This is a genomic window from Tepidiphilus sp. J10 (assembly GCF_006980785.1).
Classification (GTDB): Bacteria; Pseudomonadota; Gammaproteobacteria; order Burkholderiales; family Rhodocyclaceae; genus Tepidiphilus; species Tepidiphilus olei.
Window position 1 is genome coordinate 325 of the sequence record NZ_SBHP01000006.1, and the last position, 54,922, is coordinate 55,246.

At 65.1% G+C, this 54,922-nt stretch carries 55 protein-coding genes and 2 tRNA genes (1 of these 57 cut by a window edge); 30 read left to right on the forward strand and 27 right to left on the reverse strand.

Going from position 1 to position 54,922, the window contains the following annotated elements; translation table 11 throughout:
• Positions 1 to 239 precede the first annotated feature (239 nt).
• From rssA to EPD81_RS08340, 4 genes are all read left to right on the forward strand, one after another.
• Positions 240 to 1,121, forward strand: coding sequence for a patatin-like phospholipase RssA (gene rssA, locus EPD81_RS08325; protein ID WP_142805115.1), 882 nt, complete (start codon positions 240 to 242; stop codon positions 1,119 to 1,121).
• Positions 1,118 to 2,566: an FAD-binding oxidoreductase gene (locus EPD81_RS08330; protein ID WP_142804989.1), complete on the forward strand. Its 1,449-nt coding sequence runs from the start codon at positions 1,118 to 1,120 to the stop codon at positions 2,564 to 2,566. Before rssA ends, EPD81_RS08330 begins: the two co-directional genes overlap by 4 nt.
• The gene (gene ispB / locus EPD81_RS08335) at positions 2,563 to 3,543 is read left to right on the forward strand and encodes an octaprenyl diphosphate synthase (RefSeq protein ID WP_142804990.1); all 981 of its coding nucleotides are present in this window, start codon (positions 2,563 to 2,565) and stop codon (positions 3,541 to 3,543) included. The genes EPD81_RS08330 and ispB overlap by 4 nt, the downstream gene beginning before the upstream one ends.
• A gap of 12 nt (positions 3,544 to 3,555) precedes the next feature.
• Positions 3,556 to 3,632, forward strand: a tRNA-Pro gene (locus EPD81_RS08340).
• Between the two features lie 8 nt (positions 3,633 to 3,640).
• On the opposite strand, the gene fliR is transcribed toward EPD81_RS08340, so the two are convergent.
• The 4 genes from fliR to EPD81_RS08360 form a co-directional block, all read right to left on the reverse strand.
• Positions 3,641 to 4,444, reverse strand: coding sequence for a flagellar biosynthetic protein FliR (gene fliR / locus EPD81_RS08345; RefSeq protein WP_142804991.1), 804 nt, complete (start codon positions 4,442 to 4,444; stop codon positions 3,641 to 3,643).
• Between the two features lie 133 nt (positions 4,445 to 4,577).
• Entirely contained in the window at positions 4,578 to 4,844 is a 267-nt protein-coding gene (fliQ, locus tag EPD81_RS08350; protein ID WP_142804992.1) for a flagellar biosynthesis protein FliQ, read from the reverse strand.
• A 9-nt stretch (positions 4,845 to 4,853) separates the two neighbouring features.
• Positions 4,854 to 5,606 (reverse strand): flagellar type III secretion system pore protein FliP, encoded by a 753-nt coding sequence (gene fliP, locus EPD81_RS08355; protein ID WP_142804993.1) that lies wholly within the window; start codon positions 5,604 to 5,606, stop codon positions 4,854 to 4,856.
• The gene (locus EPD81_RS08360; RefSeq protein WP_185955404.1) at positions 5,603 to 5,956 is read right to left on the reverse strand and encodes a flagellar biosynthetic protein FliO; all 354 of its coding nucleotides are present in this window, start codon (positions 5,954 to 5,956) and stop codon (positions 5,603 to 5,605) included. The genes fliP and EPD81_RS08360 overlap by 4 nt, the downstream gene beginning before the upstream one ends.
• 170 nt (positions 5,957 to 6,126) lie before the next feature.
• Here EPD81_RS08360 and EPD81_RS08365 point away from each other — a divergent pair, with 170 nt between their 5' ends.
• Positions 6,127 to 6,900, forward strand: a complete 774-nt coding sequence (locus EPD81_RS08365) for an MBL fold metallo-hydrolase (protein WP_142804995.1) — start codon at positions 6,127 to 6,129, stop codon at positions 6,898 to 6,900.
• A 62-nt stretch (positions 6,901 to 6,962) separates the two neighbouring features.
• On the opposite strand, the gene EPD81_RS08370 is transcribed toward EPD81_RS08365, so the two are convergent.
• The 6 genes from EPD81_RS08370 to tkt all read right to left on the reverse strand — a co-directional run bounded on the left by EPD81_RS08370 (position 6,963) and on the right by tkt (position 13,209).
• The gene (locus tag EPD81_RS08370) at positions 6,963 to 7,388 is read right to left on the reverse strand and encodes a DUF1841 family protein (RefSeq protein ID WP_142804996.1); all 426 of its coding nucleotides are present in this window, start codon (positions 7,386 to 7,388) and stop codon (positions 6,963 to 6,965) included.
• A gap of 138 nt (positions 7,389 to 7,526) precedes the next feature.
• Positions 7,527 to 8,183, reverse strand: a complete 657-nt coding sequence (gene nth / locus EPD81_RS08375) for an endonuclease III (RefSeq protein WP_142805116.1) — start codon at positions 8,181 to 8,183, stop codon at positions 7,527 to 7,529.
• Positions 8,184 to 8,271: 88 nt separating this feature from the next.
• Entirely contained in the window at positions 8,272 to 8,949 is a 678-nt protein-coding gene (locus tag EPD81_RS08380; RefSeq protein ID WP_221929278.1) for an RnfABCDGE type electron transport complex subunit B, read from the reverse strand.
• On the reverse strand, positions 8,946 to 10,130 hold the full coding sequence (locus EPD81_RS08385; RefSeq protein ID WP_142804997.1) for a phosphoglycerate kinase: 1,185 nt from the start codon (positions 10,128 to 10,130) through the stop codon (positions 8,946 to 8,948). Before EPD81_RS08385 ends, EPD81_RS08380 begins: the two co-directional genes overlap by 4 nt.
• Before the next feature lie 10 nt (positions 10,131 to 10,140).
• Positions 10,141 to 11,160: a type I glyceraldehyde-3-phosphate dehydrogenase gene (gap, locus tag EPD81_RS08390; protein WP_142804998.1), complete on the reverse strand. Its 1,020-nt coding sequence runs from the start codon at positions 11,158 to 11,160 to the stop codon at positions 10,141 to 10,143.
• A 30-nt stretch (positions 11,161 to 11,190) separates the two neighbouring features.
• Entirely contained in the window at positions 11,191 to 13,209 is a 2,019-nt protein-coding gene (gene tkt, locus EPD81_RS08395) for a transketolase (RefSeq protein WP_142804999.1), read from the reverse strand.
• Between the two features lie 139 nt (positions 13,210 to 13,348).
• Here tkt and EPD81_RS08400 point away from each other — a divergent pair, with 139 nt between their 5' ends.
• From EPD81_RS08400 to EPD81_RS08410, 3 genes are read left to right on the forward strand one after another with little or no spacing between them, the layout of a single operon-like run.
• The gene (locus EPD81_RS08400; protein ID WP_304649917.1) at positions 13,349 to 15,844 is read left to right on the forward strand and encodes a DNA translocase FtsK; all 2,496 of its coding nucleotides are present in this window, start codon (positions 13,349 to 13,351) and stop codon (positions 15,842 to 15,844) included.
• Positions 15,841 to 16,497 carry an outer membrane lipoprotein carrier protein LolA gene (locus EPD81_RS08405; RefSeq protein WP_142805000.1) on the forward strand — a complete coding sequence of 219 codons (657 nt, stop codon included), beginning with the start codon at positions 15,841 to 15,843 and terminating at the stop codon, positions 16,495 to 16,497. The genes EPD81_RS08400 and EPD81_RS08405 overlap by 4 nt, the downstream gene beginning before the upstream one ends.
• Positions 16,494 to 17,795 (forward strand): replication-associated recombination protein A, encoded by a 1,302-nt coding sequence (locus EPD81_RS08410; RefSeq protein ID WP_142805001.1) that lies wholly within the window; start codon positions 16,494 to 16,496, stop codon positions 17,793 to 17,795. The genes EPD81_RS08405 and EPD81_RS08410 overlap by 4 nt, the downstream gene beginning before the upstream one ends.
• On the opposite strand, the gene EPD81_RS08415 is transcribed toward EPD81_RS08410, so the two are convergent.
• Positions 17,790 to 18,071 (reverse strand): hypothetical protein, encoded by a 282-nt coding sequence (locus EPD81_RS08415; RefSeq protein ID WP_142805002.1) that lies wholly within the window; start codon positions 18,069 to 18,071, stop codon positions 17,790 to 17,792. The two genes, EPD81_RS08410 and EPD81_RS08415, sit on opposite strands and share 6 nt — an antisense overlap.
• A gap of 197 nt (positions 18,072 to 18,268) precedes the next feature.
• On the opposite strand from EPD81_RS08415, the gene serS reads away from it, so the two are divergent.
• Genes serS through EPD81_RS08440 form a run of 5 tightly spaced genes read left to right on the forward strand, consistent with a single transcriptional unit; the run spans position 18,269 to position 22,738 of the window.
• Positions 18,269 to 19,555 carry a serine--tRNA ligase gene (gene serS, locus EPD81_RS08420; RefSeq protein ID WP_142805003.1) on the forward strand — a complete coding sequence of 429 codons (1,287 nt, stop codon included), beginning with the start codon at positions 18,269 to 18,271 and terminating at the stop codon, positions 19,553 to 19,555.
• Positions 19,556 to 19,577: 22 nt separating this feature from the next.
• A complete protein-coding gene (locus EPD81_RS08425; protein ID WP_142805004.1) occupies positions 19,578 to 20,702 on the forward strand; it encodes an NAD(P) transhydrogenase subunit alpha in 1,125 nt (374 codons plus the stop codon).
• Positions 20,703 to 20,715: 13 nt separating this feature from the next.
• Positions 20,716 to 21,021, forward strand: a complete 306-nt coding sequence (locus tag EPD81_RS08430; protein ID WP_142805005.1) for an NAD(P) transhydrogenase subunit alpha — start codon at positions 20,716 to 20,718, stop codon at positions 21,019 to 21,021.
• Complete coding sequence (locus tag EPD81_RS08435) at positions 21,018 to 22,394, forward strand: NAD(P)(+) transhydrogenase (Re/Si-specific) subunit beta (protein WP_142805006.1); 1,377 nt, start codon at positions 21,018 to 21,020, stop codon at positions 22,392 to 22,394. The genes EPD81_RS08430 and EPD81_RS08435 overlap by 4 nt, the downstream gene beginning before the upstream one ends.
• Positions 22,395 to 22,405: 11 nt before the next feature.
• A complete protein-coding gene (locus EPD81_RS08440) occupies positions 22,406 to 22,738 on the forward strand; it encodes a hypothetical protein (RefSeq protein ID WP_142805007.1) in 333 nt (110 codons plus the stop codon).
• A gap of 24 nt (positions 22,739 to 22,762) precedes the next feature.
• Here EPD81_RS08440 and EPD81_RS08445 read toward each other — a convergent pair whose 3' ends face one another.
• Positions 22,763 to 24,244, reverse strand: a complete 1,482-nt coding sequence (locus tag EPD81_RS08445; protein WP_142805008.1) for an EAL domain-containing protein — start codon at positions 24,242 to 24,244, stop codon at positions 22,763 to 22,765.
• Between the two features lie 203 nt (positions 24,245 to 24,447).
• Here EPD81_RS08445 and EPD81_RS08450 point away from each other — a divergent pair, with 203 nt between their 5' ends.
• Positions 24,448 to 24,885, forward strand: coding sequence for a MaoC family dehydratase (locus EPD81_RS08450; RefSeq protein ID WP_142805009.1), 438 nt, complete (start codon positions 24,448 to 24,450; stop codon positions 24,883 to 24,885).
• Positions 24,886 to 24,941: 56 nt separating this feature from the next.
• Here EPD81_RS08450 and folE2 read toward each other — a convergent pair whose 3' ends face one another.
• The 11 genes from folE2 to tsaE form a co-directional block, all read right to left on the reverse strand.
• Positions 24,942 to 25,748 carry a GTP cyclohydrolase FolE2 gene (gene folE2 / locus EPD81_RS08455; RefSeq protein ID WP_142805010.1) on the reverse strand — a complete coding sequence of 269 codons (807 nt, stop codon included), beginning with the start codon at positions 25,746 to 25,748 and terminating at the stop codon, positions 24,942 to 24,944.
• A gap of 62 nt (positions 25,749 to 25,810) precedes the next feature.
• On the reverse strand, positions 25,811 to 27,679 hold the full coding sequence (dxs, locus tag EPD81_RS08460; protein WP_142805011.1) for a 1-deoxy-D-xylulose-5-phosphate synthase: 1,869 nt from the start codon (positions 27,677 to 27,679) through the stop codon (positions 25,811 to 25,813).
• Positions 27,680 to 27,685: 6 nt separating this feature from the next.
• Positions 27,686 to 28,588, reverse strand: coding sequence for a polyprenyl synthetase family protein (locus EPD81_RS08465; RefSeq protein WP_142805012.1), 903 nt, complete (start codon positions 28,586 to 28,588; stop codon positions 27,686 to 27,688).
• A complete protein-coding gene (gene xseB, locus EPD81_RS08470) occupies positions 28,585 to 28,824 on the reverse strand; it encodes an exodeoxyribonuclease VII small subunit (RefSeq protein WP_142805013.1) in 240 nt (79 codons plus the stop codon). The genes EPD81_RS08465 and xseB overlap by 4 nt, the downstream gene beginning before the upstream one ends.
• Positions 28,821 to 29,762 carry a 4-hydroxy-3-methylbut-2-enyl diphosphate reductase gene (gene ispH / locus EPD81_RS08475; RefSeq protein WP_142805014.1) on the reverse strand — a complete coding sequence of 314 codons (942 nt, stop codon included), beginning with the start codon at positions 29,760 to 29,762 and terminating at the stop codon, positions 28,821 to 28,823. Before ispH ends, xseB begins: the two co-directional genes overlap by 4 nt.
• A gap of 7 nt (positions 29,763 to 29,769) precedes the next feature.
• Positions 29,770 to 30,198 (reverse strand): peptidylprolyl isomerase, encoded by a 429-nt coding sequence (locus tag EPD81_RS08480; RefSeq protein WP_142805015.1) that lies wholly within the window; start codon positions 30,196 to 30,198, stop codon positions 29,770 to 29,772.
• A complete protein-coding gene (gene lspA / locus EPD81_RS08485; RefSeq protein ID WP_142805016.1) occupies positions 30,195 to 30,710 on the reverse strand; it encodes a signal peptidase II in 516 nt (171 codons plus the stop codon). The genes EPD81_RS08480 and lspA overlap by 4 nt, the downstream gene beginning before the upstream one ends.
• Positions 30,707 to 33,520 (reverse strand): isoleucine--tRNA ligase, encoded by a 2,814-nt coding sequence (ileS, locus tag EPD81_RS08490; RefSeq protein ID WP_142805017.1) that lies wholly within the window; start codon positions 33,518 to 33,520, stop codon positions 30,707 to 30,709. Before ileS ends, lspA begins: the two co-directional genes overlap by 4 nt.
• Positions 33,517 to 34,470, reverse strand: coding sequence for a bifunctional riboflavin kinase/FAD synthetase (locus EPD81_RS08495; protein WP_142805018.1), 954 nt, complete (start codon positions 34,468 to 34,470; stop codon positions 33,517 to 33,519). Before EPD81_RS08495 ends, ileS begins: the two co-directional genes overlap by 4 nt.
• A 58-nt stretch (positions 34,471 to 34,528) precedes the next feature.
• A complete protein-coding gene (locus EPD81_RS08500; protein ID WP_178086764.1) occupies positions 34,529 to 35,866 on the reverse strand; it encodes an N-acetylmuramoyl-L-alanine amidase in 1,338 nt (445 codons plus the stop codon).
• A complete protein-coding gene (tsaE, locus tag EPD81_RS08505) occupies positions 35,863 to 36,348 on the reverse strand; it encodes a tRNA (adenosine(37)-N6)-threonylcarbamoyltransferase complex ATPase subunit type 1 TsaE (RefSeq protein WP_142805020.1) in 486 nt (161 codons plus the stop codon). Before tsaE ends, EPD81_RS08500 begins: the two co-directional genes overlap by 4 nt.
• Before the next feature lie 15 nt (positions 36,349 to 36,363).
• Here tsaE and queG point away from each other — a divergent pair, with 15 nt between their 5' ends.
• Both queG and murI read left to right on the forward strand, forming a co-directional pair.
• A complete protein-coding gene (gene queG, locus EPD81_RS08510; RefSeq protein ID WP_142805021.1) occupies positions 36,364 to 37,467 on the forward strand; it encodes a tRNA epoxyqueuosine(34) reductase QueG in 1,104 nt (367 codons plus the stop codon).
• Positions 37,464 to 38,282, forward strand: coding sequence for a glutamate racemase (murI, locus tag EPD81_RS08515; protein WP_142805022.1), 819 nt, complete (start codon positions 37,464 to 37,466; stop codon positions 38,280 to 38,282). The genes queG and murI overlap by 4 nt, the downstream gene beginning before the upstream one ends.
• A 17-nt stretch (positions 38,283 to 38,299) precedes the next feature.
• On the opposite strand, the gene EPD81_RS08520 is transcribed toward murI, so the two are convergent.
• From EPD81_RS08520 to EPD81_RS08535, 4 genes are read right to left on the reverse strand one after another with little or no spacing between them, the layout of a single operon-like run.
• Positions 38,300 to 39,175 (reverse strand): sulfurtransferase, encoded by an 876-nt coding sequence (locus EPD81_RS08520; RefSeq protein WP_142805023.1) that lies wholly within the window; start codon positions 39,173 to 39,175, stop codon positions 38,300 to 38,302.
• Positions 39,156 to 39,524 carry an STAS/SEC14 domain-containing protein gene (locus EPD81_RS08525; RefSeq protein WP_142805024.1) on the reverse strand — a complete coding sequence of 123 codons (369 nt, stop codon included), beginning with the start codon at positions 39,522 to 39,524 and terminating at the stop codon, positions 39,156 to 39,158. The genes EPD81_RS08520 and EPD81_RS08525 overlap by 20 nt, the downstream gene beginning before the upstream one ends.
• A gap of 30 nt (positions 39,525 to 39,554) precedes the next feature.
• Positions 39,555 to 40,916 carry a HAMP domain-containing sensor histidine kinase gene (locus EPD81_RS08530; protein ID WP_142805025.1) on the reverse strand — a complete coding sequence of 454 codons (1,362 nt, stop codon included), beginning with the start codon at positions 40,914 to 40,916 and terminating at the stop codon, positions 39,555 to 39,557.
• Complete coding sequence (locus tag EPD81_RS08535) at positions 40,913 to 41,641, reverse strand: response regulator (RefSeq protein WP_142805026.1); 729 nt, start codon at positions 41,639 to 41,641, stop codon at positions 40,913 to 40,915. The genes EPD81_RS08530 and EPD81_RS08535 overlap by 4 nt, the downstream gene beginning before the upstream one ends.
• Before the next feature lie 184 nt (positions 41,642 to 41,825).
• On the opposite strand from EPD81_RS08535, the gene EPD81_RS08540 reads away from it, so the two are divergent.
• From EPD81_RS08540 to nuoG, 14 genes are all read left to right on the forward strand, one after another.
• Entirely contained in the window at positions 41,826 to 42,362 is a 537-nt protein-coding gene (locus EPD81_RS08540; RefSeq protein ID WP_169116320.1) for a Spy/CpxP family protein refolding chaperone, read from the forward strand.
• A gap of 150 nt (positions 42,363 to 42,512) precedes the next feature.
• A complete protein-coding gene (ftsH, locus tag EPD81_RS08545) occupies positions 42,513 to 44,432 on the forward strand; it encodes an ATP-dependent zinc metalloprotease FtsH (RefSeq protein ID WP_142805028.1) in 1,920 nt (639 codons plus the stop codon).
• Complete coding sequence (gene folP, locus EPD81_RS08550; RefSeq protein ID WP_142805029.1) at positions 44,432 to 45,277, forward strand: dihydropteroate synthase; 846 nt, start codon at positions 44,432 to 44,434, stop codon at positions 45,275 to 45,277. The genes ftsH and folP overlap by 1 nt, the downstream gene beginning before the upstream one ends.
• 57 nt (positions 45,278 to 45,334) lie before the next feature.
• Complete coding sequence (glmM, locus tag EPD81_RS08555; protein WP_142805030.1) at positions 45,335 to 46,720, forward strand: phosphoglucosamine mutase; 1,386 nt, start codon at positions 45,335 to 45,337, stop codon at positions 46,718 to 46,720.
• A complete protein-coding gene (gene tpiA / locus EPD81_RS08560) occupies positions 46,717 to 47,478 on the forward strand; it encodes a triose-phosphate isomerase (protein ID WP_142805031.1) in 762 nt (253 codons plus the stop codon). Before glmM ends, tpiA begins: the two co-directional genes overlap by 4 nt.
• 9 nt (positions 47,479 to 47,487) lie before the next feature.
• On the forward strand, positions 47,488 to 47,835 hold the full coding sequence (gene secG, locus EPD81_RS08565; protein WP_142805032.1) for a preprotein translocase subunit SecG: 348 nt from the start codon (positions 47,488 to 47,490) through the stop codon (positions 47,833 to 47,835).
• Positions 47,836 to 47,891: 56 nt separating this feature from the next.
• Positions 47,892 to 47,976: transfer RNA gene (locus tag EPD81_RS08570), tRNA-Leu, on the forward strand.
• Between the two features lie 160 nt (positions 47,977 to 48,136).
• Positions 48,137 to 48,511 carry an NADH-quinone oxidoreductase subunit A gene (locus EPD81_RS08575; RefSeq protein WP_142805033.1) on the forward strand — a complete coding sequence of 125 codons (375 nt, stop codon included), beginning with the start codon at positions 48,137 to 48,139 and terminating at the stop codon, positions 48,509 to 48,511.
• 4 nt (positions 48,512 to 48,515) lie between these two features.
• On the forward strand, positions 48,516 to 48,992 hold the full coding sequence (locus EPD81_RS08580; protein WP_142805034.1) for an NADH-quinone oxidoreductase subunit B family protein: 477 nt from the start codon (positions 48,516 to 48,518) through the stop codon (positions 48,990 to 48,992).
• Between the two features lie 16 nt (positions 48,993 to 49,008).
• Positions 49,009 to 49,611, forward strand: a complete 603-nt coding sequence (locus EPD81_RS08585; protein WP_142805035.1) for an NADH-quinone oxidoreductase subunit C — start codon at positions 49,009 to 49,011, stop codon at positions 49,609 to 49,611.
• The gene (locus EPD81_RS08590; RefSeq protein WP_142805036.1) at positions 49,604 to 50,857 is read left to right on the forward strand and encodes an NADH-quinone oxidoreductase subunit D; all 1,254 of its coding nucleotides are present in this window, start codon (positions 49,604 to 49,606) and stop codon (positions 50,855 to 50,857) included. Before EPD81_RS08585 ends, EPD81_RS08590 begins: the two co-directional genes overlap by 8 nt.
• Before the next feature lie 20 nt (positions 50,858 to 50,877).
• On the forward strand, positions 50,878 to 51,357 hold the full coding sequence (nuoE, locus tag EPD81_RS08595) for an NADH-quinone oxidoreductase subunit NuoE (protein ID WP_142805037.1): 480 nt from the start codon (positions 50,878 to 50,880) through the stop codon (positions 51,355 to 51,357).
• Positions 51,354 to 52,673: an NADH-quinone oxidoreductase subunit NuoF gene (gene nuoF / locus EPD81_RS08600; protein ID WP_185955406.1), complete on the forward strand. Its 1,320-nt coding sequence runs from the start codon at positions 51,354 to 51,356 to the stop codon at positions 52,671 to 52,673. The genes nuoE and nuoF overlap by 4 nt, the downstream gene beginning before the upstream one ends.
• Positions 52,667 to 54,922, forward strand: partial view of an NADH-quinone oxidoreductase subunit NuoG gene (gene nuoG, locus EPD81_RS08605; protein ID WP_142805038.1) — the 5' portion only. Its footprint extends 57 nt past the window's final position; 2,256 of the gene's 2,313 nt are visible here — the first part of the coding sequence; its start codon is at positions 52,667 to 52,669; its stop codon lies beyond the right edge, outside the window. Before nuoF ends, nuoG begins: the two co-directional genes overlap by 7 nt.

A 54,922-nucleotide genomic window follows, 5' to 3' on the forward strand; every position in this document is an offset into this window, starting at 1 on the left:
TGCCAAAACGGTAGGGGGTTTTTGCGTCGACCTCGTGGGAAACGCTGAATAATTGGCTGCGCGGGTGAATCGCTGCGTTGCGCGGTGCTCGCTCCCTCGCCTATCCACTCGATATGTCTCGGTCGCTGCGCTACCTTCCGCCCTTGCGCTTCATCCCGCTCGCTCATTTCTTCAGCGTCTCCCTTGTGCGCCTTTCCTTGAGCTAAACTGGCATTTTCCGTTTGTTTTTGGTGCGTCCTATGTCGCGAATCGGTATTGCGCTTGGCTCTGGGGCGGCGCGTGGATGGGCTCATTTCGGTGTGATTCGTGCCTTGCGTCGTCTCGGAGTGAAGATCGACGTGATCGCAGGGACGTCGATCGGTGCCATCGTCGGGGCGGCCTATGCTTCGGGGCGCTTCGATGCCATGCAGCAATGGGTAGAATCGCTTTCCTGGGTCGATGTGCTATCGCTGATGGATGTTTCCCTGCGCGGCGGTGCGCTTCAAGGCGACCGGGTGATCGACTATTGCGCAGAGCATTTCTTCGCGTCGCGATTCGATGAATTGACGATCCCTTTTGGTTGTGTGGCCACGGAACTGACGACCGGGCGTGAAGTCTGGCTACGGGAAGGCCCGTTGCGTCCAGCGGTGCGCGCTTCCATTGGGCTTCCTGGAATGTTCACGCCGACCAAGCTGCACGGCCGTTGGTTCGTCGACGGTGGGCTCGTCAATCCCGTGCCCGTGAGCTTATGTCGTGCACTGGGAGCCGAACTGGTCATCGCCGTCGAGTTGGGATCGAGTCGGATGGGGCGGCATTTCCGTTTACCCAACGGTAACGGTAGTGTGGAACGCTGGAAGAACCGCTTGTTCGCCATGGTGGGGTTGACTTCCTCGGGCGAGGCGGACCAAGCGGAATCGTTGCCGCCGATCGCTGCGGTGCTGGCCACTTCGGTCAACATCATGCAGATGCGTATCGCGCAGTCACGTTTGGCGGGGGACCCGCCCGAGGTGTTGATTTCGCCTCGAGTGGCAGATTTGTCGATCCTCGATTTTCACCGCGCAGCGGATGCGATCGAGGAGGGCGAGGCGGCTGTACAGCGGGTAGAGTGGCAGATTGCCGAATTGCTGGAGAGCGCGCGATGAGCGCTTCCGATCTGCTTCGTTCCCTGGCGCGCTGTGTGGGTGAGGCACACGTGCGTTGCGCCGAGTCTGAGATGGCCGCTTTCCTTCTCGACTGGCGTGGGCGATATCGCGGCCGAGCCTTGGCGGTGGTTCAGCCTGCCACGACAGACGAAGTGGCGGCAGTGGTGCGCCATTGCCGCGTGTATGGGGTGCATATCGTTCCCCAGGGCGGAAACACGGGGTTGGTGGGCGGCGCGACACCGCTCGAAGAGCAGGCCCCGGCGATCGTGCTGCACTTGGGGCGTTTGCGCCGAATCCGTAGCCTGGAGCCGCAGGAGTTCACCGTGGTCGCCGAAGCGGGGGTGACGGTACGGGAGGTGCAGGAGGCGGCGCGTTCGGCGAACCGCCTGTTTCCCTTGTCGCTCGCCTCGGAGGGCAGCGCCACGGTGGGTGGAGTGTGCGCGACGAACGCGGGGGGCGTACACGTCCTGCGTTACGGCACGACGCGCGACCTGGTGCTGGGCCTAGAGGTGGTGCTTGCCGACGGCAGCGTGATTTCTTCGCTCCAAGGCTTGCGCAAGGACAACACCGGCTATGCGTGGAAACCCCTCTTCGTGGGCTCGGAAGGGACTTTGGGCGTCATCACCGCGGCGACCTTCAAGCTCTTTCCTCTGCCCACCGAAGTCGTGACTGCGTGGGTGGCCGTACCGGATCCGGCCGCGGCGGTGAGGCTCTTCTCCTGGCTGCGTGAGATGGTGGGCGAGGGGCTCGAGGCGTTCGAGCTGATGGGCCGCACGACGCTCGAGTTGGTATTGAAACACATTCCCCAGGCGAGGGTGCCCTTTTCGGGCGAACCTCCGGCATGGTCCGTGCTCGTCGAATTCGCCGAAGTAGGGCGGGGGACGCAATTGCCGGAGCGGGTGGAGCGTGCCTTGGCCGCAGCCATCGAGCGGGGTTGGGTGCAGGATGTGGCGCTCGCGGCCAATGAGGCGCAACGCCGGGCGTTGTGGGCGTTGCGTGAGAATGCCTCCGAAGCGCAGCGTTTCAAGGGATTCAGTTTCAAGCACGACGTCTCTCTGCCGATCCGGGCGCTTCCAGAGTTCATCGCCGAGTGTGAGGCGCGCCTGCGCCGGCGTTGGCCCACCGTGACGCTCGTCTGTTTCGGGCATCTCGGCGACGGCAATCTGCACTACAATGTCTTCCCCACCGGGATCGAACCAGCCCAATGGCCGCTCATCGAACCGCGGCTGTCGGGATTGGTGCACGACACCGTGGCCGAATTCGGCGGTTCGATTTCGGCCGAGCATGGCATCGGACGCCTCAAGGCCGAGTTGTTGCCGCGCTACAAGTCCGAGGAAGAGCTTTCTTTGCTGCGCCGTCTCAAGGCAGCGATCGATCCAGAGAACCTGTTCAATCCGGGCAAGGTCGTGCGTGGCGACGACCGCCCGTGTAGCGAGGAAACATGACGCCAACGCCGACGATCAAGGAGATCCTTGCGCCGCTGCAACCGGACATGGCGCGCACCGACGAGGTGATCCGGCGCGAACTGCATTCGGATGTGGCGCTGGTGCGCAGCATCGCCGATTACATCATCGCCGCCGGTGGTAAGCGCTTGCGCCCGGCGCTGCTCTTGGCGGTGGCCCGCGCCTTGGGCTATGACGGGCCGCACCATGCCACCCTCGCTGCCGTGGTCGAATTCATCCATACCGCCACCTTGCTGCACGACGACGTGGTCGATGAATCCGATCTGCGCCGAGGGCGTGAGACGGCCAATGCCGTCTTCGGCAACGCCGCGGCGGTCCTGGTGGGGGATTTTCTCTATTCCCGTTCGTTCCAGATGATGGTTTCGGTGGAGAGCATGCGGGTGATGGCGGTGCTCGCCGAGGCGACCAACGTCATCGCCGAGGGCGAAGTGCTGCAGTTGATGAACCAGGGCAATCCCGACACCACGCTCGAGGATTACTTCCGCGTGATCGAATACAAGACCGCCAAGCTCTTCGAGGCGGCGGGCCGCCTGGGGGCCATCCTCGCCGGGGCGTCGCCCGAGGTCGAGGAGGCGATGGCGGCTTTCGGGCGGGAACTGGGCTGTGCTTTTCAAATCATCGATGATGTGCTCGACTATGCGGCCGATCCGGCGGTGTCGGGCAAGAACGTGGGCGACGACCTCGCCGAGGGGAAACCGACCCTGCCGCTGCTGCACGTGCTGCATCATGGCACGACGGTGCAAGCGGACCTCGTGCGGCAAGTCATCGAGCACGGGGGGAGAGAGCATCTTTCCGCCGTGCTCGAGGCGATCGCGGAAACGGGAGCGCTGGAGGTCTCGCGCCGCGTCGCCGAGCGCTATGCCATGGCGGCCAAGGCGCGACTGGCGTGCTTGTCCCCTTCCCAATTCCGGGAATCATTGCTACAATTATCAGACTTTGCGGTGAATCGTTCTGCATGAATCGCAAAACGTCGGGGAATAGCTCAGCCTGGTAGAGCACTGCGTTCGGGACGCAGGGGCCGGAGGTTCGAATCCTCTTTCCCCGACCACCTCTTTTTCATCTTCCGCCGAATGCCTGGATTACTTGCCCGACGGCCTCGATGCCTTCGGCGAATCCCTGTTGCAGTATCCCTCCCATGGGGCTCAAACTCGCCAGCAAGGCGAGAAAACCCATCGTTATCGTGATGGGGAATCCGATCGCGAAGAGATTGAGCTGGGGGGCGGTGCGTGTGAGTATGGCCAGCGCGATGTTGGTGAGCAGCACCACCGCCGTGATCGGGAGCGACAGCAGAAAGGCGAATGCGAAGAGCGTCACCGGATAATGCAGCATCACTGCCATCCCTTCTTGCAGGGCGAGATCGGCGCCGAGGGGAATCCAGTCGAAGCTGACGACGATGGCATGCAGCAGCATCAAGTGGCCGTCGAGAGCAAGGAAGAGCAAGGTAGCTACCACCGCGAAGAATTCGTTCAGCACCGGTGTCTGGGTGCCGGAGGTGGGGCTATAGAACACCGCGAAAGACAACCCCATCTGGAATCCGACCATGGCGGCAGCCAGGTCGATCGCGGCGAAGATGAAGCGCAACACGAAGCCGCAGGTGATGCCGATGAGCAGTTCTTGGGCGATGATCGGATAGATCAGCCAGGAGTCGAGCGGAATGGATGGGGCAGGCGGCAGTACCGGCGCGATGGCCACCGTGATCGCCAGCCCCAGTACCAGGCGAATGCGGGTGGGTAGCGCTCGATTGGAGAATACCGGCGCCACCGCGAGCAGGGACAGGATGCGCACCGCCGGGAAGAAGTAAGCGGAGATCCATGCCGACCATTGTGCTTCCGTGATCGTCCACATTGCTTCAGAGCCCATGAATGGATGTGCTGCGCGGACAGAGTGCTTTTTCGCCCGCCGTGCGTTCCTCGCTTGCCGTCTCGATGGATCTCGTCGTGGCTTTTCGGGCGTTTGCTACGCTCTCTGCCGGCAATGATCGATTCACGGATCTTTAGCCGATGAGCGAGGGAAGCGAGGAGAGCAGCCGTGTGAGGTAGTCGGTGATCGTCTGACCCATCCATGGGCCCATCACGATGAGGGTGGTGAACACGGCCACGAGCTTGGGGACGAAAGTGAGCGTCATTTCGTTGATCTGAGTGGCGGCCTGGAAGATGCTCACCAGCAGACCCGTAGCCAGGGCAGCGATGAATGGCGGGGCACTCAGTAGCAGGGCCGTGATCACGGCGTCGCGAGCGAAATCCATCAGCAAGGGGGTCATGGTGGGTCCTCAGACGAGTGCGAAGCTTTTGACGAGCGAACCGATGAGCAGGGTCCATCCGTCGACGAGTACGAAGACGAGGAGCTTGAAGGGGAGCGCGACGATCACCGGCGACATCATCATCATCCCCATCGACATCAACACGGAGGCGACCACCATGTCGATGATCAGGAATGGGAGAAAGACGATGAAGCCGATCTGGAACGCCGTCTTGAGCTCGGAGGTGACGAAGGCCGGTATGATGACGCGCAGTGGCAGGTCCTCTGCCCGTTCGACCGGTGGCGTCTTGGCCAGGTCGGCAAAGAGGGTGAGGTCGTTGTCGCGCACCTGGGCGAGCATGAAGCGCTTGGTCGGAACCGCGGCGCGCTCCAGTGCCTGCGTGAAATCGATTTGGTTCGCTTGGAGAGGTTGCCAGGCTTCGACGTAGATCCGTTCGGCCACCGGCGCCATGATGAAGAAGGTGAGGAAGAGCGCCAGGCCAATCAATACCTGGTTCGGTGGCGAGGTTTGCGTGCCGAGTGCCATACGCAGCAACGAGAGCACGATGATGATGCGGGTGAAGCTCGTCATCATCAGGATTGCGGCGGGGATGAAGGTGAGGGCGGTGAGCAGCAGCAGCGTCTGCACCGTGAGGGAGTAACTCGTGCCACCGTCGCTGGCCGGGGTGGCCGTGGCCAGCGGAAACCCTTGGGCGGCCGCGAGCGAGGGGAGGAGCAGGGCGGCAAACCCGAACAGCGCGATGTGCGCCCGTTTCGCTCTCATCGGCGTGCTCCTTCGCCTTCGCTGGTGGAAGGGGAGGGGGGTGCAGTGCGGCGTTCGTCGATGGCGGCGTTGAGCTGCTCGGTGAATGGAGTGGGCGGTTCGGGCAGGCGTTGTAGTAGCGTGATGGAGGAGGGGGTGACGCCGAGCAGTAGCCGTATGCCTTCGGCTTCGAGCAGGACGACGCGCTCGCGCGTGCCCACCGCGATCACCCCGACGATGCTCAGTCCCGTGCGTACCCCTCGGCGACGCTGCAAGTTTTTCATGGCCGTGAAAACTGCCCATAGGGCGACTGCGGTCAAGCCGAGACCGAGTGCGAGCTGAGCCATGGGGTGAATCCAGTCGTAGGTCATGATGGAGCTCTCCTCGAAGATAGGATGGCATGAAAGGGTGGAGACCATGTCCGGAAAAGAGGGGAGAACCCGGGGGTTTTCCTCGCTTCGCAGAAAAATACACGCCTCTTGGTGTGAAGTCCCCCGCTTCTTGGTAGAATGTTCGTATATCCGTTCCGTGGGATGGGATCATGGCGGTCGAACTATACAATGACGGAAAGCATATCTGTCTGGCGTTCTACGACCTGGTCGATGAGCAGGGGGATCATGCCGTGCAGTGCAATCAGTTCCTCGTCATCGACAACGGTCACGCGGCGCTGATCGATCCGGGCGGGAACATGACCCATACTGGTTTGTTGATGGGCATGAGCCGCTACTGTCGCCCGCAGAACGTCGACTACATCTTCGCGTCGCATGCCGACCCGGACATCATCGCTTCGGTGAACAAGTGGATGGTGACCACGCACGCCAAGGTCTTCATCTCCAAGCTGTGGACGCGTTTCGTACCCCACTTCACCACGGGCAAGGATTATTCTTCTCGCATCATCGGTATTCCCGATCCCGGTATGCGCATCCCACTAGGCAAGAGCGAGATCGTCGCCGTGCCGGCGCACTTTTTGCATTCGGAAGGGAATTTCCAGTTCTACGATCCCGTCGCCAAGATCCTCTTCTCGGGAGACTTGGGCGTGTCGCTGGTCGATCACGAGCAGGCGGCGAAACCGGTGGAGGATTTCGATCGCCACATTCCCAAGATGCAGGCTTTCCATCAGCGCTACATGATCTCCAACAAGATCTTGCGCTTTTGGGCCAACATGGCGCGCCAGATCGAGATCGAAATGTTGGTGCCGCAGCACGGGCAGCGTTTCGTCGGCAAGGAGATGGTACGTCGATTCATCGACTGGATCGAGACCTTGCCCTGCGGCGTCGATCTCATGGCTCAGGACGCCTATCGCATCCCGCTCTGAGAGCGCCCTGAGCGCGGGTATGCGAAGGCCGACGGAACTGCATTCCGTCGGCCTTCGGCGTTTCAGCGCCGGGTACGGCGGATGCGCTCGAGGTAGCGGGCGTTGTCGGGAGGAATGCGGTCACGCTGGGCTTCGTGTAGCGTTTCGCCCAGGGCCTCGAGCACGTCGTGTAGGGCTTCGTGGAGGTCTCCACGTGCGGCGAGCCGCTCCCGCCAGGCGGCGCGGATGCCTGGGGGCTGGTCGATCGAGAGTTGCTCGGCGATCGCCAGATGCAGCGACAGGTGCAGGAAGGGGTTGAGGCCGCCGTCTTCCGGCGTGTAATCGCGCGCGAGCGCCGCCTCGTCTTCCAGCAGAGGAAAATACTCCGGGTGCAGCGCGATCACGTCGGCGGCCATCGCCTCGATCGGTTCGAGCGGCTGCTTGTCCCGCCATTTGCGATAGGCTTGGACAAAGAATCGCCGTACCTCTTCACGGTTGGGCGTGAACATCGTTTGTCTCCTGGGGAAACGCTGAATCATTGGCTGCGCGGGCGAATCGCTGCGTTGCGCGGTGCTCGCTCCCTCGCCTATCTACTCGATATGTCTCAGTCGCTGCGCTCCGTGCGCCTTGCGCTTCATCCCGCTCGCTCATTGCTTCAGCGTCTCCCTAGTGCCGGGGGGCTTGTGCGGCCAATGACAGAGATCATGAACCGGGCAGGTGTCGCAGCGCGGTGCCCGGGCGGTGCACGTATAGCGACCGAGCAGGATGAGCCAGTGGTGCGCATGCCGCCGAAAGCGCGGCGGGATGCGCGCCGTGAGCGCTTCTTCCACGGCCCGGACGGTCTTTCCCGGGGCGAGGCCGGTGCGGTTGGCGACGCGAAAGATGTGGGTGTCGACGGCGATCACAGGGTGCCCGAAAAGGGTGTTGAGCACCACGTTGGCGGTCTTGCGCCCCACGCCGGGCAAGGATTCGAGGAAGGCCCGGTCGTCCGGGATCTCGCCGCCCGTAGTCTCCAGCAGCCGGCGCGAGAGTTCGTAGAGGTGCTTCGCCTTGCTGCGGTAGAGGCCGATGCGGCGGATGTGCTGGGCGATGCCTGCTTCACCCAGCGCCACCATGGCGCGCGCATCCGGTGCGACGGCGAAGAGGGTGCGCGTGGCCTCGTTGACGCTCTTGTCGGTGGCCTGCGCCGAGAGGACGACCGCGGCGAGCAACTGGAAAGGGGTGGCGTATTCGAGCTCGGTCGTGGGATGGGGATCGAGCGCGGCGAGTCGCTCGAAGAAGGCTTCGATCTCCTGCGGCGTCATGGGCGGGGCGGGGTCGGCCGCGGCCGCTTCCCCGGCACCGAGGCGTTTGCGCTGGCGGCGCCGTGCCTGCGTTCCGTCGGCCGCTTTTTCAGGTGCTCGAGCCATGCGTTTTTCCGCTTCGGGCACGTGCGAGGGCGGCCGCCACGAGCGTGCGTTTGAGCTGATCTTCGTCGCGCGGACGTCGGATGCGCTTGCGGGGATCTTCGCCGAGTTCGAGCCGGGCCTGGCGACGCAGGAAACGCATGCGCGAGGCGCTCGCCTCGGGGAAGGCGGGTGCGGGCAGCAGGACGATGCAGTCGACGGGGCAGGGAGGTAGGCACAGGCCGCAGCCGGTGCATTCGTCCTCGATCACCGTGTGCATGCGCTTGGGTGCGCCGAGGATGGCGTCCACCGGGCAGGCTTGGAGACACAGCGTGCAGCCGATGCAATCCGCTTCGACGATGCGGGCGACCTGGGGCGCTTGCGGTGGGCCGACTTCGGGATCGAGGGGGGTGGCGGGTACGCCGAGCAGGCTCGCCAGCCTGCCGATGAGCACTTCCCCGCCCGGAGGACAACGATTCGGCGTGCTCTCACCGCGCGCGAGCGCCTCGGCATAGGGGCGACAAGCAGGATAGCCGCAGCGGCGGCACTGCGTTTGCGGCAGCAGGGCGTCGATCTCGTCGGGCGTGGGCATCGTTTTTGGGTCGAAGAGGCGGGAAAAGACCGGTGCGGCGTCGACCGTCCGGGCCGAGAGGAGGTTCCCGGCCTGGACGGAATCAGGGCTCAACCGTCGTAGCGCGCTTCGAGCGCGGCGATGGCGGGCAGTTTCTTGCCTTCGAGGAATTCGAGGAAGGCTCCGCCGCCGGTGGAGATGTAATCGATGTCCTTTTCCACGCCGAACTTTTTGATGGCAGCGATGGTATCGCCGCCGCCGGCGAGTGAATAGGCTTCCGAGTGCGCGATGGCGGAGGCGAGCATCTTGGTGCCGCCAGCGAACTGGTCGTATTCGAACACGCCCAGTGGTCCGTTCCACACGACGGTGCCGGCGTGCGCGACGATGTCGCAATAGCGCGAGGCGGTCTTGGGACCGACGTCGAGGATGCGGTCGTTCGGGCCGACTTCATCGACTGGGACGCGGTTGGCACGGGCAAACGCCGAGACTTCGTCGGCGACGACGACGTCGACGGGCAAGGGGACTTCGGAGCCGCGCGCGGCCATCATGTCCATGATCGCCTGCGCTTCCACCACAAGTTCCGGCTCGGCGAGCGATTTGCCGATGCGCTTGCCCGTGGCGAGGAGGAAGGTGTTGGCGATGCCGCCGCCGACGATGAGCTGGTCGACTTTCTCGGCGAGCGACTTGAGGATGGTGAGCTTGGTCGAGACCTTGGCACCGCCGACGATGGCCACGAGCGGACGCTTGGGATGTTCGAGCGCGCGCGAGAGCGCCTCGATCTCGGCGGCCATGAGGAGCCCGGCGCAGGCGACGGGGGCGAAGTGGGCGATGCCCACGGTACTGGCTTCTGCCCGGTGTGCGGTGCCGAAGGCGTCGTTTACATAGACGTCGCACAGGGCGGCATATTTGCGCGCGAGTGCCTCGTCGTTCTTCTTCTCGCCGACGTTACAGCGTACGTTCTCGAGCAGCACCACTTCACCCGGCTGGACGGTGAATCCGCCATCGACCCAGTGCTCGACGAGCGGTACCGGCCGACCGAGGAGCTCGGAGAGTCGCTCGGCGATGGGCGCGAGCGAGTCTTCGGGGGTGCAGGCACCTTCCTTGGGGCGGCCGAGATGGGAGGTGACCATGACCGCGGCGCCTTGCTGCAGGCAGTATTCGATCGTCGGGACGGAGGCGCGGATGCGGGTATCGTCGACGATGCGCCCGGTCTCGTCTTGAGGCACGTTGAGGTCGGCACGGATGAAGACGCGCTTGCCGCGCAGTTCCACGTCCTTGAGGGTCTTGACGCGCATGGTCGGCTCCTCAGGCGCAGGTGGCGAGCGCCTTGGCGGCGTCGAGCATGCGGCAGGAATAGCCCCATTCGTTGTCGTACCAGGCGAGCACTTTGACGAGCGTGCCCTCGATGAGGCGGGTTTGCGTCGCGTCGAAAATGGCGGAATGGCTGTCGTGGTTGAAGTCGCAGGATACGAGCGGGTCGTCGTTCACCGCGAGGATGCCCTGGAGCGGACCCGCGGCGGCCTGGCGCATGAGTTCATTGATCTCGTCCTTGCTCGTGGGGCGGCTCGCGGTGAAGGTGAGATCGACGAGCGAGACGTTGAGGGTGGGCACGCGCAGGGCGAAGCCGTCGAATTTACCCGCGAGTGCCGGTAGCACCAGCCCGACGGCCTTGGCGGCCCCCGTCTTGGTGGGGATGATGTTCATCGCCGCGGCGCGGGCCCGGCGCAGATCCTTGTGGCGTGCGTCGATGAGCTGTTGGTCGAGCGTGTAGGCGTGTGCCGTGGTCATCAGGCCCCGTTCGATGCCGATGTGTTCATGGAGCACCTTGGCCACCGGTGCGAGGCAGTTGGTGGTGCAGGAGGCGTTCGAGACGACTTGCATCTCGGGGCGCAGGATGCCGTGGTTCACGCCATAGACGATGGTGGCGTCGACGTCGTCGCCACCGGGCGCGGAGATGAGGACTTTTTTCGCCCCTTGTTGCAGATGGATCCGGGCCTTTTCCTTGGTGGTGTAGGCGCCGGTGCATTCCAGCAGCACATCGACGCCGTGTTCGCCCCACGGAGTCTCGAGGGGGTTCTTGGTCGAATAGAAGGGGATGCGGTCGCCGTCGACGATGAGCGTCTTGTCCCCTTCGGTGGCCACGGGGAAGGGGAAACGGCCGTGGGTGGTGTCGTATTTGGTGAGGTGCGCGTTGGTGGGTAGGTCGCCCGAGGCGTTGATCGCCACCACTTCGAATTCGTCGCGCCGGCCGAGCTCGTAGAGGGCGCGCAGGGTACAGCGGCCGATGCGGCCGTAGCCGTTGATCGCGATGCGGATTTTGCTCATGGGTCGCTCCTTGAAGGATGAAAGACGGGATCAGCGCGACAGCAGCAGTTTCGCCCGGGCGACGACGTGATCGACCGTGAAACCGAAGAACTCGAACAGGCGCGGCGCAGGAGCGGAGGCCCCGAAGCGGTCGATGCCGAGCACGTCGCCGTGACCACCGACGTAACGCCACCAGCCTTCGCCCGAACCGGCTTCGATGGCGAGTTTGGGCACGTCCGGCGGCAGCACCGCGTTACGGTATTCGATCGGCTGCTGGTCGAAGCGCCGTGTGCAGGGCATGGAGACGACGGTTGCGGCGATGCCGGACTGCGCCAGCGCCCCGCGCGCGTCGAGCGCGAGGGACACTTCCGAGCCGGTGGCGATCAGGATGAGGTCGGGGGTACGCTCGGCCTCTCGCAGCACGTAACCGCCACGCCCGATCGCTTCGATCTGCTGCGGCGAGCGTTCGATGAAGGGGAGGTTCTGGCGCGACAGCAGCAGGGCCGAGGGCCCGTCGGTACGCTCGAGCGCCAGGCGCCAGGCCACCGCAGTCTCGACGCTGTCGGCCGGACGCCAGACGTCGAGATTGGGGATGAGGCGCAGCGAGGCGGCGTGTTCGATGGGCTGATGCGTGGGGCCATCCTCGCCCAGGCCGATGGAATCGTGCGTGAGCACGAAGATCTGCCGCTGGCGCATGAGCGCGGCCATGCGAATGGCGTTTCTCGCGTAGTCGGAGAAGACGAGGAAGGTGCCGGTGAAGGGAATGTGGCCGCGATGCAGGGCGATGCCGTTGGCAATCGCCACCATGCCGAATTCGCGCACGCCGTAGTGGAGATAATTGCCTTCTCCCTCGGGTGTGACGGGACGGGCGCCAGGCCAGTCGGTGAGGTTCGAGCCGGTGAGGTCGGCCGAGCCACCCAGGATCTCGGGGAGGATCTTGGCATAGGCAGCGATGGCGTTCTGGCTTGCCTTGCGCGTGGCGATGTTCTCGCGCCGGGTGACGGTGGCGCGGATCACCTCGTCGGCCAGATCCGGCCAGCGCAAGGGCAAAAGCCCGGCGACGCGACGCTCGAACTCGTCGGCGAGTTCCGGATAGGCCCGGCGATAGGATTCGAAGCGTTCCAGCCAGGCGGCTTCGCGTTCGCGACCGGCTGTGCGCGCATCCCATTGGGCGTAGATCTCTTCGGGGATCTCGAAGGGGCCGTAGGGCCAGCCGATCGCCTCGCGTGCGGCAGTGATTTCGGCTTCGCCCAAGGGAGCGCCGTGCACCTCGCTCGTGCCTTGTTTGTGCGGGGCTCCGGCGCCGATCACGGTGCGACAAATGATGAGGCTGGGGCGCTCGGTCTCGGCTTTGGCGAGCGTGATGGCCGCATCGATCGCGCGCATGTCGTGCCCGTCGATCGCCTCGATCACCTGCCAGCCGTAGGCGCGAAAGCGCGCGGCGGTATCTTCGGTGAACCAGCCTTGCACCTGGCCGTCGATCGAGATTCCGTTCGAATCGTAGAGGACGATGAGCTTGCCGAGTTTCCATGTGCCGGCAAGAGAGCAGGCTTCGTGCGAGACGCCTTCCATGAGGCAGCCGTCGCCGACGAAGACGTAGGTGTGGTGATCGACGAGTGTGTGCCCGGGGCGATTGAACTCGCGTGCAAGGAGTTTTTCCGCGAGCGCCATTCCCACGGCGTTGGCCAGACCTTGCCCGAGCGGACCGGTGGTGGTTTCTACGCCGGGCGTCTCGCCGTATTCGGGGTGTCCCGGTGTTTTGCTGTGCAGCTGCCGGAAGCGCTTGAGATCGTCGAGCGAGAGGTCGTACCCGGTGAGATGCAGCAGTGCGTAGAGCAGCATGGAGGCGTGCCCGTTCGAGAGAACGAAACGGTCGCGGTCGCACCACTGGGGGTTGGCGGGGTTGTGTTTGAGGTGCTTGCGCCACAGCACCGTGGCCATCTCGGCCATGCCCATGGGGGCGCCGGGATGGCCGGATTTCGCCAGTTGCACCGCATCCATGGCGAGCGCGCGCAGGGCGTTCGCGAGCGGGCTGAACGTGCGCGGCGGGCGCGAGGCAGGCTGAGTCATCCGTTCGATCGTCCAGCGGGAAACAAGAACGGCGATTATCGCGCAAAACGGGGCGCCCGCGAACTCTGGGGCGGGCAGGTCGCTGGCGTATAATTGGTCTCGACCTCTTTTCTTGGGTACGGCTCGCTCGATGAATTGGATGACGACCTTGCGTTCATCTCGTGGGGTGCGGGAGATCGCCTGGTTGGTGCTCGCCGCCTTGGGGGGGTATTTCGCGCTCATCTTGTTCGGCTATTCACCGTCCGATCCCGGATGGTCGCATGAGGCGTCGACCGAGACGATCGCCAATCCCGGCGGCCGGGTGGGGGCTTGGTTGGCGGATCTCTGCCTGTCGATCTTCGGGGTGTCCGCTTGGTGGCTTTTGGCGTTTGCCCTGCGCGGTCTGTGGTCGGCGTGGCGTCTGTGGCAGGGGGATGAACGCTCGACCGCGGGGTGGCGTGCTTCCATGGCCCTCGCCGGTGCGGGCTTGCTCGTGCTGCTCTCGAGCAGCAGTGCCTTGGAGGCCCTGCGCTTTCATGGGCACGGCATCGTGTTGCCCGCGGGGGCCGGCCCCGGGGGGTATCTGGGGGGAGAGCTCGCTCAGACCGTGGCGCGCTATTTCGGGTTCACGGGAGGGACTTTGCTGTTGCTCGTGGCGTGGATGGTGGGGGTGAGTCTGACGTTCGGCCTTTCTTGGCTCGACGTGTGTGAACGCGTCGGGGCTTGGGTGGAGGCGGGTGTGCATCGCTTGCAAGGCCGCTGGGAGCGTCAGCGGGCCGAATCCTTGCGCGACATGGCTGCGGTCACGGTTTCGTCCGTACGGGCTGACGGAGAAGGGGGTGTGCGTGCTCGCTGGGAACGGTGGCGTGCCCGCATCGTGCAGGCAGGGCAAGGACTGCGCCGTTGGGCCCGGAGGGGAAGGTCGCCCGATTCGAGCCGGCCCCGGCAGCGGGTCGAGCCGGATCTTTCTGCTCCACCGGGGAAGGATACGGACGGGGCGTTCGATGCCACAGCCTCCGAGCCCGTGTCCACGATGCACACCGGTGCCCCGAGGTCCAGCCCGAAACGGCACGGGCGACGAGACCGAGACGAGGGAGAGGGCGTTTTGCAAAGTTCGCCCCCGTCCTCGAGTTCCGCCCTCGGCGCTCAAACTCCCTCTCAAGCGTCCGCCCCCCTGGAGCCGCGGCCGCCTTTGGCTCTGCTGGATGCACCGACGCTCGGCGGCGTGTCGGTGAGCGCCGAGGCGATGGCGGCCACCGCTCGGCTCATCGAGAGCAAGCTCGCCGAATTCGGCGTACGCGTGCAGGTGGTCGGAACGATTCCCGGCCCGGTGGTGACGCGCTACGAGATCGAGCCGGCCACGGGGGTGAAAGGGGCGCAGATCGTCAATCTGGCCAAGGACCTGGCGCGGGCGCTGTCGCTCGTATCCATTCGCGTGGTCGAAATCGTCCCCGGGAAATCCTGCATGGCGTTGGAAGTACCCAATCCGAAGCGCCAGATCGTGCGTCTGAGCGAAGTGCTCGATTCGCGCGCCTATCGGGAGATGGCCTCACCCCTGACGCTGTGTCTGGGTAAGGACATCGCGGGACAGCCGGTGGTGGCGGATCTCGCCAAGATGCCGCATCTCCTGGTGGCCGGAACCACCGGTTCGGGTAAGTCGGTCGGCATCAACGCCATGATCCTGTCGCTCATCTACAAGTCGACGCCGGAGCAAGTGCGGCTCATCATGGTCGACCCGAAGATGCTGGAACTGTCGATCTACGAGGGGATCCCGCACTTGCTCTCGCCGGTGGTCACCGACATGCGGCTCGCGGCCCAGGCGCTCGACTGGTGCGTGGGCGAGATGGAGCGGCGCTACAAACTGATGGCGGCGCTGGGGGTACGCAACATCGCTGGCTACAACGCTTTGCTCGAGCGGGCGCGGCGCGAGGGCGAATATCTCGGCAATCCCTTCTCGCTCACGCCGGATGCACCCGAACCCTTGGAAAAGATGCCTTACATCGTCGTCGTGGTCGACGAGCTCGCCGACCTGATGATGGTGGTGGGCAAGCGCATCGAGGAGCTCATCGCCCGACTCGCGCAGAAGGCGCGGGCGGCCGGCGTCCACCTCATCTTGGCGACCCAGCGTCCTTCGGTGGACGTGATCACCGGGCTCATCAAGGCCAACGTGCCCACGCGCATCGCCTTTCAGGTTTCTTCCAAAGTGGATTCACGCACCATCCTCGACCAGATGGGGGCCGAGACTTTGCTCGGCATGGGGGACATGCTCTATCTCGCGCCTGGAACCGGTCTGCCGCGTCGGGTGCACGGGGCTTTCGTCGCCGACGACGAGGTGCATCGGGTGGTCGAATACCTCAAGCGGCTCGGACCGCCGCAGTACGTCGAGGCGGTGCTCGCCGAGCCGGAGGCGGGAGAGGAAGGAGGGGTGGAAGGTCCGGACGGGGGCGAGGAGAACGACCCCTTGTATGATCAGGCGGTGGAGGTGGTGCTGCGTACGCGCCGCCCGTCGATCTCGCTGGTGCAGCGGCATCTGCGCATCGGTTACAACCGCGCGGCGCGGCTCATCGAGGCGATGGAACGCGCAGGGCTGGTGTCGCCGCCGGAGCACAACGGCAACCGCCAGGTGCTGGTGCCGGCGCGGGGAGAAGATGCGTGACGAAGGTGTTGGCCGGATGGGGGGTTGCGTTGTCGATGATGTTTGCCGGTGTGGCCCTTGCCCAGCAACCGGCAGTGGCCGAGGAGGCGGTGCGAAGGCTCGAAGCGTTCGTGTCGCAAACGAATGCAGCACAGGGGCGATTCCGTCAAGAGGTGCTCGATCGTCAGGGGCGAGTGCTGCAGCGTGCCGAGGGACGATTCCTCTATGAACGGCCGAGCCGTTTCCGCTGGGAAGTGCACTCGCCGGCGAAGCAGCTGGTGGTGAGCGATGGAACGGTCGTGCAGGTCTGGGATCCGGATCTGGAGCAGGTGATGGTGATGCAGTTCACCCATGCGCTCTCTGGATCTCCCGCGGCGATTCTCGCAGACTCCCAAGCCTTGCATCGCGAGTTCGTCCCGGAGGGTGGGGAGATCGATGGCGAGCGCTGGGCGGTGCGCCTGCGGGCGCGTTCGGCCGAAGCGGGCATCGAGCGCGTCGTGGTCGAAGGCGAAGGAGAGCGGTTGCGGCGCATGCGCATCGAGGATCATTTCGGCCAGACGAGCGAGATCACGTTCACCGAGTTTCAGCGGGCCTGGTCGGTGCCGCCGGCCGAGTTTGCCTTTACTCCGCCGCCCGGCACCAAGGTGCTGGAAAACCACCCGGGGCGGCGATGAGCGGGGAGGCGCGCGCGCCGCTCGCCGAGCGCATGCGTCCGCAGCACCTCGACGAGGTGGTGGGGCAGGAGCATCTGCTCGGTCCGGGCAAGCCGCTGCGGGTCGCCTGGGAGCAGGGGCGGCTTTTTTCCATGATCCTGTGGGGACCGCCCGGGGTGGGAAAAACCACCCTCGCGCGCTTGCTCGCGCAGGCGGTGGGGGCGCGCTTCATCGCCCTGTCGGCCGTCATGGCGGGGGTGAAGGAGATCCGCGCGGCGATCGACGAGGCCCGTGCCGAGCGCGAACGCGGCGGCACGACGGTGCTCTTCGTCGATGAGGTGCACCGCTTCAACAAGGCGCAGCAGGACGCCTTCCTGCATCAGGTCGAAGAGGGCCTGGTGACCTTCATCGGGGCGACTACCGAGAACCCTTCCTTCGAGGTCAATTCGGCGTTGCTGTCGCGCACCACCGTGTTGCGGCTCGAACCCCTGGATGCAACAGCGCTCACGACGCTGCTCGCGCGTGCCGAGGCGCGTTTTCCCGAGGAGGCGGTGCCTTTGGACGAGGCGGCGCGCGCCATGCTGGTCGAACTCGCCGACGGGGACGCGCGGCGGCTGTTGAACGACGTGGAGTGGCTGTGGCAGGCGGCGCGGGCCCGGGGGCAGGCGGTGATCGACGTGCCGTTCGCGCGTTCGGTGATGGGCGAGCGGCTGCGGCGCTTCGACAAGGGGGGCGACGCCTTCTACGACCAGATCTCGGCCCTGCACAAGGCGGTGCGCGGCTCCGACCCCGACGCCGCGCTCTACTGGTTCGTGCGCATGCTCGACGGCGGTGCCGATCCGCTCTATCTGGGGCGGCGCATCGTGCGCATGGCGAGCGAAGACGTGGGTCTTGCCGATCCACGCGCACTCACGCTCGCCCTCGATGCCTGTGCCGCTTACGAACGGTTGGGTTCTCCCGAAGGGGAGCTGGCGCTCGCCGAGGCGGTGGTGTACCTGGCCTGTGCACCGAAGTCGAACGCCGTGTACCTCGCGTACAACGCCGCGCGTGCCTTCGTGCGTCAGGACGGCTCGCGCCCGGTTCCGCTGCATCTGCGCAACGCCCCGACCCGGCTCATGAAGGAGTTGGGCTTCGGCAAGACTTACCGCTATCCGCACGACGAGCCGGAAGGGTACGCCGCCGGCGAGCGTTATTTCCCCGACGGCATGACGCCGCAGCGCTGGTATCGACCCGTGGAACGGGGGCTGGAGGCGAAGATCCGCGCCAAGCTGGAGCACCTGCGTGAATTGGATGCGCAGGCGCAAGAGCGCCGTTCATGAACCCGCGTTGGCAGGGGCGTGCAAGGGATGGTCGGCGAGCAGCCGCTTGCAGGCCTCATGGGCGCGTTGGGCCTTGGTGGCGTCACCTTGCGCCAAGGCTCGCTCGGCGATCTCGAGCAGCCAGTTGGTCAGCACGACGATGCCTTCGTCGGATTGGGTGAGGCTGCAGGCGATGAGGCCGGCCGCTTCGGCGGGAAGATCATGATGCTCGGCCAGCAGCCCGATTTCTTCTTCAGTGAGGCTGCAGTAGTCGAGGCAGTCGCGTAACGTGAGCATGGCGAGGGGCCCTTCGAAAATATGCCACGCCGGTCACTGTAGGCGCTGCAACTCATTATTGCCAATGATTTTTTTGTTTCGGAACGATGTTCCGTCTTTGATCCTGACTATCGATCGTTTCTTCGCGCCCGATCGTTGTCGGATATGGGCAGAACTGGTATCGTTGCACCCCGTCAGACGATTGATCAGGATGTGTGATGCTCGACGTTCAGTGGTTGCGCACCCGGCTCGACGAGGTGAAAGCGGCGCTCGCGCGGCGCGGCGCGAAGATCGACTGGTCCCGCTTCGAGGCGTTGGAGGCCGAACGCAAAGACCTTCAGACCCGCACGCAGGAGCTGCAGGCGCAGAGAAATGCCCTCTCGAAGGAAGTCGGGCGGCGTAAAGGGCGAGGCGAGGACGCCTCCGAGGTGCTTGCCCAGCTTGCCCTGATCACCGCGGAGCTCGACACCTGCGAAGAGCGCCTCTCGGCCCTGCTCACCGAGTTGGAATCCTTCCTCGCCACCTTGCCCAACCTTCCGCATCCTACCGTTCCCGATGGGACGAGCGAGGCCGACAACGTGGAGGCGTCGCGCTGGGGCACCCCGCGGACGTTCGATTTTCCCGTGCGCGATCACGTCGATGTGGGCGCGCCACTGGGGTTGGACTTCGAGGCGGCGGCGAAGATTGCCGGAGCGCGCTTTGCCGTGATGCGCGGCGACCTGGCGCGACTGCATCGGGCGCTGGGGCAGTTCATGCTCGATCTGCACACGCGCGAGCATGGCTACCTCGAAGTCTATGTTCCCTATCTCGTCAATGCGCGCAGTCTCTTCGGCACCGGACAGCTACCCAAATTCGCCGAGGATCTCTTCGCCGTCCCGCGCGATCCGGAAAACTTCTACCTCATTCCGACGGCCGAGGTACCGGTGACCAACCTCGTGCGCGACGAGATCCTCGAGGAGCGCGATCTGCCCCTCAAGTTCGTCGCGCACACGCCGTGCTTCCGCTCGGAGGCCGGCGCCTATGGGCGCGACACGCGGGGCATGATCCGCCAGCATCAGTTCGACAAGGTGGAGCTGGTGCGCATCGAGCACCCGGACCGCTCCTGGGAGGCGCTCGAGGAGCTCACCGGGCACGCGGAGGCGGTACTGCAGCGCCTGAATCTGCCCTACCGCAAAGTGGTCTTGTGCGCCGGCGATCTTGGGTTTTCGTCGGCGAAGACCTATGATTTGGAAGTATGGCTGCCGGGGCAGAATACCTACCGCGAGATTTCCTCGTGTTCGAATTTCGAGGCGTTCCAGGCCCGCCGCTTGCAGGCGCGATTCCGCCCCGCCGGCGGCAAGGGCAAGCCCCAACCGGTACATACCTTGAATGGCTCGGGATTGGCGGTGGGGCGTACGCTGGTGGCGGTGCTGGAAAATTACCAGCAGCGCGACGGTTCGGTGGTGGTGCCCGAGGCGCTGCGTCCGTGGATGGGGGGGCAGGAGCTGATCGAGCCTCATCGGTGATCGGGTAGAGAGGAGGAAGAGGATGGGCGTGATCGTGGGGGTGGCGAGCGCACCGCAGCCGCAGGAGCGGCGGGTGGCGTTGGTGCCGGAGCTGGTGAAGAAGTACGAGGCGCTGGGGGCAAAGGTCGTGATGGCCAGCGGCACGGCCAAGCGGGCGCATTGGGCTGACGAAGCCTTTGCCGGCGTGGAAATCCTGTCCGAGCCGGAGGATGTGTTTCGCCGCGCGCAGTTGGTGCTGTGCGTGCAGCCGCCGCGCGACGAGGAACTCGCGCTCATGCCCGAAGGTTCGATCCTGGTGGGGGCGCTGCAGCCTTGGGCGAGCCGCGAGCGGGTCGAGCGGCTGCTCGAGCGGCGTATCACCTCCTTCGCCCTTGAGCTCTTGCCGCGTATCTCGCGCGCGCAGAGCATGGACATCCTTTCTTCCCAGGCGACGGTGGCGGGCTACGAGGCGGCGCTGATCGCCGCCGACCACAGCCCGAAATTCTTCCCCATGCTCACCTATGCCGCCGGCACCATCCGTCCGGCCAAGGTCTTGGTGATCGGCGCCGGCGTGGCGGGGTTGCAGGCGATTGCCACCGCCCGGCGGCTGGGCGCGGCGGTGGAGGCCTACGACGTGCGCCCCGACACGCGCGAGCAGGTCGAGTCGCTCGGGGCGAAGTTCCTCGACACGGGAGTGCGCGCCGTGGGCGAGGGCGGCTATGCCCGCGAGCTCACCGAAGAAGAGAAAGCACTGCAGGCGGAGAAACTCGGCAAGGCCGTGGGGCAGGCCGATGCGCTCATCACCACCGCCTCCATCCCCGGGCGGCCGGCACCGCGCATCATCACCGCCGAGATGATCGCGCGCATGCGTCCCGGCGCCGTGGTGGTGGATCTGGCCGCGGAGACGGGGGGCAACGTCGAGGGCACGGTGCCGGGCGAGAAGACCTGGATCGGGGAAGTTCTGGTGATCGGCCCGACTTTCGTGCCGAGCCGCATGCCGGTGCATGCTTCCGAGATGTTCGCCAAGAACGTGTTCAATTTCGTCTCGCTCTTCCTGCGTGATGGGGCGTCGTCGCTGTCGTGGGACGACGAAGTGCTCGCTGGCACCTGCGTGACGCATGCCGGCGAGCTCAAGAGCGAGCGGGTGCGCCAATGGCTGGGACTGTGAGGAGGGGGCTGCGATGGACGGTATGAGCGCGTTGTTCATTTTCATGTTGGCGGCGTTTACGGGCTATGAGGTGATCGCGCGAGTGCCGGTCATTCTGCACACGCCGTTGATGTCCGGGTCCAATTTCATCCACGGCGTCGTCTTGATCGGGGGGATGATCGTACTAGGGCAGACACCACCGGATGATGCGGCCTCGCTTGCCATCGGCTTCATCGCCGTGCTCTTGGGGGCGGCCAATGCGGCGGGGGGCTACGTCGTCACCGAGCGGATGCTGGCGATGTTCAAGTCGAACAAAGGTGCCGGGGAGAGCGGGCGATGAGTACGTTCATCCAGTTCGTCTATTTCCTCGTGACCGTTGCTTTCATCGTTGGCTTGAAGGCGATGAGTTCGCCAGCCACCGCGCGCCGTGGCGTGCAGTGGGCGGGGTATGCCATGCTCGCGGCGGTCCTGGTCACCTTCTATCTGCCGGGGTTGCACAACTACGGTCTGATGATCACGGCGATCGTGATCGGCGCTGCGATCGCCTGGTATCTCGGCAAGACGGTGAAGATGACCGACATGCCGCAGATGGTGGCGATCTACAACGGCATGGGCGGGGGCGCGGCGGCGGCGATCGCCGCGGTGGAATTCATGCGCGCAGATGCGGTCCATCATTCTTCGGTCGGCTTGCTCGCGGCCTTGGGGGCGATCATCGGGGCGGTGGCTTTTTCCGGCAGCTGCGTGGCTTTTGCCAAGCTGCAGGGGGTCTTGAAGAAGACCTACCGGGTGCCGCAGCAAAACAACGTGGCCTTCTTCCTCGCCCTCTTCACTTTTGGCATCGGACTGACGATCGGGTTTTCTTCTCATCCGGGCGGGTTCGAGCTCACGGTTTTCTTCCTCCTCGCCCTGGCGCTGGGGGTGCTGCTGACCTTGCCCATCGGTGGAGCGGACATGCCGGTGGTCATTTCGCTCCTCAACGCTTTCACGGGTTTGGCGGTCGGTTTCGAAGGGTACGTGCTCGCCAATCCCTTGCTCATCGTGGCGGGGACGGTGGTCGGAGCTTCCGGCACCTTGCTCACCCTCCTCATGGCCAAGGCGATGAACCGTTCGATTCGCACCGTGATCTTTGCGCCGATCACCGGCGAGGCGCAGGAGGCAGAGGGCGAAGTGACGGGTTCGCTCAAAGAGTATTCGCCCGACGACGCGGCGGCCACCCTGCGCTATGCGCAGAAGGTGATCATCGTGCCGGGCTACGGCATGGCAGTGGCCGGCGCCCAGCACAAGGTATGGGAGATGGCGCAGCTCCTGGAAGAGGCGGGAGTGGAAGTGAAGTTCGCCATCCACCCCGTGGCCGGGCGCATGCCGGGGCACATGAACGTGTTGCTGGCCGAGGCCGGGGTGCCCTACGACAAGATCTTCGATCTGGAGGAGATCAACGCCGAGTTCGCCCAGACCGACGTCGCCCTGGTGATCGGGGCCAACGACGTGGTCAACCCCGCGGCGCGTACCAACAAGGCGAGCCCCATCTACGGCATGCCCATCCTCAACGTCGACCAGGCGCGCGAGGTGCTGGTGATCAAGCGCGGCAAGGGAACGGGGTACTCGGGCATCGAGAACGAGCTCTTCTACCGCGACAACTGCCACATGGTCTATGGCAGCGCGCAGGAAGTGGTGGCGCGCATCATCCAGCGCCTCAAGGAGCTGGAAGCCTGAAGCAGGCGGCGATGCGGCGTCGAACCTTGGTCTTGGGGCTTTTGTGGGCGCTGAGCGCAGCGATTTACGCGCAAAGTGGCACGGTGCCCCAAGCCATCCCACCCCTCGCCGCGCCCGAAGTGCGTCAGACTTTGCCTACCCCGCCACTGCGCGAGGGGCCCGATCCGGGTTTTGCCGGTATTTGGGCGACTTCCATCGACTTGCAGACGCTCGCCCTGATGCTGCAGCTGCGCGACTGGTGCCTGAACCGCAGCATTCCGGACGAAGTGCTGGAGCGCCAGCTCGGGCGACTCGGCGCGCTCACCGGCCGCGAGGAGGATTGCCGGACGGTGTTGTCGCGCTGATCCTTTCCCTGGCGCCGAGGCCGATCAATCCATCCCCTTGACGTGTAAAGGTTCGCCCGAGGTGACGGCCGGGCCGAACCAGGGGCCTTGTTGCAATCGAACGCCCAGCGCGGTGAGGAAATCGCGTTGTTCCGCCGTGGCCACGCCTTGGGCGCGGACTTCGAGATGCATGGCCTGCGCGAGCGATACCGTTCCCCCGACGAGGGCTTCGAGCCGTTCGTCCCGCCCGAGTCCCGCGACCCACGCAGCAGGCAGCATCACCCCGCTCCAAGGGAGGCGGGCGAGTTGCTCGAGCGGCAAGGCGGCCTCGTCGAGACCGGCGGCGATCCAGCGGATGCCGCGTCGGGAGAGGGCGAGCAACGTCGCGGCCGCCTCGGTGTCGAGTGCGGCACAGGCGGGCAGATCGAGTGCGAATTCGAGCGCCTCGGGGCGGATGCCGGCGGCGAGCGCCGTCTCTACCGCCGGGGGAAATTCGGGGTCACGCAGTGCCTCGGCCGCCAGGGTGAGCGTGAGCCGCCCCGGAATGCGCGCCGCGAGCTTGGGCAGTCTGGCCAGGGCATAGCGGGTGAGCTGCGGTACGGCCTGGGCGCGGCGTGCGAGTTCGGTGAGCCGTTCGGGGGCCAGGCCGGCGGTGGCAGGGTGATTCCACACGAGTCGGGCGTGGGCGCCGGCAAGCCGACGCTGCTGGAGATCGACGAGCGGTTCCAGCTGCAAGGCGAAGGATTCCGCCGGGCTTTCCCTCAGGGCAACGGCGAGTGGGTCGAGCGGCGGGGCCGACCGGGCGGGAGAGATGGTAGCAGGAGCGAATCGCGGCAGCCGCTCGAAGACGAGGACGCGCCATCCCAGCTGTGGCCCCTCGAGCACCCGGGCGCGTACCGGGGCCTCGCCCAGTCCCTTGATGCGGGCGAGCGGTGCCTCGCCTTCTTCCGGCCAGGAGACGGCGGCGAAGTGCGTGAGCGGTTGTAGCAGCCATTCTTGCCGTGCGGCGGGAAAGAACGCTCGGGCGGCATCGTTGAGCGCGGCGATGCGCCCGGCGTCGTCGAGTACCACCACCGGTTGAGGCACGGCGGCGGCAAGCCGGGGCCAGAACGCATCGGTGTGCGCGACGTCGCGATATACCTCTCCGATCAGATCGGGCGAGAAAAGGATCGCGTGCAGGCCGGGGCGGAGGCGGGCGGCGGCGATGAAGCGGAAAAGGCGCGAACGGCCGCCGGGTAGCGCGATACGGATGCTGCCGCGGCTTTGCCCCTGGATGAACCAGCGAGCCCTGGCTTGCAGGAATTCCTTGTCCGAGGGGAAGAGTGTGGCGAGCGGCTGCCGGATCAGGTCACGGTAGTCGCGCTCGAGCAGTCGACAGGCGGCAGTGTTCGCCTCCAGGATGGTCTCGTCGCTGGTGAGGATGAGCCCTTCGTCGATGAGCTCGAGGAGGGCGAGATACAGGCCCGTTTCCGCGCCCTCGGAAAAGTCGGGCCGGAAGGGTTCGGCAGGCGGGGGCTGGATTCCCATGGTGGCGGAGGCTCGGGCGCAATGACTGATGCAGACACGATAACACCGCCCTATCGCCCTTCGGGGCGAGATAAGACGGCAGGAAAGGGCTTTTTTTCCTGCTTGGAACGTCTGGTGGGCGTTGGGGTTCCTGCAGGATTTTTTGCACTGCAGCATACCCATGGTAAACTGTATTTCCCAATTCAGAGCACAGGAGAAGAAGAATGGCAAGGGACTTCAATGCGATCATGGGCTATCGCTTCGAAGATCTGCACGTCGGGATGACGGCGGAGACGAGCCGCACCGTCACCGACGCCGACATCCTCATGTTCGCCGGCGTCTCGGGCGACATGAACCCGGTGCACATGGACGACGAGTTCGCCGCTACGACCATGTTCAAGGGCCGTATCGCCCACGGCTTCCTCACGGTGAGTTTCGTTTCGTCGGTGCTGGGCACGAAGATGCCCGGCCCGGGGGCGGTCTATGTGTCGCAGACGGTGCGCTTCCTCGCCCCGGTGCATTCTGGGGATACGGTGGTGTCGCGGGCGACCGTCATCGGCCTGCTGCCAGAAAAGCGCCGCGTCACGCTCGATACGCGTTGCATCGTGCGCGACAAGGTGGTGCTGGAGGGCGAAGCGGTGGTGTTCATCCCGCCGCGCTGAGGTCGCGCAGCAGGTCTGAAAAGGCGCCGGGGCAGGCCGACCGGCGCCTTTTCGCGTCAACGGGGTTTGGTCTTGTCGCGCTCGATCAGCGCATAGGCCGAATGATTGTGGATGGACTCGAAATTTTCCGATTCGGCGATGTAGTGCACGATGCGCGGATCGGCATCGAGCCGGGCGGCGACGTCGCGCACCATGTCTTCGACGAACTTCGGGTTGTCGTAGGCGTGCTCGGTGACGTACTTCTCGTCGGGGCGTTTCAGGAGGCCATAGAGCTCGCTGGAGGCCTCTTTCTCGGCCAGTTGCACGAGCTCTTCGATCCAGACGTGATCGATCGTGCGCGCGGTGATGGTGACGTGTGAGCGCTGGTTGTGCGCGCCGTACTCCGAGATCTTCTTCGAGCAGGGGCACAGGCTCGTGACCGGGACCACCACTTTCATGGTGAAACGGTACTCGCCGCCGGAGAGGATCTCGCCGATGAAGGTGACGTCGTAGTCCATGAGGCTCGCCACGCCGGTCACGGGAGCGCGCTTCTCGATGAAGTAGGGAAAACTCATCTCGATGTGGCCGGTCTCGGCTTCGAGCCGCTCGACCATTTGCCGCAGCATGGGTTCGAAATTCTCGACCGAGATCTCGCGCTCGTGGGCATTGAGGATCTCGACGAAACGCGACATGTGCGTGCCCTTGAAGTTGTGCGGCAGCCCCACGTACATGTTGAAAGTGGCCACCGTGTGCTGCACGCCGCCGCTACGGTCGCTCACGCGGATGGGATGACGGATGCTCTTGATGCCGACTTTGTCGATGGCCATGTGGCGGTGATCGGCGAAGGATTGCACGTCGGGGATGGCTTGGAGGGGTTCGTTCATCGTCGGGTTCTCTCGTCTCGTTCTTGGGGTTCGGTCGTATCGTAGCCCGCCATGGGTTCTCGTCAAGCATCGCCGTCATCGAAGCGCTCTATCGCCGCCAGGATGCCGTCGACGTCCAGCCGCAGTAGGTGCAGGAGTTGACCGTGCTCGCCGTGCTCGACGAAGCGATCGGGCAAGCCCAGTCGCAGTAGTCGCGGGGGAGTTTCCAGCGTCTGGCTGATGCGGGCGATCTCGCTGCCGGCGCCACCGATGACGGCGTTTTCTTCGAGGGTCACCAGCACTTCATGGGTGGCGGCCACGGCGCGTATCGTGGTGTCGTCGAGCGGTTTGACGAAGCGCAGGTTGACCACCGTGGCGTCGAGCCGCTCGCCGACTTCGCGCGCCGGCGCCACCATCGAGCCGAGGGCGAGCAGTGCGATGCGTCGGCCCTGGCGCAGCAGTTCGGCCTTGCCGATCGGCAAAGGCTCCAACCCCGGGTCGACGGGGACGCCGGGGCCGTGGCCGCGGGGGTAGCGTACCGCCGCCGGGCCGTCGTGCAGGAAGGCGGTGGTGAGCATGCGGCGGCATTCGTTCTCGTCGGCCGGTGCCATCACCACGAGATTGGGGACGCAGGCAAGGAAGCTCAGGTCGAAGGCGCCATGGTGCGTGGGTCCGTCGGCGCCCACCAGCCCGCCGCGGTCGATGGCGAAGACCACGGGCAATTTCTGCAGGGCGATGTCGTGGATGAGTTGATCGTAGGCGCGTTGCAGGAAGGTGGAGTAGATCGCCACCACCGGTTTGAACCCCTCGCAGGCAAGCCCCGCGGCGAAGGTGAGGGCATGCTGTTCGGCGATGCCGACGTCGAAGTAGCGTTCGGGGTATTCCTGGGCGAAGCGCACCAGGCCCGAACCCTCGCGCATCGCGGGGGTGATGCCGATGAGGCGTGGATCGCGCGCGGCCATGTCGCAGATCCAGTCGCCGAAGATCTGGGTATAGGTGGGGCGAGTGCCCTTGGTCGGCTCCAGCCCCCGGGCGTGATCGAAGCGCGATACGCCGTGATAGAGCACCGGGTCGGCCTCGGCGAGTTTGTAACCGCGCCCTTTTTTCGTGACGACATGCACGAAGCGCAAGCCGCCGAGTTTGCGGATGTTGGCGAGCGTCGGCACCAGCACGTCGAGGTCGTGCCCGTCGATGGGGCCGTAATAGTGGAAACCGAATTCCTCGAAGAGCGTACCCGGCGGCGAGATCATGCCTTTGACGTGCTCTTCGACGCGTCGGGCGAGCGCCTTGATCGGCGGGGCGGCGGAGAGCACCGTCTCGCCCACCCGGCGCGCGGTATTGTAAGGCTCGCCGCTCAGCAGCCGCGCGAATATCTGGGTGAGTGCCCCTACGGGGGGTGAGATCGACATCTCGTTGTCGTTGAGGATCACCGTGAGATCGATCCCGTCGAGGTCGCCGGCATGGTTGAGCGCCTCGAAGGCCATTCCGGCCGACATCGCCCCATCGCCGATCACCGCCACGCATTGGCGTTTCTCGCCGCGGGCCCGGGCGGCGACCGCCATGCCCAGCGCCGCGGAGATGGAGGTGGAAGAGTGCCCCGTGCCGAAGGTGTCGTAAGGACTTTCCTCGCGCTTGGGGAAACCAGACAATCCTCCGAGTTGGCGCAGTGTGGCCATGCGGTCGCGCCGGCCGGTGAGGATCTTGTGGCCGTAGGTCTGGTGCCCCACGTCCCAGACGAGGCGATCGTACGGGGTGTCGTAGACGTAGTGCAGCGCGAGCGTGAGCTCGACGGAGCCGAGGTTGGAGGCCAAGTGCCCGCCGGTGCGGGCCACGGTCTCGAGGATGAACTGGCGCAACTCGGCGGCGAGCCGCTTGAGTTCGGGCAGCGACAGGCGGCGCAGATCGGCCGGATCCTCGATGCGGGTGAGCAGGGGAAAACGTTCGGTCGTCATGATGGATCAGCGCCGGCGCTCGGCGACGAAACGGGCGAGCTCGCACAGGCGCTCGGCAGGCGGTCCCAGGGCGGTGAATGCAGTGAGGGTTTCTGCCAGGGTATTTCGTGCAGCCTCGATCGCTCCCTCCAACCCCAGGAGCGTGACATAGGTGGCCTTGGCGTGGCGTTCGTCCTTGCCGGCGGTCTTGCCCAGGGTGGTGCTATCGGCAGTGGCGTCCAGGATGTCGTCGGTGATCTGGAAGAGGAGCCCGAGGGCGTTGGCACCGCGCTCGAGCGTGGCATGGGCTTGCGCATCGGGTTCGTCGCAGTAAGCGCCGGCGAGGACCGCATAGCGGATGAGCGCCCCCGTTTTGCGCCGATGCAGGGCTTGCAGCGATTCCAGGGGGATCTTGCGGCCGGTGGCTTCCAGGTCGAGCGCCTGCCCTCCGGCCATACCGTGCGAACCGCTGGCGCGGGCGAGCTCACGCACCAGGCAGAGCTGACGTTTCGCAGGCAAACTGGGTAAGGACGTGGCCAGGAGCTGGAAGGCGAGTGTCTGCAACGTATCTCCGGTGAGTAGTGCCGTGGCTTCGTCGAAGGCCACATGGACGGTGGGGCGGCCGTGGCGCAGAGTGTCGTCGTCCATCGCGGGCAGGTCGTCGTGGACCAGCGAATAGACGTGGATGAGCTCGACCGCCGCCGCGACGGGCAACAGCGCTTCGGTCGGGGCACCGAATCCCTCGCCGGAGGCGAAGACGAGCAGCGGCCGGATGCGTTTTCCGCCGCCGAGCACGGCGTAGCGCATCGCTTCGTGCAGGCGCCGGGGTTCCGTGTCGGCCGGCGGGAGAATTTGCTCGAGGAAGTGTTCGACGAGGGCCCGGCGGCGCTCGCACCAGAGCTCGAACGGTTCGCGCACGGAGAGCGTCATCGTTCGGCGGGAGGGTCTAGGGACACGAGGGAGCCGTTTTCGATGGCGAGCAGGCGCTGCTCGGCTTCGTCGAGCACCTGACGGCAGCGACGCACCAGCGCCACGCCTTGCTGATAGCGTTGTAGGGCCGTCTCGAGCGGTAGGCGGCCGGTCTCGAGCGCCTGGACGATGCGCTCGAGTTCGGTGAGCGCGGCTTCGAAGTCGAGGTTCTCGGGTGCGGCGGCGGGTTCGTTCATGTCGCCTCCGTGAGGGTTTTGGGAAGGGTGAAACGGACGTTTTCCGCCACGCCCGGGAGTTCGGCGATGTCGCTGACCCCCAGCTGGCGTAGCCGGGCGAGGACGCGCTGTACGAGTTCTTCCGGGGCCGAGGCACCGGCGGTGAGGCCGATGCGCCGTGCTTGGCCGAGCGTCTCGGCCGTGAGCGCCGTTTCGTCCTCGATGAGCCGTGCCGGGATGCCCAGCGCCGCGGCCACTTCCCGCAGGCGATTGGAGTTGGAGCTGTTGGGAGAGCCGATCACCAGCACGAGGTCGCATTGGGTGGCAAGCTGCTTGACGGCATCCTGGCGGTTTTGCGTGGCGTAGCAGATGTCGTCTTTCTTGGGGCCGAGAATGCGAGGATAGCGTGCGGTGAGCCGTGCGATGATGCGCCGGGCGTCATCGACCGAGAGTGTCGTCTGGGTCACGTAGGCACAGCGTTCGGGATCGAGCGAGAGCCGGTCAACCTCTTCTTCGGTCTCCACGAGGTGGATGCGATCGGGCACTTGCCCCATCGTTCCCTCGACCTCGGGATGCCCGCGGTGTCCGATCATCACGATGTCGTAGCCTTGGCGGTGCAGCCGCTGCACTTCGTGGTGCACCTTGGTGACCAGGGGGCAAGTGGCGTCGAGCACGGTGAGGCCACGCGCCCGGGCGCGCTCGTGGATCGTCTGAGCCACGCCGTGGGCGCTGAAGACGACGACGGCCCCGTCGGGGACTTCGTCGAGCTCTTCGACGAAAACGGCCCCGCGCGCGCGCAGGGTTTCGACCACGTGGCGGTTGTGCACGATCTCGTGGCGTACATAGATGGGGGCGCCGAAGCGTTCGAGTGCCCGCTCGACGATCTCGATGGCACGATCGACCCCGGCGCAGAAGCCGCGGGGGTTGGCGAGCATCACGGTGGGAGGAGTAGTAGCCATAGTGGGGTCAGCTGATGCCGATGATGTGCACTTCGAGCCGGACGGTCTTGCCGGCAAGGGGATGGTTGAAGTCCACGACGCCATACTCCTCGGTGAGTTCCCGTACCAGACCCGTATAGCGCGAACCGTCGGGAGCGGCGAACTCCATGAGCGTCATGGCCTCGGTGACTTCCGGTGGAAAATCGGCACGCGCCACTCGCTCGACGAGCTCGGGGCGGTGCGGGCCGAAGGCTTCTTCGGGTGGCAGCGTGAAGACGCGATGCTCACCCACGCTCAGTCCCACCAAACAGCGCTCGAGCGCCGGCAGCACTTCCCCCGTGCCAAGTTGTAAGGTGGCAGGGGTGGCCTCGAAGGTGCTCACCACGGCGGTGCCGTCTTCGAGGAGAAAACGGTAGTGGAGGGTGACGAGGCTGTCGGGGCGGACGGTGTCGGTCATGTCGGGGTCTCATTTGGTGGTTCGTTGGCGTGACGCGCCTGTTTGCCTTGCCGCCATTGGTGCCACAGCAGCAACGCCACGCCGACGGTGATGGCGCTGTCGGCGAGGTTGAAGGCGGGCCAAGCCCAACGGCCGGCGTGAAAGAGCAGGAAATCGTAGACTGCGCCATGCACCAGCCGGTCGATGGCATTGCCGAGCGCCCCGCCGACGATCAGACCATAGGCGAGGCGCTCCATCCGTCCTGCCTCTCTAGCCGCGGCGAGCCAAAGCAGCCATGCGCTCACGGCGAGCGCGAGCACGAGGAAGAACCCGCGCTGCCAGCCTCCGGCTTGCGCGAGAAAGCTGAAGGCCGCTCCCGGATTGTATACCGAGACGAGCTGCAGGAAAGGCGCGAGCACCAGGCGCTCACCCTCGGGGAGCCAACGCGAGAGGGCGAGCTTGCTACCCTGATCGAGCGCCATCACCGCCAGGGCAATGGCGAGCGTCGGCCGCAGGCGGGCGAAGGCGCTCATGCCCAGCGGCGCGTCTCGCCCGCGCCGTGTAGGTTGTCGATGCAACGCGCGCACAGGGTGGGGTGCTCGGGGTCGCTGCCCACGTCGGCTTCATAGTGCCAGCAGCGCTCGCATTTGGCGTGTGGGCTCGGCTCGACCTCGATTCCCTCGTCTGTGGGCGAGTCGACTTCCGCCAGACGCGCTTCCGAGGTGATGAGGGCGAACTTGAGCTCTGCGCCCAAGGCCGCGAGCGCGGCGTAGCGTTCGCCGTGGGCACGGATCGTGACTTCGGCCTGCAGCGAGGGGCCGACGCGGCCTTGCATGCGCACCGCCTCGATCGCCTTGTTGACCGCCTCGCGCGTCTCGAGCACGAGCGTCCAGCGACGTTCGATCGTCTCGGCGTCAGCGACTTCCGGAATCTCGTGCCAGGTATGCAGCATCACGCTGTCGTCGTCGCTGCCGGTGAGGTAGGTCCAGATCTCTTCGGCGGTGAAAGCGAGCACCGGCGCCATCAGGCGCACGAAGGCGTGCAAGATGTGGTGGAGTGCCGTCTGTGCCGACCGCCGCGGCAGCCCATCGGCCGGGGTCGTGTAGAGGCGATCCTTGAGGACGTCGAGGTAGAAGGCGCCCAGCTCCTCGGCGGCGTAGTTCTGCAGCGCCTGCACCACCTTGTGGAATTCGAAACGCTCGTAGTCGGCGCAGACCTGCGCCTGCAGGCGCGCTAGCCGCAGCAGGGCGTAGCGGTCGAGCTCCACCATGTCTTCCACCGGAACCGCATCCCGCGCGTACTCGAAGTCGGCCACGTTGGCGAGCATGAAGCGCAGCGTGTTGCGCAGTCGCCGGTAGACCTCGACGACGCGGTCGAGGATCTCCTTGGAGATGGTGAGCTCGCCGGAATAATCCGTGGCGGCGACCCACAGACGCAGGATTTCGGCGCCGAGCGTGTCGGCTACCTGCTGCGGTGCGACGACGTTGCCGCGCGATTTCGACATCTTCAGCCCTTGGCCGTCGACGACGAATCCGTGCGTGAGCAGCCCCCGGTAGGGCGGATGCCCGTCGATGGCACAGCCGGTGAGCAGCGACGAATGGAACCAGCCGCGGTGCTGGTCGGACCCCTCGAGGTACAGGTCGGCCGGATGCCCTAGCTCGGGATGCGAACCGCGCAGCACGTGCACGTGGGTGGTGCCAGAGTCGAACCACACATCCAGCGTGTCGAGCACTTTTTCGTAGCGATCCGCTTCCTCGCCGAGCAGTTCGCGGGGATCGAGCCGAAACCAGGCGTCGATCCCCTCGCGCTCGACGCGCCGGGCGACTTCCTCGATGAGCTGCGGTGTGCGCGGGTGCGGCTCGCCCGTGGTCTTGTCGACGAAGAAGGCGATCGGCACACCCCAGTTACGTTGGCGCGAGATGCACCAGTCGGGACGATTGGCGATCATGGCGTGCAGCCGCGCTTGGCCCCAGGCCGGATAGAAGCGTGTGGCTTCCACCCCGCGCAAGGCTTTGTCGCGCAGGGTCTCGCCATCGGGCAGGGTGCGACCGGGGATCGTGTCCATGGCGATGAACCACTGGCCGGTGGCGCGGTAGATCGTCGGGCTCTTGTGGCGCCAGCAGTGGGGGTAGCTGTGGCGGATCGGCGCGTGGGCGAAGAGTGATCCGACTTCTTCGAGCTTGGCGACGATCTTCGGGTTCGCGTCCCAGATCGAAAGCCCCCCGAAGAAGGGAAGCTCTGGATCGTAAGTCCCGTCGCCGCGCACGGGCACGAGGATGTCTTCTTGGCGTATACCCGCCTTGAGGCAGGTGAGGAAGTCGTCGACGCCGTAGGCCGGCGCCGAATGCACCAGACCCGTGCCGGTGGAGGTATCGACGTAATCGGCCGCGATCACCAGGCTGTCGCGGGCATAGAAAGGGTGGCGGAAACGCAGCCGGTCGAGCGCCGTGCCGTGCGCTGCGCCCAGCACGCGCCCCTCGAGTCCGTAGCGCGCGAGTGCCTGTTCGCGCAGCGCCGCGGCGAGGATGAGCGCGCCGCGGGGCGTGGCCACCAGTTCATAGACGACCTCGGGGTGCACGTTGATCGCCTGGTTGGCGGGAATGGTCCACGGCGTGGTGGTCCAGATCACGGCGTAGATCGGCCCTTGCGGCGGCTCGCTCAGGCCGAAGGCGTGGGCGAGGCGCGTGCGTTCGGCGGGGTCTTCGAGGGGGAAACCGACGTCGATCGCCGGCGAGGTGCGCTCGGCGTATTCGATTTCGGCTTCTGCCAGGGCCGAGCCGCAGTCGAAACACCAGTTGACGGGTTTGAGCCCCTTGTAGAGGTAGCCGCGCTCGTAGATTTTGCCCAGCGCCCGAATCTCGTTCGCCTCGTTGGCGAAGTTCATCGTGAGGTAAGGATCGTCCCAGTCGCCCAGCACGCCCAGGCGGATGAAATCTTTCATCTGGCGCTGGATCTGCTCGGCGGCGTATTCGCGGCAGCGGCGGCGGGCCTCGTCCGGCGGCAGGTGTTTGCCGTAGAGTTTTTCGATCTGATGTTCGATCGGCAGGCCATGGCAGTCCCAGCCCGGGACGTAGGGGGCATCGAACCCGGCCAGCGTCTTCGAGCGTACGATGATGTCCTTGAGGATCTTGTTGACCGCGTGGCCGATGTGGATGTCGCCGTTGGCGTAGGGCGGGCCGTCGTGCAGCACGAATTTGGGCCGACCGCGGCAGACCTCGCGGATCTTGCGGTAGAGCTTTTTCTGCTGCCATTGGGCGATCCAGCCCGGCTCGCGTTTGGCGAGGTTGGCGCGCATGGGGAAGGGCGTATCGGGAAGGTTGAGCGTGGCACGATAGTCGGTCATGGATGATCCTCGGTCAGGGGGAACGTCGCGCCGTGATGTCGATGCCATTGGCGGGCATGGACGACGTCTTCGGCGATCTGGGCTCGCAGGGCGTCCAGGCCGGCGAACTTGCGTTCCTCGCGCAGTTTGTGGAAGAAGGCGACGCACAGGCGACGGCCGTAGCATTCGCCGTGCCAGTCGAGCAGGTGGACCTCGAGCCGCGGCAAGAGTCCGCCCACCGTCGGGCGCAGGCCGATGTTGGCCACCGCGGGCAGCGGCGAGGCGGCAAGCCCCGTCACGGCGCAGACATAGACGCCCGGCGGAGCGAGCCGGCGCGGCGACAAGGCGATGTTGGCGGTGGGAAAGCCGAGCGTGCGTCCGAGTTTCTCGCCGTGCATCACTCGGCCCTCGATGCTGTACGGGCGCCCGAGCAGACGTGCGGCCTGGGCGAGCTTGCCCTCGGTCACCAGGGTACGGATGAGGCTGCTGGAGACGCGCCACTGATCGATGCGCACTTCAGGGATCGGCTCGACGGTGAAACCATACCGTTCGCCGGCTTCGAGCAGTTCGGCGAGACCTCCGCTGCGTCGGGCGCCGAAACGAAAATCGTCGCCGATGACGAGGTGCTTGACGTTGAGACCGCGCACGAGCAGCGTTTCGATGAATTCCGCGGCTCCGAGCCGGGCAAGGCGCAGGTCGAATCGCAGCACGTGCAGGCGATCGAGCGCCGAGTCGGTGAGCGCGAGGAGCTTCTCGCGCAAGGTGCTCAGCCGCGGCGGGGCGGATTGCGGGGCGAAGAATTCACGCGGGTGAGGCTCGAAGGTGAGGGCGGCGGCCTGGATCCGGGCTTCGTCGGCGCGCTCGCGCACCAGGCGCAACAGAACCTGGTGTCCGCGATGGACACCATCGAAATTGCCGATCGTCAGCACGGTGGGCGGATGAGGTCCGCCGCTGCCTCGGATGACGCGCATGGCCGCTGTGCCGGAAAAAACTTTGATTATATCGGCTGTGCAGCGAAACGCCGTCTTTTCAGCCCCTTCCCTCGCGTGCAGCGATCAGCAGGCGGGGGGTCGGAGCCGTGGTCTCGAGGTAGCGTTGCAGTCCCTTGAGGATCGCCTGCGCCAGTTGCTCTTGGTATTTTGGGTCTTTCAGTCGCCGCTCTTCCTCTGGGTTGCTGATGAAGGCAGTCTCGACCAATATGGCAGGAACGTCCGGATTGCGCAACACGGCGAAGTTGGCGTATTCGATGTCGCGTTTGTGCAACGTATTGACTTGCCCGAGGGCGGTAAGGACGTGGCGCCCGAGCTGGGCGGAATCCTGCATGGTCGCCGTGAGCGAGAGATCGAGCAAGGTCTTGGCGACGTGCTCGTTCTGTTGCCCCAAATTGATGCCTCCGATGAGGTCGGCCTGGTTTTCTTTGTTGGCGAGCCAACGTGCGGTGGTGCTCGAGGCGCCGCGATTGCTCAGCACATAGACGGAGCTGCCGCGCGGTGCCGAGGAGGCCACGGCGTCGGCATGGATGGAAATGAAGAGGTCGGCCTGGGCCCTACGGGCTCGCCGTACGCGCTCGCCAAGGGGAACGAAATAGTCTCCGTCACGGGTCAGGGCACAACGTAGATTGGGTTGGGCATCGATGATGCGTTTGAGCCGGCGCGCGATGGCCAGGGTCACGTCTTTTTCGCGGGTGCCGAAGCGGCCGATCGCTCCCGGATCCTCGCCGCCGTGACCGGGATCGATCACGACCACGTAGGGGGCTCCGCCCGAGGCCCGAGCCGTGGTCGGGGCGCCTTTCGTCTGGGCAGGGGGAGGGGCTGAAGCGGTGAGATCGGGCGTTGCGCTCAGCGCGGAGGATGCCGCCGTGGGCGATGTGGCCGCTCGCTTGCCGTCGAGCTCGGCAAGCAGGGCCTCGATGGGGTCGCGCGGCGTTTTGGGATAGACGTCGATGACCAGCCGGTGGCGATACTGAGCCACCGGATCCAAGGTGAAAATCTGCGGTTCGGCCTGCCGTTTGAGGTCGATGACCACGCGCACCACGTCGGGACGGAACTGACCGATGCGCACGCCATGAATGTTGGGATCGTCGGCCGCGATCTTGTCTGGTAGGCTCTTGAGCACTTCGTCGATGTTCATGCCAGGCAGGTCGATCACGAGCCGGTCGGGGTCGGGAACGAAAAGATACTCGAAATGCAGTGGCTGGTTCGCTTCGAGGGTGATCCTCGTGTAATCTTCGGCCGGCCAGGCGCGCACGGCGACGAAGGTCGTTCCTTGTGCCCTGGCCAGATGGGGCGTGAGGGTGAAGGCGGCCAGGAGGGCGCCGGCCCGTCCGAGGAAACGGCGCCGAGGGACCGTTGCGGGTATGGGCGTCATGGTGCGGCGAGGCGGTTCAGACATTGGCGAGCCCTCGGGGTCGAGGCGGTTAGCCGAACTTCACGGCTGCCGTCTGGTCGTGGTTCGATCGTGATCGTCAGATCGGCTCCGGGGGCGAGTGCTGCAGCTTTTTCCGGCCATTCGACGAGGCAAACACCCGTGCCGTCGAAGTATTCCTCCAGCCCCGCGGCGTAGAATTCTTCCGGTGTCGCGAACCGATAAAAATCAAAGTGATACAAGTTTAATCCAGAAACAGGATAAAGTTCAACCAGTCCGTAGGTGGGGCTCTTGACGGGACCGGTGTGTCCCAGAGCACGCAGAATCGCGCGCACGAAGGTGGTCTTGCCCGCGCCCAGGGGGCCGACGAGGTGAACGACCCAGCCAGGGGCAAGGCAGGGGGCCAGACGTGCGGCGAGCGCTGCCATGGCATTCTCGTCGCTGAGCGATAGGGTGATGGCCGAAGTTTCACGAGGCAGGGACATGGGGCGTTTGTGGAGATGACGAACTTGGTCGATTGGCAGGCGCGCAAACGCGCGATCGCCGAGGCGGCTGCCTCCTTGGGGTTTTCGGCGATGCGGGTGGCCGAGCCTGATTTGTCTCGGTGCGAACCGAGCCTGCTCGCCTGGTTGGAGGCTGGCTTCCACGGTGAGATGGATTATATGCGCCGGCATGGGCTTTTGCGTGCGCGTCCGGCAGAATTGGTGCCGGGCACGGTCCGGGTGATCTCCTTGCGCTTTCCCTATTGGCCTGTGGAGGAGGTGCCGGCACGGACCGTGCTCGCCGACCCGAGGCTTGGTTACGTGTCGCGCTATGCCCTGGGGCGGGATTACCACAAAGTCGTGCGCGCGCGCCTGGCAAAGCTCCTTGCGTTCATGGAAACGCTGGGGCCGCACCGGGGGAGGGTCTTCGTCGATTCGGCGCCGGTGATGGAAGTGGCCCTTGCCGAGCGCGCGGGGCTCGGCTGGCGCGGCAAGCACACGCTCTTGTTGAACCGAGAGGAAGGGTCCTTCTTCTTTCTCGGCGAGATCTTCACCGATTGGCCCTTGCCGGTGGACGAACCGGTTGCGCCGCACTGCGGGCGCTGCACCCGTTGCCTCGATCTCTGCCCGACCCGGGCAATCGTGGCGCCCTATCGTCTGGACGCACGCCGATGTATTTCCTATTTGACCATCGAGCATCCAGGGCCGATTCCCGAAGCCCTGCGCCCGATGATCGGCAATCGCATCTATGGCTGCGACGATTGCCAACTCGTCTGCCCGTGGAACCGCTTCGCGCGGCGCGTCGATCTCCCGGAATTCGCGCCACGCCATGGGTTGGATGCGCCGGCGCTCACTTCGCTCTTCGCCTGGAGCGAGGCCGAGTTCCTGGAGCGCTTCGCCGGCAGCCCCATCCGGCGCATCGGCTGGGAACGGTGGCTGCGCAACCTGGCCGTGGCCCTGGGCAACGCGCCCACGAGTCCGGAGGTGGTGGCGGCGCTCGCGGCGCGGCGAGAGCATCCCTCCCACCTGGTGCGCGAGCACGTCGCCTGGGCGCTCGCGCGGCATGGAGCGTCTCGAGGGGCGGTGCTACACTCGCGCTTTTGCAGGGATGGCACAGGATGACGAAGGCGGAGCGCCCCATCGGGGTGTTCGATTCCGGAGTGGGCGGCTTGACGGTGGTGCGCGCCCTCATGGAGCGGCTACCGTTCGAATCCATCGTCTACTTCGGCGACACGGCGCGCGTGCCCTACGGGATCAAGTCGCCGGACACCATCGCGCGTTACGCGGCCCAGCTCACCCGTTTCCTGCTCGCGCAGGACGTGAAGATGCTGATCGTGGCGTGCAACACCATGGCGGCGGTGGCGCAGGAAGTGGTGCGTGCGCTCGCCGGGCCGAACGTGCCGGTGCTCGACGTGATCGAGGCCGGCGCCCGGGCGGCGGTGGCGGCCACGCGTAACGCCACGGTGGGCGTGATCGGTACCCCGACCACCATCAATAGCAATGCCTATGCGCTGCGCATTCACGCGCTGCGCGGCGACGTGCGGGTGCATTCACGAGCCTGTGCCCTCTTCGTGCCGCTGGTGGAGGAGGGCTGGCTCGACCATCCGGTGACGCGGCTTACCGCCGAGGAGTACCTCAAGCCGGTGCTCGCCGAAGGGGTGGACACCCTCGTGCTCGGCTGTACCCATTATCCCTTGCTCAAGCCGGTGCTCGCCGAGATCGCCGGGCCGCGGGTGCGTATCGTCGATTCGGCCGTGACCACGGCCGAGCAGGCCGCCCAGGTGCTCGATCGAGAAGAGGGACTGCGCGCCGGAGTCGGCGTCGTTCTCCGGCATCGTTTCTACGTGACTGACGTCCCTCTGCGTTTCCAGACGATCGCCGAACGCTTCCTGGGGCGGTCCTTGCCGGAAGTGGTGCGCGTCGACGTGCCGGAGTAGTCTGCTCGGGTCGTTTCTCAGGGTTCGGGCCCGGTGGCGACCGGACGGCGCGGATCGGCGCACCACTCGCTCCATGAGCCGGGATAGAGGCGCGAGCCGTTCAAGCCCACCCATTCCATTGCAAGCAGGTTGTGGCAGGCGGTGACGCCGGAGCCGCATTGATGTACCACTTCCGACGGATCGCGGCCGGCAAGGAGCGCCGCGAATTCGGCGCGCAGGGCCTCGGGTGGGCGGAAGCGGCCGTGCTCGTCGAGGTTGAGGCGGTAGCAACGGTTGACGGCGCCGGGAATGTGGCCCGCGACCGGGTCGAGCGCCTCGTTCTCGCCGCGATAGCGGTCGGGACTGCGGGCATCGAGGATGAGGAACCGGCCCGTTCCGAGTTGGGCGAGGAGTTCGTCGGCGGTGACGGTGGGCATGCACGGCTCGGGTGCGGCCGGGTAGGTACACGGCGCGGCTTGCCGCACGCTGCGGTCGAACGGCAGATTGTCGCTGCGCCAGGCGTTCCAGCCCCCGTCGAGCACGGCGACGCGCCGATGCCCGATCCAGCGCAGCAGCCACCACGCGCGTGCCGCGAACATTCCTCCGTCGTCGTCGTAGACGATGATCCGAGTCTCGGGCGTGAGGCCGCAGTCCCCCGCGAAACGGACGAAATCGCCATACGCAGGAAGGGGATGGCGCCCATTCGTGCCGGTGCGTGGACCGGAGAGATCTTCGTCCAGATGCCAGAAGATCGCCCCGGGGATGTGGGCCTCCGCCCAGGCCCGGCGGCCGAGCGTCGGATCGCTGAGGTCGTGCCGGCAGTCGATCACCCGCCAGGAAGGATCGTCCAGGTGTTCGGCGAGCGTGCGAACAGAGAGGATGGGGCCGACGCCGTCATGGATGGCCTGGTGCATCTCGTCCCTCTTTGAGCCAGGCGAGGGCTTCTTCCTCCGTGTCGAAAACCTTGATCTCGGCCTCGAGAAAGAGGCTTTCGAGCCAGGTCAGCACGGCAAGCCAGTCGTCTTCGGCGACGATGGCGATGCGACGGAAGTCGTTCGGATGTTGCCGGGCGAAGCGGAATTCTTCCCAGGCAGCGTCGATCGTAAACCCCAGCATGTTGCGCAGGTCGAGCAGTACGTCCACCGGACCGCCGAAGCGGTTGCGGTATTCGACCGCATCCTCGAATTCCTTGAAATCTTCGAGCGTGAATTCGCCGAACACGGCGGCGGAGATGAGGTCGTCGCGGACTTCGATGGTGATCACGGTGCGGTTCCTCGGGAACGAACACGCTCACTATAGCGATCCGTGCCCGCCCCCGCAACCCGTCGCGGGCTCGCACGGCAGCACGAGACGGGCGCACAGACCGCCCAGTGCGGAATCCTCGAGCACGAGCGTGCCGTTCATCGCGCGGGCAAGGTTGACGGCGATCGCTAGACCCAGCCCCGTGCCGCCGGTGTCGTAATTGCGCGAAGGGTCTAGCCGAGCGAAGGGTTCTAGTACGGCGCGTCTCGATTCGCGGGGGATGCCTGGGCCATCGTCCTCGATGGTGAACTCGTAGGTTCGCTCCGCCGAGGGGCGCAAGGTGAGTCGCACGCGAGTGCCGTAGCGTGAGGCATTGTCGAGCAGATTCGAGAGGATGCGCCCGAGTGCTGCTGGGTCGACCGTTGCCGACAAGGGGGGAGCAGGCAGAATGGTTTCGATCTCCACGCCGCTTTCACGGTAGAGGGCGACAAGATCGGTAACGAATTCGTTGAGATCGACCTCCTGGTATTCGAGATGGGGGGTGAGGCTTCGGGCATAGTCGAGGCTGAGGTCGATGAGCTTTTGCATGTCCGCCAAATCGCGCTCGATCCCGTTGCGGATCTCGTCCTCGGGCAGAACCTCCACGCGCAGGCGTATGCGCGCCAGTGGTGTGCGCAGGTCGTGTGCGATACCGGCGAGCAGGGCGGTGCGGGCGGCGAGCAGCTGCTCGATGCGTTCCCGTAGGGCGTTGAGGGTGCGGGCAGTGAGTACGACTTCGTAGGGGCCGTGTTCGGGCAGTGGAGTGGCTGACGCCTGAGGGGTGGCAAAGGTCTCGAGCGCGCCGATGAGCCGCTCCAGCGGGGAAGTGACCCGGCGCAAGGCCCACAGCGTGATGAGCCAGGTCCCGATCCCGGCGAGTGCGAGCGCGGTGACGATGCGCCAGGGCAGGTTGGGTTGCGGCCGATGGAGTTGAGGTGGGAGCAAAGCGCTCAAAGGAGTGCCGTCTTCGAGGATGACGGTGGCTCCGCGGCGGGATCCGGCCTCGGTTTCGATTTCCCAGAAAGAGAGGTCTTCCAGCGAAAAGAAATTGGCGAGCGTTTCATGCCATACCGGCGGCAGGGGGAGTGGCCGAGCTCGTGGTGGAGGCGCGGCCGGAGCGACGATCAAGGGGGCGAATTCCCAATATTGAGCGGCCATGGGCCGCTCGCTCCAGGGCAGAGCTTCCATGACTGCAACGGCGCGCGCCAGTGCTTGGGCGGCGTCGCGTTGCAGACGCACTTCCGCGCTCGCCCGGCTTTGGTAGGCGAGCAAGGCCAGCGTCAGGGCAAAGAGGGCGACGACGGCGGCGCTGACCACCCAGGCGAGTCGGGTGCGCAAGCGTCGGCCGAAAGACAGCAGAGGAATCAGGCTCATTCGATCGATTCGACCGGAGCGGCGAGCACGTAGCCTTGGCCGCGCACCGAGCGGATGGCCCGCGGTACCTGAGGGTCGGACTCGAGTTTGGCGCGCAGGCGGCTGACGGCGATGTCGATGGCACGGTCGAACACGTCGGCGCCGCGCCCACGCGTGGCGCGCATGAGATAGTCGCGGGTGAGCACTTCGTTGGGGTGCTGTACGAAGAGCGACAGCAGGGCAAACTCGCTCCCGGTGAGCGGCTGGACCGTGCCATCCGGTAGGGTGAGGGTTCGTGCCACGGTGTCGAATTCGACCGGCCCGATGCGCCAGCGCCTGGGTGCGAGCGATGGCTGGGTGCCGGGGCTGCGCGTGCGTCGCAGGATCGCCTTGATGCGCGCCTCGAGCTCGCGGGGAAGAAAGGGCTTGGTGAGATAGTCGTCGGCACCGATCTCGAGCCCAAAGACACGGTCGAACTCGTCGTTGCGCGCGGTGAGCATCAGTACGGGGACTGCTCGGGTGCGTGGATTGGCCCGCAGTCGGCGCAGCACGCTGGGCCCGTCTTCACCGGGCAGCATCCAGTCGAGCACGATGAGATCGGGCAGGCGCTGTGCCAAGAGCCCATCGAGTGCCGCAGCGTCGGCTACCGCTTCGACCGAAAAACCGCGTCGTCGCAAATCTTCGCCGAGCAAGCGGCGAAACTCATGGTCGTCATCGACCAGGATGAGGTGAGAGGTCGACTCCATTGGGGGCTTCGTATGTAACATCGAGTGCATTATGGCGCACTTCACTCCAAAGGAAAAAGATACGATCGTCGGCGATAACAAACGTTACACGCCGAAACGCTGATGAGGCGCGAGGACGGCGGCTGCGTGCTCTAATGAACATGTCCGCAAGGGACGCAACGCAATGATGAATGAGGAGAAAACGATGATGGATGCTCGGATGAGGAAAAACGGTCTGACTCGCCGCTGGCGGCACGGCCTCGTCGCTCTGGCACTGATCGGGGTCGCGGGGGCCGGATTCGCACAGCAGCCGGCGCCAGCCCCCAGGGGGGGCGCTCCGATGGGGCCCGATGCCGGCCCGGCGGTACGCCCGCAGATGACGCCGGAGCAATGGCGCGAACGCATGCAGCAGCGCCACGACGCCGAAGTAAAGCGCCTGGAGGGGTTGCTGAATCTTCGCCCGGAGCAGCGTGCCGCCTGGGAGGAACTCCTCGCCGTTTGGAGTGCGCACCGGGAGCAGTTCTTCTCCTATCGCTGGGAGCAAAGCCAGCGCCCCGTGACGGCTTTGGGGAGGCTACAGGAGCGCGAAGAGCGCTTGGCGGCCCATCTCGAAGCGGTACGCAGCCTGCGCGAGGCGGTGCAAAAGTTTTACCTCCAGCTCGACGATACGCAGCGCGACGTGTTCGATCGGGAATTCATGCGCTGGGGTAAAGGGAAAGGAGGGGATCCGCGGCCGCGCTGAGCGTCTCGCCGGGACGATCGCGGCGCGTGATTGCCTGGTCACGTCGCCGCGATCGTTTTTTTCGATCGTCTTTCCTCTTGGCGCACGGAACAAACGCCTCTAGAATGGGCTCTGAAGCAACACTGGTAGCATCATCTAGGAGTTCGTCCCTTGAACAACGTCGTCAAAAATCTCGCGATCTGGATCGTCATCGGCATGGTGTTGATGACGGTGTTCAACCAGTTCAACGATCAGCGCCCTGTTTCCGCCAATACCATGGAATATTCCCAATTCATGGAAGAGGCGAAGTCCGGTCGCATCACCAAGGCCGTCATCGATGGGCGCGTCGTCAAGGCACTCACCGTGGACGGACGCCAGATAACCGTCTATACCCCTGGGGTTCAGGACATATGGATGGTGTCCGACCTGATGCAGGCGGGAGTGCGCATCTCTGCGACCAAACCCGATGAAGGGCCTTCGCTGCTCACCAACATCCTCATTTCGTGGTTCCCCATGCTGCTGCTCATCGGGGTGTGGATTTTCTTCATGCGCCAGATGCAGGGCGGCGGCAAGGGTGGGGCGTTCTCCTTCGGTAAGTCGCGGGCGCGCTTGCTCGACGAGTCGAGCAACACGGTGACGTTCGCCGACGTTGCCGGTTGTGACGAAGCCAAGGAAGAGGTGCAGGAGCTCGTCGATTTCCTGCGCGATCCCACCAAGTTCCAGAAACTCGGCGGGCGCATTCCCAAGGGCGTGCTGATGGTGGGCCCTCCGGGTACGGGCAAGACGCTGCTCGCCAAAGCGATCGCCGGCGAGGCCAAGGTGCCCTTCTTCAGCATCTCCGGTTCGGATTTCGTCGAGATGTTCGTCGGCGTGGGGGCGGCGCGGGTGCGCGACATGTTCGAACAGGCGAAAAAACACGCCCCCTGCATCATCTTCATCGACGAGATCGACGCCGTGGGCCGCCAGCGCGGTGCTGGGCTCGGCGGGGGCAACGACGAGCGCGAGCAGACGCTCAACCAGCTGCTCGTCGAAATGGACGGGTTCGAGGGTGCGAGCGGCATCATCGTGATCGCCGCCACCAACCGTCCCGACGTGCTCGATCCCGCGCTGCTACGCCCGGGGCGCTTCGACCGGCAGGTGGTGGTGTCGTTGCCCGACGTACGTGGCCGCGAGCAGATCCTCAAGGTGCACATGCGCAAAGTTCCGATCGCACCCGATGTAGACCCCTCCATCCTCGCTCGTGGCACGCCGGGATTTTCGGGTGCGGATCTCGCCAACTTGGTCAATGAGGCGGCGCTCTTTGCCGCGCGCAGCAACAAACGCCTCGTCGACATGGACGACTTCGAGCGAGCCAAGGACAAAATCATGATGGGGGCCGAACGGCGCTCGCTCATCATGTCCGAGGAAGAACGGCGCAACACGGCCTATCACGAAGCCGGGCACGCCGTGGTGGCCAAGCTCCTCGACAAGACCGACCCGGTGCACAAGGTCACCATCATCCCGCGCGGCCGCGCTCTGGGCGTGACCATGCAGCTGCCCGAGGGGGATCGCTACAGCCAGGACAAGGAGCGTTTGCTGCAGATGATCGCCGTGCTCTTCGGCGGGCGTATCTGCGAAGAAATCTTCATGCACCAGATGACCACCGGAGCCTCCAACGACTTCCAGCGCGCCACCGACATCGCCCGCAAGATGGTCACGCAGTGGGGCATGTCCGACGCGCTCGGTCCGATGGTCTATGGAGAGGAAGAAGGCGAGATCTTCCTGGGACGTTCGGTGACCACCCACCGCAACGTTTCCGAGGCCACGATGCAGAAAGTCGACGCCGAGATCCGGCGCATCATCGACGAGCAATATGCGCTTGCGCGGCGCCTCATCGAAGAGAACCGCGACAAGGTCGAGGCGCTCGCCCAGGCCCTTCTGGAATATGAAACGCTGGATGCCGAGCAGATCGACGACATCATGGCCGGTCGCCCGCCTCGTCCCCCCAAGGATCGGGGTGACATGGGCGCCTCTCCACGCGGTGGCGCGTCTGGTCCAGCGAGCGAGCCCAAGCCCGGAGCGGCGCCTGATTCGCCCGAACCGGTGGTGTGATGCGGTGGCTGCAGGCGGGGCGCTTTCGGCTCGATCTCTCCGAGCCGAAAGTGATGGGCATCGTCAATCTCACCGAGGATTCCTTCTCCGGCGACGGGCTCGGCGCGCAGCGCGATCGGGCGCTGCGCCAGGCTGACGCCTTCATCGCGGCTGGGGTCGATCTGCTCGATTTCGGCGCGGAATCGACGCGCCCCGGGGCCGAACCCGTGCCGGCCGAGCAGGAGCTCGAGCGCTTGCTGCCGGTGCTGGAAGCCCTGAAAGGGGCGCCGGTGCCGCTGTCGGTCGACACCATGAAACCCGAAGTGATGCGCGAGGTGCTGCGCGTGGGGGCCGATCTCATCAACGACGTGGCCGGATTCCGCCTGCCCGGCGCCATCGAGGCGGTGGCCGCCAGCGACTGCGCCTTGTGCGTCATGCACATGAAAGGCGAGCCGCGCACCATGCAGCACTCTCCCGTCTATACGGACGTGCTCGCCGAGGTCGAGGAATTCCTCGAAGAACGAACCGCGGCGCTGCAGGCGGCGGGCGTGGCGCGCGAACGCATCCTTTGGGACCCGGGGTTTGGTTTTGGCAAGACGCTGGAGCACAACGCGGCGCTCTTTCGCGCCCTGCCGCGCTTGGCGGCACGCCAGCCGCTCCTGGTGGGGGTGTCGCGCAAAACCATGATCGGCCAGATCACGGGCCGGCCCGTGGGCGAGCGGCTCGCCGGCAGCCTCACGGCCGCCGTGCTCGCCTGGGTTCATGGCGCTGCCATCGTGCGCGTACACGACGTGGCCGCCACGGTCGATGCCCGCGAAATCCTGCGCGCACTCGGCCCCTCTTCTGGCGACGCAACGACGGTCTGAGCCTTTTCCCCTGATTTCGTGCGACAATTCGCACCCTGCGCAGCATAGGGTCTAAGAATGGGTCGTTATTTCGGTACCGACGGGATTCGCGCGCGCGTCGGCGAGCCGCTGATGTCGCCGGAGTTCGTCCTCAAGCTCGGGCATGCCGCCGGGCGGGTGCTCGCGCGTCACGCGCACGGTGGCGCCAAGCGGGCGGCGGTACTCATCGGCAAGGATACGCGCATCTCCGGCTACATGATCGAGTCGGCGCTCGAGGCCGGTTTGTCGGCGGCCGGCGTCGACGTGGTGCTGTGTGGCCCCTTGCCCACGCCTGGGGTGGCTTATCTCACCCGCGCCTTGCGCTTGGAGGCAGGAATCGTGGTGAGTGCCTCGCACAATCCCTATCCCGACAACGGCATCAAGTTTTTCGGCCCGAATGGCGAGAAACTGTCCGATGAATTGGAGGCCGAGATCGAAGCGACGGTCGAATCGCCTTTCGTTTGCCGCGAAGCGCACGAGCTGGGACGTGCCAGGCGCTTGGACGATGCCGCGGGGCGCTACATCGAATTCTGCAAGAGTACTTTCCCCGCTTCGATGTCGCTCGATGGGCTGCGTCTGGTACTGGATTGCGCCCACGGCGCAGCCTATCAGGTCGCGCCGGCGGTGTTTCACGAACTCGGCGCGGAGGTGGTGGCACTCGCCAACCAGCCCAACGGATTCAACATCAACGAGGGCGTCGGGGCGACGCATCCCGAATACCTGCAGGCCATGGTACGAGCGCACCGTGCCGACTTGGGCATCGCCTTCGACGGCGATGGCGATCGGGTGATCATGGCCGACGCCGAAGCGCGCCTCTACGATGGCGATGCGCTCCTCTACGTGATCGTGCGCGATCGTGTGCTGGCAGGGCAGCGCCTCGGCGGAGTGGTCGGTACGCTGATGTCGAACCTGGGGCTGGAGCACGCCGTGCACAGGCTCGGGGTGCGATTCGAGCGCACCAAGGTAGGCGATCGCTACGTCGCGGAGGCGCTGCGCGAGCGCGGGTGGGAGTACGGCGGCGAGAGTTCTGGGCATTTGCTGTGCCTCGGCGTACATACCACGGGCGACGGTATCATCAGCGCCTTGCAGGTCTTGGCCGCTTTGCGCCGCCGCGGGGAGACCCTGGCGCAAGCCTGCGCCGACCTCGTGCGCTACCCCCAGGTGCTGCGCAATGTCTCTGTACCGCGCGGCTATGACTGGAAGGACCATCCCGGGGTGCTCGCCGCTTGCCGCGCCGCCGAGGCCGACCTGGCCGCGCAAGGGCGCATCCTGTTGCGCCCCTCGGGAACCGAGCCGTTGTTGCGCGTCATGGTGGAAGGGCGCGATGCCTCGCTCGTACAGCGTTGGGCCGATGCGCTTGCAGCGGCGATCGAGTCGTCGCTCGCCACGGAAAGCGCATCGATGCACTCGGGGGGTAATCCATGAAGAAAATCGTACTCGGCAACTGGAAGTCGGTCGGTGATACGGCCAGTAACGTCGTGCTGCTCACTGCGCTCGCCCAGCATGCTCCTGCTGCCGGCGTGGAACTCGGTGTATGCGTCCCTTATCCGTATCTGCCCCAGGCGAAAGCGATACTGGAAGGCACGGAGATCGGCTGGGGGGCGCAGAACGTCAGTCCGTTTGGTGCCGGCGCCTACACGGGCGAGGTCCACGCAGGAATGCTCGCCGAATTCGGCTGCCGGTATGCCCTCGTCGGGCATTCGGAACGGCGTCAGTATTTCGGTGAGACGGATGAGCTGATTGCTGGTAAAATCGATCGTTTGTTGGCAGCCAACGTCCGGCCCGTCGTCTGCGTCGGCGAGACGCTCGCCGAACGTGAGTCTGGCGCTTGGCGCGAGATGCTCGAGGGGCAGGTGAGGGCGCTCGTCACTCGGCTCGGAGTCGATAAATGCGCCCGCGCCTGGTTTGCGTACGAACCGGTCTGGGCGATCGGCACCGGGCGCAGTGCTGAGCCACGGGACATCGCCGAGGCGCATGCGTTTTTGCGCCGGCAGCTGGTGGCGTTGGGTGTGCCGCAGCGCGATCTCGTGCTTCTCTATGGCGGCAGCGTCAAGGCGGACAATGCTCAGAGTATTTTCGCCGTTCCGGGGTGCGACGGCGTGCTCGTCGGTGCGGCCTCCCGTGTCGTCGGAGAATTCGCTGCCATCGCAGCGGCGGCCGCGCGTGCGGTGCAAGGAAGTTAGGAGAAGAGAATGTCGGGAGTCTGGTTTTCGGTCATATTGACGGTCCATGTCTTGATTGCGGTCGCCTTGATCGCTTTGGTGCTGCTCCAGCGGGGGAAAGGGGCCGACGCAGGGGCTGCCTTCGGAGGCGGCTCTTCGGCCAGTCTCTTCGGGGCGAGCGGCGGGGCGAATTTCCTCAGCCGTACCACCGCGGTGCTCGCAACGCTGTTTTTCTTGACGAGCTTGGCTTTGACGTATTTGGCCAGTCAGCGCCTCGAGCAAGGCAGCGGCAGCGTCATGGAGGCGGCGCCGGTCGAAGCGCTGCCGCAACCGAGTGCTCCCGTGCCCGGTTCTCAAGCACCGGCCGTGCCACAATAAAGAAGAGCCGCTTGCAAAAAATCGTCTCTTTGCGTTATAATTTACGAATTACGCAAGCCGACGTGGTGGAATTGGTAGACACGCCATCTTGAGGGGGTGGTGGCGCAAGCCGTGTGAGTTCGAGTCTCACCGTCGGCACCAGAAAGCAGCTGAAAAATCGCTGCTTTTTTTTCGTCGAATCTATGATAAATAAATAACTACGACGGCACCAGGTTCTTGTTCGTCCGAGTCCTGAATCGCGAGATTTTTTGCGCTATGATGGACCAGTGTTCCGGGCGGATTGGGCAGCCGAGAGGTGATCATGGTCGAGAATTATTTCCCGGTATTCGTGTTTCTCGTCGTTGCGCTGCTCTTTAGCATGGCGCCTCTCCTTCTCGGGCGTTTGCTCGGACCGAGTCGTCCTGATCCGGAAAAACTTTCGCCTTACGAGTGCGGTTTCGAGCCGTTCGAGGATGCGCGCATCCGCTTCGACGTGCGCTATTACCTCATCGCGATCCTCTTCATCCTGTTCGACCTGGAAATCGCTTTCCTCTTCCCTTGGGCGGTGGTCTTCAAAGACATGATCGCCGAGGGGGCACACGCGTTCTATGTGTTTGGCACCGTCATGGTTTTCCTTGCGGTGCTGGTGATCGGCTACATCGTCGAGTGGAAGAACGGCGCACTCGACTGGGAGTGAAACGATGAGCATCGAAGGCGTCATGCGCGAGGGGTTTCTCACCACTTCGCTCGACACGGTCCTCAACTGGACCCGCACCGGTTCGCTGTGGCCCATGACGTTTGGTCTGGCCTGCTGCGCCGTCGAGATGATCCACGCCGGCTGCTCGCGCTACGATCTCGACCGCTTCGGCGTCGTCTTCCGTCCCAGCCCGCGCCAGTCCGACGTGATGATCGTCGCCGGCACGCTGTGCAACAAGATGGCCCCGGCACTGCGTAAGGTGTACGATCAAATGCCCGAGCCGCGCTGGGTGATCTCCATGGGTTCCTGCGCCAACGGCGGGGGCTACTACCATTATTCGTACTCGGTGGTGCGCGGCTGTGACCGCATCGTTCCCGTCGATATCTACGTGCCGGGTTGTCCGCCTACCGCCGAGGCCCTGCTCTACGGCATCATCCAGCTGCAGAACAAGATCAAGCGCACATCGACCATCGCGCGTTGAGCCCCGGAGACCCAGCATGAGTCGCATCGAACGTTTGGCGCAAACGCTACAGGAGGTGCTCGGCGACAAAGCGCTCGAGGTGCTCCTCGACCGCGGCGAGGTGACCTTGCGCGTGAGCGTTGTCGACTATCCCCTCGTGGCCCAGTTGCTGCGGGATCATCCCGAGCTGGCTTTCGAGCAGCTCATCGACCTCTCGGGGCTGGATTATTCCACCTATGGTAATCGCCCGTGGCCTGGTCATCGCTACGCCGTGGCCGTTCATTTGCTCTCCTTGCAGCACAACGTGCGTCTGCGCGTCAAGGTCTTCGCCGAAGACGACGAGTTTCCTCTGATTCCGTCCGTGATCGAGGTCTGGCCCAGTGTCGACTGGTATGAGCGCGAGGCCTTCGACCTCTTCGGCATTCTCTTCGATGGACATCCCGATCTGCGGCGCATCCTCACGGATTATGGCTTCGTGGGTCATCCGCTGCGTAAAGACTTCCCGGTGAGCGGCCACGTCGAAATGCGCTACGATCCCCATCTACGCCGCGTGATCTACCAACCCGTCACGATCGAGCCGCGCGTCAATGCGCCACGCATCGTGCGTGAAGCCCATTACGGGGACGTCGACCATGGCTGAGATTCGCAACTACACCATCAACTTCGGCCCGCAGCACCCTTCCGCGCATGGCGTGCTGCGGCTCATCCTCGAGCTCGACGGGGAAGTCGTCGCTCGTGCCGATCCGCACATCGGGCTGCTGCACCGTGGTACGGAAAAGCTCGCCGAGACACGCACTTGGGTGCAATCGGTCCCCTACATGGATCGGCTCGACTACGTCTCGATGATGTGCAATGAGCATGCATACTGCATGGCCATCGAGCGGCTGCTGGGTATCGAGGTGCCAATCCGCGCCCAGTACATCCGGGTGATGTTCGACGAGATCACGCGCATCCTCAATCACCTGCTCAACATTGGCACGCACGCGCTCGACATCGGCGCCATGACCATGGTGCTCTACACTTTCCGTGAGCGTGAGGATCTCATGGATGCGTACGAAGCGGTCTCCGGTGCGCGCATTCATGCTGCCTATTACCGACCGGGCGGCGTCTATCGCGACCTGCCCGATCAGATGCCGAAGTATCAGGTGAGCAAAGTCAAGGACGAGAAGCGCGTACGCGAGCTCAACCGCAACCGCGAAGGGTCGCTGCTCGATTTCCTGGAAGATTTCACCGAGCGTTTTCCCAAATACCTCGACGATTACCATGAGCTGCTCACCGACAACCGCATCTGGAAGCAGCGCACCGTTGGGATCGGCGTGGTCTCGCCCGAGCAGGCGCTCGCCTGGGGCTTCACCGGCCCTATGTTGCGTGGCTCCGGTGTGGCTTGGGATCTGCGCAAGAAGCAGCCCTACGAGGTCTACGACCAGCTCGAATTCGACATCCCCGTGGGCACCAATGGCGACTGCTACGATCGCTACTTGGTGCGCATGGAAGAGATGCGCCAGTCGAACCGCATCATCAAGCAGTGCATCGACTGGCTGCGCAAGAACCCCGGTCCGGTGATCACCGACAACCACAAGGTCGCGCCGCCACCACGAGCCAGGATGAAAGAAGGGATGGAGGAACTCATCCATCACTTCAAGCTGATGACCGAGGGGATTCACGTACCGCCGGGTGAAGTCTATGCGGCGGTCGAGCATCCCAAAGGCGAATTCGGCGTCTATGCCGTCTCCGACGGCGCCAACAAACCTTACCGTGTCAAGCTGCGCGCGCCGGGCTTCGCGCATCTCTCGGCGATGGATCGCATGGCGCGGGGGCATCTCGTCGCCGACGTGGTGGCGATCATCGGGACCATGGACATCGTCTTCGGCGAGATCGACCGCTGAGACGGGGAGAACGCACGACCATGCTGAGTCAAGACTCGCTCGCAAAAATCGATCGTGAAATCGCCAAATACCCCGAAGGCCAGAAACGCTCGGCGGTGATGGCGGCGCTGCGCATCGCGCAGGAGGAGAAGGGGTGGCTCGCCCCGGAGACGATCGAATTCGTCGCCGGCTATCTCGCGATCCCGCCGGTGGCCGCCTATGAAGTGGCCAGCTTCTACAACATGTACGATCTCGAGCCGGTGGGCAAGCACAAGATCACCGTGTGCACCAACCTGCCGTGCGCGCTCTCGGGCGGGGTCCATGCCGCCGAATATCTCAAGGAAAAACTCGGCATCGATTTCGGCGAGACCACGCCCGACGGCCTCTTCACGCTCAAGGAAGGGGAGTGCATGGGGGCCTGCGGTGACGCACCCGTGATGCTCGTCAACAACCACCACATGTGCAGCTGGATGACGAAGGAAAAAATCGACCAGCTCATCGAGCAGCTGAGGGCCAAATGAGCGCGCAAGGACTGATCCTCAAGGGACTCGACGGCGACCGCACGTGGCGGCTCAAAGATTACGAGGCGCGCGGCGGCTATTCGGCCCTGCGCCGTCTCCTCACGGACAAAGTGCCGCCGGAGCAGGTGATCCAGGAAGTCAAGGCTTCCGGTTTGCGCGGTCGTGGCGGCGCCGGCTTTCCCACCGGGCTGAAATGGAGCTTCATGCCACGGCAGTTCCCCGGCGAGAAGTACGTCGTCTGTAACTCCGACGAGGGCGAGCCGGGTACTTTCAAAGATCGCGACATCCTGCGCTACAACCCGCACGCCGTCATCGAGGGCATGATCATCGCGGGTTACGCCATGGGGTGCCGACGCGGGTACAACTACATCCACGGCGAAATCTTCGAAGTCTATTTGCGCTTCGAAGAAGCGCTCGAAGAAGCCCGCGCCGCCGGCTACCTCGGCGAGAACATCCTCGGCAGCGATTTCTCCTTCGATCTCTACGCCCATCACGGCTACGGCGCCTACATCTGCGGCGAGGAGACGGCGCTGCTCGAATCGATCGAAGGCAAGAAAGGGCAGCCGCGCTTCAAGCCGCCTTTTCCGGCGAGCTTCGGCCTCTACGGCAAGCCCACCACGATCAACAACACCGAGACCTTCGCCTCCGTCCCCTTCATCCTGCAGATGGGCGGCGAGGCTTTTCTCAAGCTGGGCAAGCCCAACAACGGCGGCACGAAGATCTTCTCGGTGTCCGGCCACGTCAATCGTCCCGGTAACTACGAGGTGCCTCTGGGGACGCCGTTCGCCGAACTGCTGGAGATGGCCGGCGGCGTGCGCGGTGGTCGCAAGCTCAAGGCGGTGATTCCAGGGGGGTCTTCGGCCCCGGTGTTGCCTGCCGAGATCATGATGCAGTGCACGATGGATTACGATTCCATTTCCAAGGCCGGTTCCATGCTCGGTTCGGGCGCGGTGATCGTGATGGACGAGACCACCTGCATGGTCAAGGCCCTGGAGCGCCTCTCCTACTTCTATTTCGAAGAATCCTGCGGGCAATGCACCCCTTGTCGTGAGGGCACCGGTTGGCTCTACCGCGTCGTGCATCGCATCGAGCACGGGCAGGGGCGGCCCGAAGATCTCGCGCTGCTCGAGTCGGTCACCGGCAACATCATGGGGCGTACCATCTGTGCCCTGGGGGATGCCGCTTCGATGCCGGTGCAGAGCTTCATCAAGCACTTCCGCAGCGAATTCGAGCATCACATCGAGCACAAGCAGTGTCTGGTGCCGCCCGAAGTGCAGCGGGCGGGAAGTGAAATCTACGTGGGGCCGTCATGCTAGAACTCGAAATCGACGGGAAGCCGGTCCAGGTCGACGACGGCAGCACCGTGATGGATGCGGCAAAGAAGCTGGGGATCTACATCCCGCACTTCTGCTATCACAAGAAACTGTCGATCGCCGCCAACTGCCGCATGTGCCTGGTTCAAGTGGAAAAGGCACCCAAGCCGCTGCCGGCTTGCGCCACGCCTGCCACCAACGGCATGAAGGTGTATACGCACTCGCCGGCGGCGGTGAAGGCGCAGAAAGGGGTGATGGAGTTTCTCCTCATCAATCACCCTCTCGACTGCCCGATCTGCGACCAGGGGGGGGAGTGTCAGCTGCAGGATCTGGCCGTCGGCTATGGTCAGAGCGCCTCGCGCTACGACGAAGAAAAGCGCGTGGTGCACGAAAAAGACCTCGGGCCCCTGGTGCAGACGTTCATGACGCGCTGCATCAACTGTACCCGCTGCGTACGTTTCCTCGACGAGATCGGTGGCTACCAGGAAATGGGGCAGGCGTTCCGCGGCGAGCGGGCCGAGATCATGCCCTTCCTCGGGCGCACGATCGACTCCGAGCTCTCGGGCAACATCATCGACCTCTGCCCGGTCGGGGCGCTCACGTCCAAGCCCTTCCTCTACCGGGCGCGTACCTGGGAACTCACCCGTCGCCGCTCGGTGAGCCCGCACGACGGTTTCGGTTCCAACCTGATCGTGCAGTCGCGCCACGACGTGGTCAAGCGGGTGTTGCCGCTCGATACCGAAGCGATCAACGAATGCTGGCTCTCCGACCGCGACCGTTTCGCCTATCCCGGGCTCGAGGCTTCCGATCGGCTCACGAGCCCGCTCGTCAAACGCGACGGCCAATGGGTGGAAGTCGATTGGGCGACGGCGCTCGAAGTGGCGGTCAATCGCCTCAAGAGCGTCATCGACGAGGAGGGGGCACGGCAGGTGGCCTTCCTTGCACACCCCATGGCCACCGTCGAGGAGCTCCATCTGCTCAAGCGCCTCGGTGAGGCTCTGGGGGTGGGGCTGGTCGATGCACGTCCCGATCGGCTGGATGCCAGAGCCGATGCCGCCCGCGGCGCTGTCGCCTGGCTCGGCATGGAGTATGCCGACGTCGCGGCGCTCGATCGCCTCTTCGTGATCGGTTCCGCCTTGCGCCAGGAACTGCCGCTCCTCGCGCACCGCGTGCGCCAGGCGGCCAAACGCGGGCTCAAGGTGGCTGCGCTCGATTTCGTCGCCGACGACTGGCGCCTGCCGGTCGCGCCGCGGCTCGTGGCCAAACCCAGTGAATTCGTCGCCCGCCTTGCTGCCGTGGTGCGTGCCGCGGCCGAAGCGAAAGGTGTGGCGGTGCCGAGCGCAGCCGGAGAGGCTGCTGCGCCCAATGAAGCGGAACGGGCGATCGCTCGGCAGCTGCTCTCGGGTGAGCGGCGAGCGATCTGGCTCGGGGCGCTCGCCCTGGCGCATCCGGATGCGGCAGCGATCGAGTCCCTTGCCACGGAATTGGCCCAGATTTCCGGCGCGACGCTCGGCTGGTTGCCGGCCGGGGCGAATGCCGTCGGGGCGCAGCTGGTGGGGGCGATCGGCGCCGAGACGGCACTCGCTTCGCTCGCGCAGCCGCGCTCGGCCTACCTGTTGCTGCACCTGGAGCCGGAAGACTTTGCCGACGAGATGGCAGCCCAGGCGGCTTTCGAGCGTGCCCGCACGGTGGTGGCCCTCACGTCCTATGCCGGAGAGGCGTTACGTGCCCGTGCCGACGTGCTGCTGCCGGTGGCGCCCTTCACCGAGACGTCCGGCACCTTCGTCAATCTCGCAGGCATGGCGCAGTCCTTCACCGCCGTGGTGCGCCCCAAAGGGGAGACCCGCCCGGGGTGGAAAGTGCTGCGCGCGCTCGGTGCGATGCTCGAGCTCCAAGGGTTCGCCCAGCAGAGCTCGGAGGAAGTGAAGGCCGAGGCCCTTCCCTCGGGCTGGCAGACGCGTCTCGCGCGCACGGGGGTCTCCGGTTTCTGTGCGGCAACGTGGCCTTCCGGCGAAGGTGTGGAGCGTATCCCGCTCGTGCATCCTTACGCGCGCGATCCGATCGTGCGCCGTTCCCCGCCGTTGCAGCAGACGGCGGAAGCGCGCCGTCTGCGCATGGCGCGTCTGCATCCGGATACGGCTCGGGCGCTGAACGTGGCCAAAGGGGATCGGATCGGTGTGGGAATGGGGTGTGTGGCCGAGGCGGCACTCGATGTCGGGGTGCCGCCGGGCGCCGTGTTGCTTGCCTGTGAC

Coding starts and splice junctions, on each gene's coding strand:
- tsaE (WP_142805020.1), bottom strand. CDS start 36,348: ATGTCCCTGCCTCGTGAAACTTCGGCCATCACCCTATCGCTCAGCGAC.
- glmM (WP_142805030.1), top strand. CDS start 45,335: ATGGGTCGTTATTTCGGTACCGACGGGATTCGCGCGCGCGTCGGCGAG.
- EPD81_RS08425 (WP_142805004.1), top strand. CDS start 19,578: ATGGGCGTGATCGTGGGGGTGGCGAGCGCACCGCAGCCGCAGGAGCGG.
- EPD81_RS08590 (WP_142805036.1), top strand. CDS start 49,604: ATGGCTGAGATTCGCAACTACACCATCAACTTCGGCCCGCAGCACCCT.
- EPD81_RS08530 (WP_142805025.1), bottom strand. CDS start 40,916: ATGAGCCTGATTCCTCTGCTGTCTTTCGGCCGACGCTTGCGCACCCGA.
- folP (WP_142805029.1), top strand. CDS start 44,432: ATGCGGTGGCTGCAGGCGGGGCGCTTTCGGCTCGATCTCTCCGAGCCG.
- EPD81_RS08385 (WP_142804997.1), bottom strand. CDS start 10,130: ATGCGCGTCAAGACCCTCAAGGACGTGGAACTGCGCGGCAAGCGCGTC.
- xseB (WP_142805013.1), bottom strand. CDS start 28,824: ATGAACGAACCCGCCGCCGCACCCGAGAACCTCGACTTCGAAGCCGCG.
- EPD81_RS08410 (WP_142805001.1), top strand. CDS start 16,494: ATGAGCGGGGAGGCGCGCGCGCCGCTCGCCGAGCGCATGCGTCCGCAG.
- tpiA (WP_142805031.1), top strand. CDS start 46,717: ATGAAGAAAATCGTACTCGGCAACTGGAAGTCGGTCGGTGATACGGCC.
- EPD81_RS08465 (WP_142805012.1), bottom strand. CDS start 28,588: ATGACGCTCTCCGTGCGCGAACCGTTCGAGCTCTGGTGCGAGCGCCGC.
- serS (WP_142805003.1), top strand. CDS start 18,269: ATGCTCGACGTTCAGTGGTTGCGCACCCGGCTCGACGAGGTGAAAGCG.
- EPD81_RS08330 (WP_142804989.1), top strand. CDS start 1,118: ATGAGCGCTTCCGATCTGCTTCGTTCCCTGGCGCGCTGTGTGGGTGAG.
- EPD81_RS08480 (WP_142805015.1), bottom strand. CDS start 30,198: ATGACCGACACCGTCCGCCCCGACAGCCTCGTCACCCTCCACTACCGT.
- EPD81_RS08580 (WP_142805034.1), top strand. CDS start 48,516: ATGAGCATCGAAGGCGTCATGCGCGAGGGGTTTCTCACCACTTCGCTC.
- secG (WP_142805032.1), top strand. CDS start 47,488: ATGTCGGGAGTCTGGTTTTCGGTCATATTGACGGTCCATGTCTTGATT.
- EPD81_RS08500 (WP_178086764.1), bottom strand. CDS start 35,866: ATGACGCCCATACCCGCAACGGTCCCTCGGCGCCGTTTCCTCGGACGG.
- tkt (WP_142804999.1), bottom strand. CDS start 13,209: ATGACTCAGCCTGCCTCGCGCCCGCCGCGCACGTTCAGCCCGCTCGCG.
- rssA (WP_142805115.1), top strand. CDS start 240: ATGTCGCGAATCGGTATTGCGCTTGGCTCTGGGGCGGCGCGTGGATGG.
- EPD81_RS08445 (WP_142805008.1), bottom strand. CDS start 24,244: ATGGGAATCCAGCCCCCGCCTGCCGAACCCTTCCGGCCCGACTTTTCC.
- lspA (WP_142805016.1), bottom strand. CDS start 30,710: ATGAGCGCCTTCGCCCGCCTGCGGCCGACGCTCGCCATTGCCCTGGCG.
- gap (WP_142804998.1), bottom strand. CDS start 11,160: ATGAGCAAAATCCGCATCGCGATCAACGGCTACGGCCGCATCGGCCGC.
- folE2 (WP_142805010.1), bottom strand. CDS start 25,748: ATGAACGAACCCCTCCAAGCCATCCCCGACGTGCAATCCTTCGCCGAT.
- EPD81_RS08415 (WP_142805002.1), bottom strand. CDS start 18,071: ATGCTCACGTTACGCGACTGCCTCGACTACTGCAGCCTCACTGAAGAA.
- EPD81_RS08520 (WP_142805023.1), bottom strand. CDS start 39,175: ATGCACCAGGCCATCCATGACGGCGTCGGCCCCATCCTCTCTGTTCGC.
- ispH (WP_142805014.1), bottom strand. CDS start 29,762: ATGGCTACTACTCCTCCCACCGTGATGCTCGCCAACCCCCGCGGCTTC.
- nuoE (WP_142805037.1), top strand. CDS start 50,878: ATGCTGAGTCAAGACTCGCTCGCAAAAATCGATCGTGAAATCGCCAAA.
- EPD81_RS08540 (WP_169116320.1), top strand. CDS start 41,826: ATGATGGATGCTCGGATGAGGAAAAACGGTCTGACTCGCCGCTGGCGG.
- ispB (WP_142804990.1), top strand. CDS start 2,563: ATGACGCCAACGCCGACGATCAAGGAGATCCTTGCGCCGCTGCAACCG.
- EPD81_RS08400 (WP_304649917.1), top strand. CDS start 13,349: ATGACGACCTTGCGTTCATCTCGTGGGGTGCGGGAGATCGCCTGGTTG.
- EPD81_RS08365 (WP_142804995.1), top strand. CDS start 6,127: ATGGCGGTCGAACTATACAATGACGGAAAGCATATCTGTCTGGCGTTC.
- dxs (WP_142805011.1), bottom strand. CDS start 27,679: ATGACGACCGAACGTTTTCCCCTGCTCACCCGCATCGAGGATCCGGCC.
- EPD81_RS08430 (WP_142805005.1), top strand. CDS start 20,716: ATGGACGGTATGAGCGCGTTGTTCATTTTCATGTTGGCGGCGTTTACG.
- EPD81_RS08575 (WP_142805033.1), top strand. CDS start 48,137: ATGGTCGAGAATTATTTCCCGGTATTCGTGTTTCTCGTCGTTGCGCTG.
- EPD81_RS08450 (WP_142805009.1), top strand. CDS start 24,448: ATGGCAAGGGACTTCAATGCGATCATGGGCTATCGCTTCGAAGATCTG.
- queG (WP_142805021.1), top strand. CDS start 36,364: ATGACGAACTTGGTCGATTGGCAGGCGCGCAAACGCGCGATCGCCGAG.
- fliR (WP_142804991.1), bottom strand. CDS start 4,444: ATGGGCTCTGAAGCAATGTGGACGATCACGGAAGCACAATGGTCGGCA.
- EPD81_RS08495 (WP_142805018.1), bottom strand. CDS start 34,470: ATGCGCGTCATCCGAGGCAGCGGCGGACCTCATCCGCCCACCGTGCTG.
- EPD81_RS08360 (WP_185955404.1), bottom strand. CDS start 5,956: ATGACCTACGACTGGATTCACCCCATGGCTCAGCTCGCACTCGGTCTC.
- EPD81_RS08370 (WP_142804996.1), bottom strand. CDS start 7,388: ATGTTCACGCCCAACCGTGAAGAGGTACGGCGATTCTTTGTCCAAGCC.
- EPD81_RS08435 (WP_142805006.1), top strand. CDS start 21,018: ATGAGTACGTTCATCCAGTTCGTCTATTTCCTCGTGACCGTTGCTTTC.
- EPD81_RS08585 (WP_142805035.1), top strand. CDS start 49,009: ATGAGTCGCATCGAACGTTTGGCGCAAACGCTACAGGAGGTGCTCGGC.
- nuoF (WP_185955406.1), top strand. CDS start 51,354: ATGAGCGCGCAAGGACTGATCCTCAAGGGACTCGACGGCGACCGCACG.
- murI (WP_142805022.1), top strand. CDS start 37,464: ATGACGAAGGCGGAGCGCCCCATCGGGGTGTTCGATTCCGGAGTGGGC.
- fliQ (WP_142804992.1), bottom strand. CDS start 4,844: ATGACCCCCTTGCTGATGGATTTCGCTCGCGACGCCGTGATCACGGCC.
- EPD81_RS08440 (WP_142805007.1), top strand. CDS start 22,406: ATGCGGCGTCGAACCTTGGTCTTGGGGCTTTTGTGGGCGCTGAGCGCA.
- nth (WP_142805116.1), bottom strand. CDS start 8,183: ATGACGCCGCAGGAGATCGAAGCCTTCTTCGAGCGACTCGCCGCGCTC.
- fliP (WP_142804993.1), bottom strand. CDS start 5,606: ATGAGAGCGAAACGGGCGCACATCGCGCTGTTCGGGTTTGCCGCCCTG.
- EPD81_RS08535 (WP_142805026.1), bottom strand. CDS start 41,641: ATGGAGTCGACCTCTCACCTCATCCTGGTCGATGACGACCATGAGTTT.
- ileS (WP_142805017.1), bottom strand. CDS start 33,520: ATGACCGACTATCGTGCCACGCTCAACCTTCCCGATACGCCCTTCCCC.